A 57,671-nucleotide genomic window follows, 5' to 3' on the forward strand; every position below is an offset into this window, starting at 1 on the left:
TTACCATCGGCGGCAATACCACCCCGGTGGGTCATGCAAGTGAGGGATTCAATGGCCGTCTGCACTAACTTGTGACTTGCCACACCGTGCAAATGAGCGATCAGACCAAAACCGCAGTTGTCCTTAAACTCATCCAACTGATACAGACTGCTACCCATAGAATTCCTCGTCGCTATCGATTGGGGGACCACTGGCGCTTAAAAAAAAGAAGTGCCTGTTATGGGCGAATGTCACTTTAAGCTTCGCGCTACGCTCTCCTGCGGTCCCTTGGAAAAAGATCCCGAGATAAAAAAAGCCCTCTGCTGGGGCTTTTTTTGTTGTTATTGGCGGTTTTTTGCCCCGCCTTTCCTTTCGGGGGGGCGCAATATTACTTGTCCAACACTACATTTTCAACTTTTAACAGTGTATTAGTCTGTCAAATCAAACAAAACCAAACTTATCTTCTAGCAGCTAACCTTTCTGGTACTCAGTCCTATTATTTAGACAATAAGAGCAGGGTTATCACTCGGCACCACAGTTTTTCAGTGCATTTATAATCATTTTTCTGGGGGTATCATCGACAATAATTGCTTCTCCCAGTGCCTTTAGCAGCACCAAACGCAATTTTCCGTCTAGCACCTTCTTATCCACCTGCATTACTTGGAGGAATTCATCGGTTGTCATGCCCTGCGGTGCCTGCTGCGGCAAATCAGCCGCCTCTAGCATCGCTCGCAACCGTTCCACCAGCTCTGCATCCATATCTCCGCGCAACCTGGATAACTCCAGCGCCATAACCATGCCGGCGGCAACGGCCTCACCATGTAACCAACTGCCATACCCCTGCACTGCCTCAATAGCGTGGCCGAAGGTATGGCCAAGATTCAGTATCGCCCTACGACCACTCTCGCGCTCATCACTGGCAACAACATTCGCCTTGTCGGCGCAGCAGCGCTCAATAGCATAAGCCAGTGCATCGGGCTCCCGAGTTAATAACTTTTGTAAATTCTCTTCGATCCAATCGAAGAATGGGCTGTCACAGATCAATCCGTATTTAATGACCTCGGCGAGGCCTGCGGAAAATTCACGTGCAGGCAATGTGGCAAGGGTATCGGTATCCGCAAGGACAAGACGGGGCTGGTGGAAGGCGCCAATCATATTTTTACCAAGGGGATGGTTAACGCCGGTCTTTCCCCCAACAGAGGAGTCAACCAAAGACAGCAGGGTAGTCGGTACCTGAATAAAGTTAACCCCGCGCTGATAACAGGCTGCAGCAAAACCGCACATATCTCCAACGACACCACCGCCCAACGCGATTAGTGTCGTAGTGCGGTTGTGACGCTTTTCCAGCAGCACATCAAAAATTCGATTCACTGTGTCGAGTGATTTAAAAGCTTCACCATCGGGAAGCTCGACAACATCCACTTTATCAAGCCCTTTTAGCCCTTCCAATAATGTCGCCAAATAAAGAGGAGCAATAGTTTCATTGGTAACAATGCAAACTTGCCGGCCTTTAATGTAAGGGAGGATATATTGCGCGTCACCGAGCAAACCTGAACCAATAATTATCGGATAACTACGCTCGCCGAGTTCTACGTTAAGGCTTTGCATACTGCTCTCAATCCCCTAGTGCTTATCTCAACAGAAGTGAGACGCACTTTAGCACAGACGCTTGGGACTAATCGGACAGCAGACTGCCTAAGTGTTCTGCGACCAGGAGGGATGCTTGTTTGGGGGAGAGGTCATTGGTGTCGCAAATAATATCTGCAACCTCACGATACAGAGGCTCACGTTCCTGCAAAATTTCCGCAATACGCTGACGGGGGTTGGGTACACGAAGCAACGGGCGATTGGTATTCTTCGAAGTGCGCTCCAGAAGCTGATCGATATTGGCCTGCAAATAAACTACATGGCCATATTTTTGTAGCTGGCGTCGATTCTCCTCGAGCAAAACTATTCCGCCACCGGTACCAATAACCTGGCACTCACCCTGGCAGAGTTCTTCCAATATTTCACTTTCACGACGGCGAAATCCCGCTTCGCCTTCCACATCAAAAATCCAGGGAATATCCGCACCAGTGCGCTCTTCCAGCACTTTGTCGGTATCGGCAAAAGGCAGCTGCAATTGAGCTGCCAGTAATCTGCCGATAGTAGACTTGCCGGCCCCCATGGGGCCGACCAGGAAAATAGAGCGGGTGATCACTTAGAGTAGAAAGCCTCATCTTCAAGAATACGCGGTGTGATAAACATCAGGATCTCACGTTTATCGTCTGTGCGTATAGTCTTTTTGAACAAGTTGCCTAGATAGGGGATATCGCCCAACAACGGAACTTTAGATACTCCCTCAACAACATTACTTTCAAATACCCCCCCCAGGACGATAGTCTCACCGTTTTGAACCAACACCTTGGTTGCCAGAGTATTTACATTGATCGAAGGTACTTGCCCACCGCCTACAGTGACATACTCCCCCACACTATTTTGTTCAAGGTTTAGGTTCATAATAATATTGTTATCTGGAGTAATCTGCGGAGTCACATTGAGCTCCAGTACAGCTTCGCGGAACGTAATAGAAGCAGCGCCTGAAGAGGTCGCCTCCAAATAAGGGATTTCAATACCCGATTGAATAACAGCTTCCTGTTTATCGCCCGTAACAACTTTTGGTTGTGAAACAACTTCAGCTACACCGATGTCTTCAAGCGCAGACAGTTCCAAGCTCAAATAAAAATCATTTTTTAGAATGGCGTAAGCAATACTCCCCGCTGGGTTACTCACTCCAAGATCCACCAAGAGTGGGTCAAACTCACCGGTTAAGCTACCAAGCGCAGTGCCATCATCTAAAGCTAGGCTACCAGAGCCAACGCCAGTGGCATCATCAGAAAGCTCAGCGCTACCTACATAATCCCATTGAACTCCCAATTCTTTTTGAAAGTCGCTGTTGGCGGTAACAATCCGAGCCTCGATCATCACCTGACGGATGGGAATATCGATAACCTCTATTAGCTCACGGAATTGGGCAATCTTGTCCTCTGTATCAGTTAAGATAATTGTATTGGTTCGCTCATCAACAATGGCGCTACCACGAGGAGAAAGGATACTTATCTGCTGATTGGTGCTACCTCCACTACCTCCAGCAACACCTTCCGCTCCACCCTGCCCCGAGAACAGATTAAAGATTTCGCCAGCATCAGCGTAACGCACGCTAATAAACTCTGTAAGTAAAGGGGCTAACTCCTGCAACTGTTTACGCGTCTCAAGCTCTTGGCGCTCCCTCTCAGCTATTTCTGCCGCCGGTGCCACCATGATAACGCTGCCTTCCTGACGTTTATCTAGCCCCTTCGCTTTAAGGATTAGAGCCAACGCCTGATCCCATGGGACACCGTCAAGGCGCAGAGTTATTCTGCCCTGCACTGTATCACTAGCAACCAAATTAAGATCGGTAAAATCGGCAATAACCTGCAGGACGGAACGGACCTCAATATCTTGGAAGTTGAGGGACAGCTTCTTCCCATTGAACTGAAACTCCTTCTCCTTCTCACGAATTTCTTGTGCAGATAAAGGCTTAATACTCAATACATACTCTGTATCAGCTTGGTAGGCCAAGTAATCATATTCAGTATCATTGGGATCAACTGCAATTACCGTGTTGCGCCCATCATAGTCCACAGTAATATTATTTACTGGGGTGGCGAAATCAGTAACATCTAGTCGCTGACGCAATGACTCAGGTAAGTTCGCACCTAAAAATGTTAGATAAATTTTACCGTTAGTCCGTTCAACATCGATATTAACTGCAGGGTCATTAAGGCTAACAATAACCTTGCCTTCTCCTTCCTCCCCTCGACGAAAATCCACATTATTTACTGCGATGCTTTCCGAGCGCTGAAACTGCTTTTCACCGCCGAGGTTCAAGCCACTATCGTGTTCGACTGTATTCTGCACTGGACGATCACGCTCAGAAGACTCTGCACCAATTACTACAACCAACTGGTTACCTTGTCGCTCACTCGAATAAGCGGGAAGCTGATCAAGGTTTACTATGAGGCGGGTACGATCTTCACCGGAAACAATAACCGCACTTCTAGCTGTGCCGATACCTAAAGAATACTTCTTCTGCGGGAGAGCGCTTTCTACCCCGGCAAAGTCTAAAACAATTCGAGCTGGTTGCTCTATCGTGTAGCCGGTGGGTTCTGGAGGCACATCATTAAAAGTTAAGCGCAGCTGAACTCGGCTGCCCGGCAATTCTGCAAACTGTATGTCATTAAGCTTGTTTACCTGGGCACTAGAAGCTATTGGAAACAGCAATAAACCAAGTAGCAGTAACTGAACCCGAGCCATTAAATAGGCAAACCGTTTTCCGTTCATTATCCGTTGTCCCTCTCTTCCAACGCCAGAGCCCGCGGCCGCTCAATCCAGCCGCCGGCACCATCAGGTATAATTTCAAGAATATCTAACTGGGTACTTGTTGCATTCACGACACGGCCATGATTTTTCCCCAGGTAATTGCCCACAGTAATCCGGTGAATTCCACCAGAACCATCATTAATTAGGGCCCAGAGTTGCCCTTCCCGGGCTAAACTGCCAACCATCGATAGGAGGTCAATGTTGATCCCTTCCAGTAGCTCTCTCTGCCGAGTCAAGTCTGGCGCAACATCTAATTTGCGACCCACTATTCGTTGTTCAGACTCCAATACTGGGCGAGTAAAGGGGCTACGCCTAGCTGCAGCGGTGTAGACATAGGGGCTGTATGGTGTAAAAGTTGGGATAGGCTCTATCTGCCCTTTAGGCTTGCGTTCAATTGCGGCCATCCTCTCGCGCAACTCACTATGATCGGTATTTAGGCTACAACCAGAAACCAGCGATAGGGCTATCAGTATAGGTAGGTATTTTATCATCCCTCTTCACCCTGATCCTTGTATCGGTAGGTTTTTGCATTAATGGTCATATTGAGAAGCCCTCCATCGCCACGTTCAGTGGAGATTTCAAAGTCATGAAGGGTAACAATTCTGGGCATCCCAGCTATACCACTAATGAAAGCTCCAAACTCGTGATAACTTCCTTGGACTTCTATCCTAATAGGTAACTCTACGTAAAATTCGCCTACCCGCTCTTGCTCAAGCTCAACTTTGCTAATTGTAAGGCCACTACCAATACCATACTCGTCAATATCTTCGAGTAAGCCTGGTACCTCTGTATCTTTTGGCAGTTGTTTTAGTAAAGCACCAAAGGTTTCTTCCATCTCAAACAGTTGGGCCCTATAAGCCTCAAGATTTGCAGCCTCAAATTGCTTTTTTTCAAACTGAATAAAGAGGTCTGACTCTTTATTTACGGAGAATTCAAGCTTGCTATAAATATCATTAATCAGAAAATAATAACCAGCACCGATTACCAGTACCGCACTAAGTACCAGAACAGCAATTCGCCCAGATAGAGGCCAAACACCTATCCGAGTAAGGTCAATATCATTGAAGTCAATTTCATTAAGCTGTCTTACAGTATCTGCCAGTGCCATTACTGAAGTCCTTTACTATTTTGCGCTATCTTGTTCATCTTCTTTCTTGCGCCCACTGACCTTCACCGTTAGCTGGAACTCACTCGCCTGATCGCCGTATTGCGGAGTTGCGGTTACACCTGTTAATTGGGGGGCCTCATACCAATCCGACTGGTCTAAATTTCGCATAAAAGAAGAAACGCGATTATTGGATTCAGCCACACCAAGTAAGTCCAATCGATCACCTTCTCTCTTGAGCTCATTAAGCCATAGCCCCTCGGGGGTTGCTCGCACTATCTCATCAAAATAACGCACTGCGAGAGGTCGGTTACCTTGCAACTCCTGAATTACCCGCATTCGATCAATCAGCTCCTGGCGGCGCGTCTTCAGGTCCTTTATTTCTCTTACCTGAATATTAAGAGCGTTAATACGGGTTTGTAGGATCTGATTCCTTTCGTTTTGCCGAACAACTTGCTGATCAACCGCTTTCATCCACAGAAATACCGCCATTGCAGCCGCGATAAAAACCACCAACGCCAATTGCTGGAATTCTTTTTGCTTCTGAGCACGGTACTCCTGACGCCAGGGAAGAAGGTTAATTTTTGCCATGTCAGTAGTCCTTCTCCCTCATAGCCAAACCTGTGGCAATCATCAGGGATGGAGCTTCACTCGCCAAAGCTTGCTGGTTGACTCTTGACGAAACACTCATCCGCAAAAATGGATTAGCGATTAAAGTTGGCCTACCCAACTTTTCGCTAATCAAATCACCAACCCCCTCCATGGCGGCAACACCGCCACCGAGCAGGATAAAATCTACATCGCTATAGGATGTGGAAGAGTAAAAGAATTGCAGTGAGCGGGTTACCTGTTGCACGACTGCATCACGGAAGGGCTCCAACACTTCAGCAAAATAATCATCCGGCAGACCACTCCCTCCCTGACGCTTCGCTAAAGTAGCCTCCTCCGCGGATAGACCGTAGCGACGCTGGATCTCATCGGTGAGCTGCCGCCCACCAAAAAGCTGCTCTCGGGTATACACGGTCTTACCGTCCACAAGGACAGATAAAGCACTCATTGTCGCCCCAACATCAATAACGGCTACAACTAGCTGCTCCTGCGGAGGAAGTTGGTCTTCCAGTAGAGAGTAAGTTCTCTCTATTGCGTACGCTTCAACATCAACAACACCGGGCTCAAGGTCCGCCTCTCCCAAGGCGGAGATTCGCTGTTCAATGTTCTCTGTACGACAGGCGGCAAGTAGAACCTCCACTTGCCCCTCCCCCTTCTCAGAAGGCCCCTGTACTTCAAAGTCCAGGCTAACTTCCTCTAGCGGATACGGAATATATTGGCCAGCCTCAAATGCAATTTGAGCCTCAAGAGCTTCATCATTGAGATCTGCCGGCATTTCAAGGGTCTTGGTGATCACCGCCGACCCAGACACAGCCACAGCCGCTTGGCGCAGGCGAGTTTTAGAACGTCGTACAACTTTGCGGATAGCCTCAGCCGTCGCCCCCACATCGTTGATATTCTTATCAACTACGGCATTGGGTGGGAGAGGTTCCACGGCATAACTTTCGACACGATATTTGTCGCCGTTGCGACTTAGCTCCAGCAACTTGACTGCAGTAGAGCTAATATCGAGTCCCAACATGGCCTTGGGGCCTTTGCTCAGAAAAGGGAAAATTCCCATTTTTTCTTATCTTTTCCGTGGGTTATGAGGGTTTGATGTTATAGCACTTTAAATTAACGCTTCAACCTGCATTTGCATAGGTAATAGCGCACAATATTCGTATAATTATTCACCTAATCACTTTGATGAAGTACACAGAAGCAGTTTCATGACCGTAAAAGCCCGCAATCGTCTGCTCGCACTGCTTTGGCTCGGCCTTGCCGGTGTGGCCGCTACAGCAATGGCCCTAGCCAGTATCTACCTCTACCTCAAACCGGGGTTGCCCTCAGTGGAGAGCCTCCGCGATATCCGCTTACAGACCCCTCTGAGGGTCTACTCACGGGATATGAAACTGATCGGTGAGTTCGGTGAAAAGCGGCGCAACCCTATCACGATCGAGCAAACGCCAGAACCCTTTATCAAAGCGATCCTCGCCGCTGAGGATGCAAGCTTTTACTCCCACAATGGTGTTTCCATCAAAGGTTTGATGCGGGCCGCCTCGCAGCTGATTAAGACCGGTTCTATCCAGTCTGGTGGTAGTACACTGACAATGCAGGTGGCGCGCAACTTCTTTCTCAGCCGAGAACAGCGTTTTGTGCGCAAGTTCAATGAAATTTTGCTATCACTGCAAATTGAGCAAGAGCTGACCAAGGACGAGATCCTCGCCCTATACATCAATAAGATCTTCCTCGGAAACCGCGCCTACGGTTTCCAGGCTGCAGCTCAGGTATATTACGGCAAAGATATCAAGGATCTGAATCTGGCCCAGTGGGCTATGATGGCGGGACTCCCCAAAGCGCCATCAACCTTCAACCCTCTCGCGAACCCCTCCCGAGCCCTGGTACGCCGCAACTGGATCCTGATGCGGATGCTCGACCTTGGCTATATCAACCAGGATCAATATAACCAGTCTATTACTGCGCCGGTAACAGCCAGCTATCACAGCCGCGATCTCGACCTGGATGCACCCTATATCGCCGAGATGGCACGGAAGGAGGCAGTAGACCTCTTTGGCGACAACGCTTATACCGACGGCTATCAGGTCATAACAACGGTAGACAGTCGCCTGCAGGAGTCGGCTCGCAATGCGCTTCAGCACGGTCTGGAAACCTATGATGCACGCCACGGCTATCGCGGCCCAGAACAGCGTCTTGCACCGGAATTGCTGCAAGATAGCGACCAACTTATCGATTTACTCAACGAGATTCCGATTCTCGGCGGTCTGGAACCCGGCGTTGTCACTGCGGTAGAACCCAAGAAACTTCAGGTTCAACTGAGAGATCGGCGCGTAATTGAATTGCCTTGGAGCAATGGACTCAGTTCTATCAGGCCCTATATTTCTGAGAGCGCCCGGGGCGCACGCCTTCAGTCCGCTGAAAAAATGTTTGCTCCCGGAGATGTCATTCGATTACGCAAGGTCGTTAAGGAAAAGAAAGAGAGCAACTCCAGTAGCGAGATGATCGCCACCGCTGTAGATGAGCCCCTTCAGGCCGATCCGTTTGCGGATCCCGAGAGCGGTGATACCAAGCCTGCTGAACCCCAGGTGACTGAAGAGTGGGTTCTAGCCCAGGTCCCGGAAGCACAGGGCGCCCTGGTATCTATTGAGCCCGAAGATGGGGCTATCCGCGCCCTTGTCGGTGGTTACGACTTCCGCCAGAGCCACTTCAATCGGGCCACTCAGGCTGCCCGGCAACCCGGCTCCAGTTTCAAGCCCTTTATTTACGCCTCGGCGATCGAGCGCGGATATACAGCGGCCAGCATTATCAATGATGCCCCGATTATCTTTGAGGAAACCAACCTGCAAGATGTATGGCGGCCTGAAAATGACGGGGGGACCTTCCTCGGCCCAACCCGCCTGCGTATGGCTTTGTACAAGTCCCGCAATATGGTCTCAATCCGGTTGCTGCAATCCCTAGGACTGGACTACGCCCTAGGCTTTGTCGAGGGCTTTGGGTTTGAGCGCAGCAAGCTTGCCCGCAACCTAACCATTGCTCTGGGTAGCTCCGCTCTCACGCCCCTGGAGATGGTGCGAGGCTATGCCGCCTTCGCCAATGGTGGCTACCGAGTGGAGCCCTACCTGGTTGACCGGGTATTGGATGTTAATGGCGAAGTCCTGTATCAGGCACTGCCTCTCACTGTGTGCAATAACTGTCCCGAGCCGGGCACAGGCTCTGAAACCCTGTCCGCTGAACCCGTCGATCTCGCGGAATTACAACTGGAAGGACAAGGGGTCGATCAAGGTGAAGAGCCAGCGGAACTACACGTACTGCCCGTTGGCCCCCTCGACCCGAGCAAGAGCCAAGCGCGTCCTCGCGCTCCGCGAGCCATGTCCGCAGAGACGGCATACATAATGGATTCGATGCTTAAAGATGTTATCAAAAAGGGCACCGGGCGCCGCGCTCTGGCGATGAAGCGCGGTGATATTGCCGGAAAGACCGGTACCACCAATGGTCCACGGGATGCGTGGTTCTCGGGTTATAGCCCCTACCTGGCAACCAGTGCCTGGGTTGGCTTCGATTCCTATGGCGAACTGGGTAAAAATGAATACGGTGGCTCAGCCGCCCTGCCTATCTGGATCGATTTTATGAGCAGTGCCCTCGAAGGTCTTCCCGAGCGCCACCTGGCTCAACCAGATGGCATAGTTACGGTACGCATCAACCCTCAAAATGGCTTGCGCACCTCTTACGGCGGCATGTTTGAGATATTCAGGACCAACCGGGTGCCCGGCCGCGAGGTATATAACCCATATCGCAATCGCTACACCGATGAAGATATGGATATGCCCAGCCAGGATGGCCGGGAGGATTCTTTACCGGAAGAGCTGTTCTAAGCGAACAGCTCAATCAAAAAAGGGGCCTCTGGCCCCTTTTTTGATAATACATTGCAAAACAAGTCAGTCACTGCGATAGCGCAGGCAGGCCCGCTCTAATCCCTGCAGGTCGGGAATAACCGCCTCCTCACCAGAAAGCGCCACATGCATTAACTCTCCAGGGTTTAGTGGCTGCTCTCGCAGCGCCAACTCCTCAGGGGTAACCCGCACCAGGCGCGGAGTGCCGCGCAAGAGCAATGCAAAATACGGCAGCTCACCATCAGGATTTCCCGTACTCAGCACCGCAATACGCCCCTCTTCTGCAGCTGCTCCCAAGGCACCACCACGCATCACTTCAAAAGATACCACCGGCAGGCGCTGTTCCCGCCAGATCAGATCTCCCAAATACCACTCGGGCACGTCTTGAACTGCCATCGGCGTTTGCATTGCAACAACCTCTGAGAGGCTGTCCACCGGCACCAGCAGTTGCCCCTGCTCAAGGGGCAATAACAGGCTGCTCACTTCCTGGGGGACATCTACCGGCAGCGCTTCAACTTCACTCATTGCCTATCTCTATATTATTCCTGATATTTGCCGTCTCAGCTTCCGACAGCTTCGGCATCCGCATACTCACGAATAGCCGCCAACAGTACATCTTCCTGGTAAGGCTTACCCAGGTAGTGGTTAACTCCCAGGGACATAGCGTGATCGCGGTGCTTATTACCGGTACGCGAGGTGATCATTACGATAGGAATATCGCGCAGGCGGCTGCTGGAGCGAATATGGCGGGCAACCTCGAAGCCATCCATACGCGGCATCTCAATATCCAGCAGGATCAGATCCGGGATCTTATCCTGCAGCTGGATAACCGCATCCTGACCATCCTTTGCAGTGCTAACCAGATAACCCTCTCGCTCCAGGAAGCGTGTCGTTACCTTGCGCACTGTAACCGAGTCGTCCACAACCATAACGGTCTGCTGGCGCGCCTCCTGCTCGGACTGCACTTCAGGCTCTTCCTGAATTTGAAGCTGCGGCACTTCCGGCCTTGCCAACTGAGTGGCCTGGCGACGCAGCAGGGCGTGTGCGTCGAGAATCACCACGACGCTACCATCACCAGTTACTGTTGCACCTGATACCCCTTGAACCCCGGAGAACTGCGGGCCGAGGCTTTTCACTACAATCTCGCGACTACCCTTAATGGCATCCACCTGTAACGCCATAGCGTGCCCTTCAGAGCGCACCAGCAGCACGGGCAGTTGCATATCATCGACACTGAGTTTGGGTTGAGCACCAGACTTCAGCAGAGTACCGAAATAGCTAACCTGATAGAGTTCTCCGGCGTATTCGAAGCGCGCCTCATCCGAGCGATAGTAGTGCTCAAGCTCAAATGGGCTGAGGCGTACAATACCTTCGATGGTATTCAGCGGCAGTGCAAACAGGTCATCGCCAATTCGCACCATCAAAGCGCGGTTAACCGAAACTGTGAACGGCAGACGAACGACAAATTCTGTTCCTGCGCCTGCCTCTGAGTTGATATGGACGCTGCCACCGATCAGCTTAAGCTCGGCGGATACAACGTCCATGCCCACACCCCGGCCAGAGATCTGGGTAACTTTTTCTGCAGTGGTAAAACCGGCCTGCAGAATGAACTGAAGAATCTCATTATTCGAGAGCTCAGCATCCGGCCTCATCAGGCCATTTTCCACCGCCTTTTCACGCACCCGGATCAAATTGACACCGGCACCATCATCGCGGATGGTGAGGACAACTTCACTGCCCTCCCTTTTCAGCGCCACATCGATACGCCCACGCTCAGACTTGCCGGCAGCCAAACGCTCCTCTGGCATTTCAATGCCGTGGTCCACAGCGTTGCGCAGCATATGCTCCAGTGGCGCAACCATACGCTCCAACATGGACCGGTCCAGCTCGCCTTCAACGTTGGAGAATCCCAACTCGACCTGCTTGCCCAGCTCAGCACTTACTTGGCGCACGATGCGACGCAGGCGCGGTACCAGACGGGAGAAAGGTACCATGCGGCTGCGCATCAGACCTTCCTGCAATTCGGTATTTACTCGGGACTGCTGGAGCAACAGGGTCTCTGTATCCCGCGCCTTGTTATTCAGAGTGGAGCGCAGCTCCATCAAGTCAGATGTGGACTCCAGCAGGGAACGGGATAATTGCTGAATAGACGAGTAACGGTCCATTTCCAGCGGATCGAAGTCGCCGTCCTGTTCTGCCAACTGCTCCTGGCGGAACAGGATCTGAGCCTCGGTCTCGCGGTCCAGGCGGCGCAGCTGTTCGTTGAGACGCACCAGCGTCACATCCATCTCGTCCAGGGCGAGACCGAACTCACTCATCTGCTCTTCAAGACGACCACGGGAAATTGCAGTCTCACCGGCGAGGTTTACCAACTCCTCCAGAAGTTCAGCAGCTACACGCACCATCTCCTGGGGCTGGTTCCGGGTCGGTGCCGCTACCTCCTGCTCTGCATTACCGGCCTTGCGGATAAACGGCAAAACGTTATCGCTTTCCTGACCTACAGCGATCTCGGGCAGCTGCGTAGCAACTACATCAGCATCCGACTGAGTACTCTCGGCCGCAATGACTTCATCACCTTGTTCCGCATCCGCTACGAGAACAGTTTCTTGAGGTTGTTCGTCTGAAACTTCAGATTCAATCACTGCTTCTGCAGCTGCCGAGTTAGCCGGCTTCTGATCCGCCCAATCGGTGCTGACCAGCTGTACAAAAGCATCAAGCTGTTCACCAGCCATCCAGGCGCGAACTGTCTCTACTCCATCGGCGAGACGATCGTGGATACCATGGGCATTGGCGAAGAAATCTGCGGAGGGCCGATCGTTGTCGCGCATGCCTTCGATCACCGTTTCAAAACGGTGAGCTACTTCACCCAACCCCATTAGGCCAGCCATACGTGCACCACCTTTAAAGGTGTGCAATACACGCTTCAGGGCCTCACCTTGCTCGCGGCCTTCCGGCTCCTCTTCCCAACTCTGGATCAGTTCCTCCAGCTCATCGGTAAGATCTCCCGCCTCCTCCATAAAGACATCGACAACATCCGGGTCAATGTCTGCCAACAACTTCTGTAAATCGACTGATTGAGCGGAATCCTGTGATGACACCTCGCTACCCGGTTGCTCGATAGCCAGGTCGCCAGCAGGTTCAACTTCAGGTGCAGAGAAGGGTTCTTCAAATTGAAAAACATCCTCAACGGCGGCCTCAACTTCTATGGCCTGCAATTGAGGAGTTTCCGAATCCTCAGCCTCGCCATCGAGAGATTCCCCGTCGTGCGACTGTAATACAGGTGGCTCAATCCACTCATCAGGGGATGCTTCTGAAACCAGAAGCTCGGTTACTTCCGTGGGCTCCGGCGCCTGCTCTTCAGGCTCGGCAATAGCCAGTGCTTCGCTATCGATTCCCAGTTCATCGAGGTCGTAGTCATCTTCTGCTGATGAACTGGTTTCCTCACCCTGAGCCAGGTAGCGAAGCGCCTCTTCCACAGCTTCGCTGACTTCAGGGAGGTCTTGTGCTGCTGCTACTGCATCGATTAAATCGAGCAACTCATTGTGTCCCTGCTCAAGAGAGGCCCATAGCGCGGGCTCCTGCTCAAGGTCACCAGCAAGGACTTTGCGATAAACATTCAGCAACAGCTCAGCGAGCTCAGCCAGGATCGGCAACTGCGCTCGGCTGGCCGCCTCCTGCAGAACATTGAGCTCATCAGCGACCAATACAACACGACTTTTATCTGCCGGGTCGGCGCGCCACTCAGTCAGCATTTGGTCTGCATCAAGTAGCACCCGCATGCCATCAGCCATCAAGACTTCGAGAAGCTGGGGATCGACCGCGCGAGGTTCATTCGCCTCGCGCTCGCGAATCAAGTGGCCTACAGAGCGCTCCTGCAATTCAGCAACGCGAGCAAGGAACTGTTCCGATTTCTCTATTGCGAGAGGCTCTGAAGAGCGAATCTGTTCCAGCACTTCACGCACATAGGTGGCGCTATCATTGATCAGATCAAAAATATCTGCATCGATAGGCACCTGATAAATACGCAGCTCTTTAGCGAAGCGCTCCAGTGGCGCCATAATTTCGGCAACCACTTTGACTTCCGCCATATGTGCGGAGCCTTTTAGTGTGTGGAGTGCCCGGTGCATTGGGTCGCTCGGAACACCATACAAAGGCGCGGCAGCCTGCATATCCAGCAGATACTCATCTACGACATTGAGGTGCGTCTCTGCCTCCTGGGCAAAAATTTCCCAGAGTTGAGCCAGGTCTTCTCCGGTGTCCTCAACAACGTCAACTGCCGCGACACCGCCTGCACTTTGGGCTTCCAGATCAGCGGGCATCTCTCCCGCACTTAGCTGCTCAGCCCAAGCTTGTAACTGCAGGGTAAGCTGCTGATCGGGGTCGCTCTGTCCGTGTTTAAACGCCTCAATCATTGAGGGGAACTTCTGATACACCTGCTCAATCAGGTATACATGGGCAGGCCCGGGTTTCACACTGCCATCGATAACCCGGTTGAGCATATTCTCCACAGACCAGGCCAGTTCACCAATATCCAGGGCCTCGACCATACGGCCCGACCCCTTCAGGGTATGGAAGCCCCGACGAAACTCTACCAGGGCATCCTGATTGGCAAAATTGGCAGCCCACTCCGGGAAGTAACAACTGATATGCGCAAGAACTTCCCCGGCTTCTTCCAGGAAGATCTCGATAATTTCATCGTCAATCAAGCTCTCAGTGTCATCACCGAGTTCCTCCGTCGTATCCGCGACCTCTGCAACTGCAGCAACCGGCTCAACCTCAGCAGACTCTACCATCGGTGCAACTTCAATGAAGTCAGCAATCTCAGCAGGCGCTTCCTCAGCTTCAGGAGCCTCTATCCCAGTTTCAACTTCAAGTACCGGAGCAGCTTCAACCTGAGGAGCCCCATCAGAGAACCAAGACTCCTCCGGAACAGACTCTCCATCGATTTCCAGCTCGGACTCCACAACAGAATCTGCTTCATCGACAGGCAGCTGCAAAATTATGGCAGATGACTCTTCCGCATTTATTTCAGCTTGAGAGTCCAGAGATTCGTCAGAAACCGCAGTGGCTTCGTCATCGGGGATTAAATCGTAATCAATAAGATCTGGCAGTTCGGGTTCTGATATCGGGGACGCTTCCAGACTGGCGTCGGCCTCACTCTCGTCGACGATCTTCAGCGAAACGCCCAAAGCCTCTACGCTATCTTCAGCCAGTGCCAAAAGCATTTCTGCATCAGCCAGACCTTCCGCACGACGCTCCAGGTAGTATTCAACACTGGTAATGGCATCTGCCAGAGTATCCAGCATTGTCCATTCGGGCTGTTCTCCAGCCTCAATCAGGGAGCTGCCAATATAGCGGTTGCAAGCGGAGATGATTTCACCCGCTCGCTGGTAACCCACCATTTCGAGACCACCACAGACTTCCTGTAAGCGCTGTGGCACACGACTCAGGTAACTGATATCCCAGTGGCTGGCCACATACTCCATGACCGCTTCTTTTACCGCTTCCAGACCGAGTCTGGCCTCGCGTAATACAGAGTCAGTGGCGTCGCCCATAATGGGCTGCTCATCGTCGACTTTTTTATTGCGATCGACGGTGGCGGCAAGCGCTGAATCAAGCTGAACCAATTCCCCGGCGGCACGCATCAGGTACTCTTCAACGTCAGTGCCACGGGAGGCGTCGCGAAGGTCTTCGTAGACACTGCGAGCGCGAACCCGCTGCGCTTCCAATCCCAAAATACCGAGTGTATCCGCGAGGCGCTTGGCCACAGCGGCCGTATCTGACAGCGAGGGTTGTTCTGTATCGGTTGTACTGGGCTCCAGTGCTTCACGCACCAATTGCAGTTCATCGCGCAATGCAGCAATTGCACTGCCCAGGGCTTCTGGCCCCATCGCCAATACATCTTCAGTATCCGGGCGAGGCGTACCGGGAACCGCCTTATCTAGTGCGAAGCGCTGGTAGAGTTTCTCGCAGTGCGGCCCATTCGGACCGGCGAGGTAGACATAAAAAAGTAGGTTGCGCAGAAAGTCCTGGTCCAGGCGCGCGTCCAATACCTTTGCGCCACGCCCCTGCAACAACCTGAATTCAATATCCACCTTGCGCAGTAAATGGCGCAGTGCGGGCTGCACATTAATACGGTGTTCGCCGAGCGCCTCCAAAATACCGAACAGTACTTCCCACAGGGATTGGCGGCAGCTGCCACTGTAAAGCAGCTGCATTTTTTCAATAATCTTGGTGAGGTAAGCCAGGCTTTCGCCGCTGTTTACATCCCGGATCAGACCCGCAGCCGCTACGTGATACATCTTGCGCAACTTGGTGACCAGGTCATTTAAGCGGGCGCTATCGGCGACGAGGGGCTGGCGCTTTCCAATCACCGTTGCCAATGAAGACAATTCTGGCGAGAAAAGTGCTCCTTCACTGATCAATCGCTCGCGGCGCACAGCGCGCAAGTCATTCATCAGGGGAAGTAAGAGAACGGCATTGTCACGACGCTGAAAAGAAACCTTTTCGAGGTAAAGGGGCAACTCCAGCAATGCGCGCATCAAAAATTCGCGCGTCTCGTCGGTATTTTCAACCGCACCAGTGGCCAGGGCCTGGATAAGTTGCTCCATCTCTTCTGCTAACATCGCGGCACCACTGAGCTGTGCCATATGCAAGCTACCGTGCACCTGGTGCACCAGCGACAAGCTGTTTTGCAGAAGAGAGGCACCCGCATCGGGTTCTACAGCGAACGTCTCAAGAAATTGGCGCGCTTGCGCCAAAGTCTCGTTAATTTCACCGATCAGCCAATCCAAGGCCATAAAGTTCGGGTTGTCGTGACTCACGCCAAGTCCCCAATAATTTATTCAGTACTCAAGCGCTACAGTTTTCAGCGAGAAAAACCCGCGGATTTATCGGAAGCAATTCCGTGCGCCCCTTTTGCACCCGGCCAACTTTCATAATGGCCGGGTATTATTGTGTGGGTTAGGCCAGGGCCCTGTCTTCGCGGGACTCCAATGAATGAGTATCTTCACCTTCAATAGCGAAAGTATCTGTATCCATTTCCGGCAACTCCACGTCATACAGCTCGCTGTTGCTTTCAACACTTTCCTCTTGCGGAAGTTTGAAGCCGGCAACGGATTCGCGCAGTGCACTCGCGGTCTGCGCCAGGTTACCAATGGACTGGGCGGTAGCCTGGGTACCCGCAGAGGTCTGCGAGGTAATTTCCTGAATCACGTTCATCGTGTTGGAAATGTGGCCTGCAGACGAAGCCTGCTGACGTGCAGCGTTAGAAATGTTCTGAATCAACGATGCCAGGTTGTTGGATACATTCTCAATTTCTTCCAGTGCAACACCCGCATCCTGGGCCAGACGAGCTCCACGTACCACCTCACTGGTGGTTTGTTCCATGGAGATTACCGCCTCGTTGGTATCGGACTGAATCGCTTTTACCAGACCTTCGATCTGCTTGGTTGCAGCTGCGGAGCGCTCCGCAAGTCGCTGTACCTCATCCGCAACCACCGCGAAGCCTCGACCGGCATCACCGGCCATGCTCGCCTGGATCGCGGCATTCAATGCAAGAATGTTGGTCTGGTCGGCAATGTCGTTAATCAAACTTACGATATCGCCAATTTCCTGGGAGGATTCACCCAGGCGCTTAATTCGCTTGGAGGTATCCTGAATCTGCTCGCGGATGTTATCCATGCCTTTAATGGTGTTCTGTACCACCTTGGCGCCATTACTTGCGATATGTACCGAGCGCTCGGCTACCTGGGCAGATTCGGAGGCGTTGGCAGATACCTGGTCAATGGTGACCGCCATTTCGTTAACCGCGGCGGAAGCTCCGGCAATTTCCTGTGCCTGGTGCTCAGAGGCCTCGGCCAAGTGCAGTGCAGTCTGCTGGGTTTCCTGGGACAAGCCAGATACTTCCTGTGCAGCACCATTAATCCGCGATACCAGCACACGCAGCTGGTCAATAGTAAAGTTAATGGAGTCGGCAATCGCACCAGTAAAGGCTTCGGTTACCGTTGCAGAGGTGGTCAAGTCACCGTCGGCGAGGTCGGCCAGCTCGTCCAGCAACTGCATAATCGCGTGCTGGTTACGCTCGTTGGTATCTTCCTCTTTTTTCAGGTTTCGGCGGGTACCGGAGAATGCCATCGCCATCATACCGAAGATCAACAAAACGAAGACCAAAGCCAGTGCAGCAATGGTCAAGTTGTTGGGCTGGCGATCATCTGAAAGGTTTACGATTCGGTCATTCAGCGTACTCAATGCTTCGATCAGCTGGGGAGATGACGCGATAATGCCGTCAGAGGCCTGGCGGGTAGCAAACAGGGCTGGAGTTGCTTCGAAGATATCCCGTACGGAGGTGCTTACGAAGCCGAACAGCTCAGTAATTTCATCCAATGAGTGGCGAGCCTCTTCATCGGTAATACGGGAAATCCCCATCACCACATCGCCGCTCTTCATACCGTCAACCACCTTACCGAAAAGACTGGCGTCGGTATTAAACTGGTCAGCGGCGGCTTCGGCATCATCGCCACCTTGGAGCATTTTATCGATATTTCGACCAATACGCTCCGCACGCCATACCTGCAACTGGGCCTGCTCCACCTGATTTGCCGGGGCGTTGTTAGCCAGCAGAATTTCTACAATATTGTTGTGCTCAGCCTGTAATTCCGGAAGCGAGTCACTCAACGTTGAAGCGATATCGTTAAGAAACACGATGGTTTCCTGGTTGCCGATGATCGTGTCGACCTGCTCGCGCAAGCTGCGCCAAACCTGATCGTAAGCAGACAATTGAGCACCCAGGGCGCGGCGACTATTGTCATCCATTCGCTGGAGCTGGTTCCAGGCATTAGCCATTTCTTCGGTAACATTTTCCAGCTCGGTAAAGGCCTCACTATCGCCTGCGGTTGCCGCCGGCGCATAGGAAACTACCTGATAGGAAAGGGCCCGCAACTCGGCGACTTGCTGCAGGTACTCTTTATCCTGCTCGTCTCGAGTCTGTACCAAATAAATACTGACAATAAGCCCCGCCAGCGTGGCGAGTACCAGTAGACCTAATACCAGCGCGGCAGGGTTACTGCGCAGCGCGGAAAAGGAACTCTGGGAGCCTGGTTTCATAATTTACTCCTAGCGGGCCATTGCATTAGGCCGGTTTAATACCACTTTAGTTTTAACGCTTTAATGACAAGACCCCTCAGTCAGTGCTGTACATCCCTGCACTAATTGCGGGCCATCCGGTCGACCACCCTCGGTTACCGGAAAGAAAGAACTGGATTAGTCAGCGTAAAGCTGCATCCATAAAACGCGCATCCTTGATCAGTGCCCGCATATCGAGAACGAGCCAACGATGCTGCTGTAAAACAAACTGGCCGTGCACCATTGGCGCAAATGGTTCACTCAAATCTGTCGGTGCCTCACGGGCATACTCGAACGCCAAGTGCTGCATCCCAAACAATTTATCCACGATAAGCCCCACGTAGGTCTTATCCCTCTCGAGCACCAAAACACGACGTTGCTGGCGCGGACCTGAGAGATAGCCGCCATAAAAAGCTGCGAGATCAATAAGGGGAAGCAGGCGACCACGAACATTAGAGACGCCTTTTACCCAAGGCTGAGCGCCCGGAATAAAGGTGTGCTGTGGCACTTCGAGCAATTCCACAACGTCATCCATGGAGGCGACAAAGTGGTTATCCAGAAGAGAGAAACCGATACCGGTCCAGTAGGGTTTGATTTCCCGGCGGCCAGGCAGGCCAGTGGCCTGCGCTTTGGCGCGCCGTGCAATATCAACCAGAGCTAAATAAGGTGTTTGTGACTGCACTTTTCGCAGCTGGCTATTAGGCCAACACCTCCCCGATCGCATCCAGCAATTTGCTCTCATCGACAGGTTTGGTCAGGTAAGCCCTGGCTCCCTGGCGCATACCCCAGACACGGTCTGTATCCTGATCTTTGGTAGTTACCATAATGATCGGGATTTCACCGGTATTGCTGTCTTTGCTCAATTGGCGGGTGGCCTGGAAACCGTTGAGACCCGGCATCACAATATCCATCAGGATCAGATCGGGGCGCTCGGCGCGGGCTACTTCAACTCCGCTTTCACCGTTGGGAGCGGTGATTACTGCGTGGCCATTTTTTTCAAGAATGGTTGTCAGCTTATGTGTTTCTGTAGGAGAGTCATCAACTATTAGTACTCTTGCCATCATTTCCCCCATGACATCTTTTCGGCAACAACTACTGCGCTCGGCGGTTTTTGTTGTGATTATCCTCGCTAGCATGTGCCGAGATGCACTATGACTACCGATAGTGTGGGTACAAAAATCAACCGGTCTGTAACAACCGGAAAATCTGTACTCTAATTAAATTTTGGTACCGAGCTTGTGGGCACAATGCCCACAATGGAGTCCGTTATCTATATTTTCTTTTTTGTAGGCCACTTATGCGGCATGGTGCGGCTTGGCATGAGCGGAAATAGCACCCAGCAGCTCGCTCTTACTAAAAGGTTTGGTCAGATATTGATCGCAACCAACAACACGCCCTTTTGCCTTATCGAACAAACCGTCCTTACTCGACAACATTACAACAGGGGTGGAGCGGAATTCGCTGTTATTTTTTATTAACGCACATGTTTGATAGCCATCCAGGCGCGGCATCATAATATCGACAAAAATGACATCCGGACGGGAGTCCGCGATTTTTGCTAACGCATCAAAACCGTCTGTCGCGGTGACCACGGTACAGCCCGCCTTTTGCAGCAACGTCTCCGCAGTGCGGCGAATTGTCTTACTGTCGTCGATCACCATGACAGTCAGACTTTCCCAGTTAAGCTCCATAGTCTTTTTTGAATCCCCTGTTTACTTATTTTCGGGCACGCGAAAACTTTAGTTGCGCCCTTTTTTCAAACCGCTTGCGGGGTCCGGGCGCCTAGCCTGGCGAAGGTCGCACGCTGAGACGAACTTTTATCACAGAACCCCAGGCGAATCTAGCTGAGTCGACACACTGCAGGCGACGCAGTTCAAATTATCACCACTTATACATTCATTGAAGGTATTGCGTTAAGAAGGTTGCACCTTCGCAAAGCTGCTCTTACCTTATCTATCCAACAACGCTGGTAGCGGCCACAAAATTGGGAGCAGAACCAGTGATAACTGGGATAGAAATACCCAACGATTTGGAAACCCGTATGAATTATTCCCTCGGTGTGGTGATGGACCCCATCGCCCAGATCAATTTTAAAAAAGATACGACGCTTGCACTGTTACAAGCCGCACAAGATTGTGGTTTCCAGCTATTTTATTTCGAGCAGAGCCATCTTTACCTGGAGAATGGACGCGCAACTGGGCGCGGCTGCCCTATGCAGGTTTTTGACGATGCAAATCGTTGGTTTTCTCTGGAAGAATCCAGAGAAATGCCACTCGGCGAGCTGGATGTAATCCTGATGCGCGTCGATCCCCCCTTTGATAATGAATATATTTATTCCACTTATATTCTCGAAGCGGCAGAGCGCGAAGGTGCGACGGTAGTCAATAAGCCCCAGGCTCTACGCGACTGCAATGAGAAAATTTTTGCAACAAGTTTCCCCCAGTGTTGCCCACCAGTTCTAGTTAGTCGCGACATGGCCAAGCTGCGGGAATTTCACCGAACTCACCAAGATGTCATTTATAAACCTCTGGATGGCATGGGTGGCGCAGGAATCTTCCACTGCAAACCAGATGGCGCCAACCTTGGAGCAATTCTGGAAATGCTTACCGAGCACGGCCGCCAGCAGATTATGGCGCAGCGTTACATCCCAGAAATCAAAGATGGTGACAAGCGTATCCTGGTCGTTAACGGTGAACCGATTCCCTATTGCTTGGCGCGAATTCCCGTAGCGGGTGAGACTCGCGGCAATCTTGCAGCCGGCGGGCGCGGCGAAGCACGCCCCCTGACCGATAGAGATCGCTGGATCGTTGAGCAAGTCGCTCCCACTTTGAAGGAAAAAGGTCTGTTATTTGTCGGGCTGGACGTTATTGGTGACTACCTAACAGAAATTAACGTTACCAGTCCCACTTGTGTACGGGAAATTGATGCCGCTTACAATACGGACATAGGCGCGCGACTAATGAGCGGCATCACACACCTGCTGGCACAAAAAAGGTAAACTGGGCGTTTGATAACTCTCAGGGCGGTTTACCACTGAGAACAAGGCTGTGTAAAACGCACGTCCGAATAAGTAGTAGTTGATAATAGATAATGAATTCCTCTGCCAACGCGACACAGTTTCATGCAATGCAGCGTGAACGCTTTGTGTTCTCATTATTTCTAGCCGCCGCGTTACATGCGCTAATTGTTTTCGGAGTAGCTTTTGCTGCTCCGAAAGGTGCACAGGCGCCACCGACACTTGAAGTCACACTTTCTTTGCAAAATTCCGCTCAGGCCCCAGAGGATGCTGACTACTTGGCACAGCACAACCAATTAGCCAGTGGTACCGCAGACTCTCGGAAAGAGTTATCCACTAAGCGCCGCGCCGAGTTTGCCGATACGCAAATTCATCGCGTGACGCCTTTGCCACAACAACAATCTGCGCGGCCAGCAGAACAACGCCGCCTGTTAATTACCACAGTTGGTGATAGCCCGATTCAGGCTCCTGAACTTTCGGCAGAAGATAAGTTATCCAAGGAAAAGCGCGGCGACGCACCCAATGACCTGCCATTGAGCAATCCTAAAATAGCTAGCCTAGAGGCGCGTCTCGATAAAATTCGCCAAACTATTGCCGAGCGCCCCCGAGTACGCAGATTGACATCTGTAGCTACCAGAGCCTCAGCCGATGCCGCTTATTTACATGAATGGCGCCAGAAAATAGAAGCTGTTGGCAGTGATAACTTTCCCGAAGAGGCCTTGGAAAAACAAATTAGTGGCGAGTTACGCATGATGGTGCGGTTGCTTCCCACCGGAGCCGTCGAGAAGGTTGTTATTCTTCAATCCTCCGGGGAGCGCATTCTCGATGATGCGGCCCAACAAATTGTGCGTCTGGCAGCTCCCTTCGCTCCCTTCCCATTAGAGATCAAGAACGAAGTTGATCGACTGGAAATTATCCGTACCTGGCAATTCGAAAGAACCGGGGGACTTACTACTTCTGCGGGGGATCTCCCCAGCCGAGGCTAAAATGGGCTTTCAACTGGCGGTTTATTACTGATCTATGCCTAATTCGAATATCGATAGCGACCTGACTCACGGAAACCTGCGCGGCCAGTTCCTTCTGGCCATGCCCGGTATGGAGGACCCGCGCTTCAAACACGCTATCGCACTGATTGTTGAGCACAATAGCGACGGTGCCATGGGCATAGTGATCAATATGCCCAGTAAGGTACACTGGCACGAGGTATTCGAGCAGCTGTCTTTGGAGGATCTCAGCTTGCGCGGTGACGAACCAGTTCTACTGGGCGGCCCCATGTCACCAGAGCAGGGATTTGTACTGCACGGCACCGGCATGCACTTCGACTCTACAACCGAAATCAATTCAGATATCAGCCTGACCGCTTCCAAGGACATCCTCGAATCCCTCGCCGCAGGGCGCGGCCCTGACGATGTACTACTCGCCCTCGGCTACGCAGGCTGGGGGCCCGGTCAGTTGGAGCAAGAGCTGACAGAAAACGCCTGGCTGACACTGCCGGCAGAGCCCGAAACCCTATTCGCCACACCGGTCGAAAAACGCTGGCAAAGCGCCGCCGCCCGCCACGGCATCGATCTTTCCGGCCTCGGCTCCCAAGCTGGCCACGCCTAACAGAAAAATTACTGACCCCTATGAATAAACCCGTCACAGCGCTAGCTTTTGACTTTGGAACCCGCTCTATTGGCGTAGCTTACGGCCAGAGCCTTACCGGTGGAGCACGGGAACTGGCCCCACTACCCGCCAAAGATGGCAAGCCCAATTGGGACTCCGTAGAAGGCCTGATCAAAGAGTGGCAGCCCCACCTTTTACTGGTTGGCCTCCCCCTCAATATGGATGGCAGCGAAAGTGAATTTGGCGTGCGTGCGCGAAAATTCAGCCAGCGCCTGCACGGTCGCTATGGGCTACCGGTAGAGCTGATCGACGAGCGTTTAAGCACTCGAGCCGCCAAGGAAGAGGCCAACGAACGCGGACATCGTGGCAACTACGCACAAGACCCAGTGGACTCAATAGCCGCACGGATAATTCTCGAAGACTGGCTGCGCACCAGGGGCTAGCCCCTCAGCTACAGAGAGCCTCACTGCATTGCGACTCTGTTAGAATGGCCGCTTCAACCAATAAGTGATTGAGCCGCATGTCTATAGATCGTATTCGCATTGCCACCCGACAGAGTGCTTTGGCCCTGTGGCAGGCCAACTATGTCAAAGACCGCCTGCAACAGGCGCACCCGAAACTTCTTATCGAGTTACTGCCCCTCACCAGCCGGGGTGACCAGGTTTTGGACATCCCATTAACCAAAGTGGGCGGCAAAGGCCTGTTCGTTAAAGAACTGGAAGTGGCGATGCTCGAAGGCCGTGCGGACATCGCAGTTCACTCGATGAAAGATGTCCCCATGGAATTCCCCGAAGGACTTCACCTGCCGATTATTTGCGAGCGTGAAGACCCCCGCGATGCCTTTGTCAGTAATATTTATGACAGCCTTGATGACCTGCCCGAGGGAGCAGTAGTCGGCACTTCCAGCCTGCGCCGACAATGCCAATTACTTGCCCGTCGCCCGGACCTAAAAGTCACCTTTTTACGGGGCAATGTGAATACTCGACTGGCCAAACTGGATGCCGGCGATTACGACGCTATCATCCTCGCTGCGGCCGGACTGCTGCGACTTGAAATGCCGGAACGTATCCGCAGCTTCCTGGCAACAGACATCCTGCTCCCCGCTGGTGGACAGGGCGCAGTGGGTATCGAGTCGCGCCGCGATAGCGAACTGGAAGCCTTGATCCAACCGCTTCACTGTCCGGAAACCGCAGCCCGACTCAGTGCGGAGCGCGCCCTGGTTAAGCGCCTCAACGGCGGCTGCCAAGTGCCTATCGGCTGCTACGCCGAGCTGGATGGTGACACCCTGTGGTTGCGCGGACTCGTTGGCAGTCCCGATGGCAAAACCATGATACATGCCGATAATCGTGGCCCTGCCGCTGAGGGAGAGCGACTGGGTACTGAACTCGCGGAACAGTTACTGGCCGATGGTGCCGATAAAATCCTCGCCGCTATCTGATATGGGCAATCTCACCCACGACCTGCTGCAGGGCAAACGTATTCTCAGTACACGGCCAACGCAGCAGGCTGATAACTGGTGTGCGCTACTGCGCGGCCTGGGGGCCCAGGTAGATAACATCCCCATGCTCGGCATAGAGCCAATTGAGGATCAAGCTGCCATACAGGCCATAAAAAACTCAATCCTCGATTTTGATCAAACGGATGTCGCAATCTTTGTTTCCCAGAACGCCGTGCGCTACGGCGTAGACTGGCTTGAAGACTACTGGCCACAACTACCCAAAGGACCTCGCTTTTTGGCGATCGGCGCGGCAACCGCTAGCGCCCTGGAAAAGCGCGGTATACCCTGCGAGCAAAGCGGCAATACGATGAACTCCGAGGAGTTGCTGCGCCTACCCTGGTTACAGCAGTTGGACGGGAAAAGAGTTCTTATTTTTCGCGGCTCCGGTGGCCGCCCTCTTATCGGCGACACCTTGAGTGATAGGGGTGCGCGAGTAACTTATTGCGAACTCTATCGGAGAGTGCTGCCACCGGAGGCTGCAACCTCCTTGGCTGAGTATAAATTCCAACCCGATATTATCAGTGTGCACAGCGGTGAAACACTCGATAACCTGGTTACCTGTATCCGCCAGATAAACCGCAATACACTCTTTGAAACCGCTCTTATCTGCCCGAGTATACGAGTTGCCACTCGGGCAAATGAGCTTGGTTTTGCCCATTGCTATAGCGCGCTAAATGCCGGCGATAACGCTATGCTGGAAACACTGCGTAAAGCCCTCGGCTGATTTGCTATCGAATTCTCGACCGCTTTGCGCTAAAAATCTTAAAACGGCGTTTAGCCCGCTATTAAGGCTCGCGCCACTCGTTATAATCTGACGACATTTTCCACCTGCGCCGCCATACCCATGACCGATAAAAAAGATCAAAATATAGCCGCGACCAATGAGCCCCCGGAAAACACAAAGCCTGTAAAAGGCAAAAGTAATTTCGCCAAAGCCTCAGAGGAAAAAGCCTCTACGAGCAAAGCCAGCGGCGGTGCTGCGGCCGGTAGATCCAATGGGCTGTGGTGGTGGCTACTGTTCATCCTCATTTTGATTGCTGTGGCCTCACTGGCCTGGTTTAACTCTCCTCAGCTGCGCGAACACCTTGGCGCTTACCTCAACTATCTACCCGGAAAAACGGCAGCCCCGGAGAGCACCACCACTATTACCCCTGCAACGGAAGTGCCGGTTGCCGCTGAAAACACCACCCAAGCGCCGACCTCCAATATCACTTCGGAAACCCCAGCTGCTACCCCTGCCCCAACTGAACCCCAAACCCCCGATTATTCCGGGGAGTTCAATCAGCTGGAGCAGGCCGATGCCAATTTACGCAATCAACTGGAGCGACAAAATCGCACTATCGCCCAACTGCAGCAGCAACTGGCTTCCATGCAGCGCAGTGTCACCGCACAGGGAAACCGCTTGGGTCAGCTGGGAAATGTAAGCCGCGACGATTGGCAATTGGCTGAGGCAGATTATCTGTTGCGTCTAGCCAATCAGCGCCTGCTTCTCGAAGACGATAGTCGCGCTGCGCTGGGGCTGGTCGAGCGCGTGGACGAGATATTGCGCGATGTGGACTTACCGGATCTGTACGGGGTACGCCAACAGCTTGCCCGTGATATCACCTCACTGAAGCTGGTCCAAAACATCGATCGCCAGGGTTTATACCTCCGTCTCAGCGCCTTGGAAGAACAGCTAATCCGCACAAATATCCAACCACAATTCGATATGGCTTCGGCAGAACAACCCAGTGAAGAGCAGCCCAGCATTGAGGAGAATGCCCCCCTGTGGAAGCGGGAGTGGCACAACTTCACCCGCTTCATGCGCGAATCGGTGCGCCCCATTGATGGAGACATCAACCCGGTAATGCTATCCCCACAGAGTGAAGCTCGCTTTCGCCAGACTCTGCGCCTTTATATGGAGCAGGCCCAACTGGCATTGCTTCGCGGCGATACCACGGTTTACAGGGACGCTCTGGATAGTGCGCGGTCGCTACTACTCAGTTATGGCACTGCCAGTCCGCAGCGCGATGCGCTGGCCCAACAACTAACGGAACTTAGCAAACAACGTATCCAGGTCGAAATGCCTGACCTCAGCGCCTCCCAGCTTGCCCTGCGCAATTATATTGAGCGTTTACACAAAACATCCGGCACCACCACACCAACTGCCTCGCAACAGGAGGAGAACCAGTGAAAAAACTGTTCTTCACCGCTCTGGTACTACTGCTGCTCGGCGCTTTTCTACCGGAGGCTATTAACAATTATCCCGGCTACCTGGTAATCGGTATTGGCGGTGAGCTGAATAAAGGCTACGAGATGAACCTCTGGTTCGCAATTTTCTCGCTGGCAGCAGCTCTAATTATCCTCTTCTTTGCCATTTGGCTGGCTCGCAGTATCTTTCGCGGATTCCGAGGTAGTGTCGACCGGCTGAGATTTGGTCGCCAGCGTGTAGCGCGCCGACGCCTGACCAGCGGCTTGGTGGAATTTATGGAGGGCAACTGGTCCCGGGCGCGTCGTCAGCTGCTGAAGAGCGCCCCTCGATCTGAAGCCCCGCTGATCAATTATTTGGCGGCAGCGCGCAGCGCCTTTGAGCTGGGCTTTCGTGAGGAGGCCAATGAATTACTCGCCAAAGCGGAGGCCTGTGGTGAAGATACCCGCCTGGCTGTAGCCCTAAGCCAAGCTCGTATGCAGCTCCTCGATAAACATTACGAGCAGTGTATTGCCAGCCTAGAGCGCGCCAAGCAGCTCGAGCCGAAACATCCTGCCCTGTTACAACTTCTCAAGCAGGCTTATTACCTTCTGGGTGACTGGAGCCGTCTTCGCGCATTACTGCCCGAATTGGAGAAACATGCGAACATGCCCGAAGCTGAGCTGCACCAGCTTGAACTCGAGGTGTATCAACATCAGCTGACCGAAGCAGCTAATCGCAAAGATATCGATAAATTACACGATACCTGGCAAAGCCTGAGTGGCCGCTGGCAACGCAACGAAGCCCTGCGCAGCCTCTACGCACAGCAACTGCATCGGATTGGTGAAGACACAGAGGCAGAGAAGCATTTGCGCTGGCTACTCAATCGAGCTTGGGACCCCAAGCTTGCCGAACTCTACGGCTGCCTGGTGGGCGCCGACCCTGCGGCACAAATATCTGCAGCTGAAGGCTGGCTGAAAGAGTATGGGGAAAGTGCTGCATTGCTAACCTGTCTCGGGCGCCTCTCAATGCGCAATGAACTTTGGGGCAAAGCTCAGCAATATTTTGAGAAAAGCCTATTGTTGCGCCAAGATCCCGCTACCTCCGCTGAACTGGCTCGCCTATTTCAATCCCTTGGGGAAAAAGATAAAGCAGCAAAACTCTATGAGGAAGGCTTGCTACAAGCAGTCAAGGACTTGCCCCAGTTGCCTATGCCCAGTCAAGGCACTCCCCTACTAGGCGCTCACGCCTGAGTCATCTCCCCTGAAAGGCCGACGGGCCTTTCAGCCACTCCCCAATTGCGCCTATAGTGAACTCCCGTTTACCAATAAGGACACGGCTGTGACCCTCTTTGTGCGTTATATAGTTGCCTTACTTTTGACCGCCAGTGTGTTTTTTACTGGCCATGCATCCGCTGAATATTCAGTAACGCCTCAAGATAAAGCCTTAACTGATTACGAATATCCCTACCCAGTTCATCACTTTCATTTCGAACAACAGGGGCAACCACTAGCAATGGCCTTTATGGATGTACCGCCTGCAGAGGGTAGAGATGCAAGAGGAACGGTACTCCTGTTGCACGGTAAGAATTTTTCGGCTGCCTATTGGAAGGAGACTATCTCCCAACTCAGTCAGCTAGGGTACCGGGTTATAGCACCGGACCAGATCGGTTTCGGAAAATCCAGTAAACCGCTAACCCAATATACCTTTCAGGGGCTTAGCAACAATACCAAGGTTTTATTGGATAAATTGAAAATAAGAGAGGTTATGGTAGTTGGGCACTCTATGGGAGGTATGCTGGCTATCCGGTTTACCCTGATGTACCCGGAGCGAGTCAAAAAGTTAGCACTTGTAAACCCTATAGGCCTTGAAGACTGGAAGCGATGGGTTCCTTATGAACCTTTGAACCAAGCCATTGCTCGCGAGAAAAAACAAACTCCAGAATCTATCAAACGCTACATGAGTAAAGCCTACTTTTCTGAGCAGTGGCGCGAAGAATATAACCCGCTACTGGATATTCAAGCTGGCTGGACCCTGGGACCCGATGCAGCTCATATGGCAACCGTGGATGCCCTAACCTCCGAAATGGTATTCACTCAACCGGTACTTTATGAGTTTGCCAATATCAAGGTGCCCACCCTACTGATTATAGGTACCCGAGATCGAACAGCTATTGGCCGCGCCCGCGCGCCTAAAGCTGTACAAGAAAAATTAGGCCGGTACGATCAATTAGGAAAGCGTACAGCAGCAGAAATCCCCAAAGCCGAATTAGTTGAGATGGAGGGGGTTGGACATTTACCCCAGTTCGAAGCCTTTCCAACTTATATTGATGTTTTAAGTAAATTCCTTGCGGCTCCTATTGGAAAGTAGGACCTACAGCCTGCCCAATAGAAACCCAATCCAGGAAACATATCATTGGCACGGAGACTGATGTGTAGAGCATCCATTTTTCAGAAAGTTATAGCTTGTACGCTAGGAAACTATTAGTAATCAATGATAGTGCAAATGGCGATTTAGCATTCAATAAGTCGCCGCTTGCTGACTTTCTACGAGAATTTATTTCGTTTTTAAACAGCCCAGGGCAAACCCACAAAAATTAGCATGGCAAAATAAGTAATTACCCCTTGTAAAAGTGCAATTAGAATAGCCTTTAAAAAACCCGTACCAAGTACCAGCATATAGGCAATAGCAGCCAGGGGAATTGTCATTAAAATTCCAGCGCTATCCGTAACACCCGGCAACATGCCGCCAACAATTCTTTGAATAATTAGGGCCAATAGCAAAGCGAAAAGACAATAAAATACACCCGTATTTTTCGCCCCCAACATGGCAGCTGCCAACTTCAGAGGCAGAACAAGAACTGCCGCCATAATAATTACAAAAATAATTAATTCCATTTGTTACCTCTCCATTTAATTTTAGTTATTTACTCACTTCCAACTTCTACCGTTTCCCAACCCCAGGAATTAGATATCCACTTGTTTTCAATGCAGCATGTCGTCATACGCAAAAACACAACCCGGCATAGCGCGCACTGTCACCCCATGCCAATAAGCTGGCAACAGCATGCAAATTCAGTCGCGAATCATACTTATATAAACCAAAACCACAATAAAGTTCACAAATAAAAAAGCTGGCGCGAATTTCGCTCCAGCTTTGAGAAATAATACATCTAAACTATCAGTTAATAACGATTTGGCAGCTTATTTACGTACCAGGGTCAGGGATGAGGGTAACTGCTCCCCGTTCTTCAAGTAAGTCTCTTCCCGCTGTAACTTGCCGTTACCTAACCAGGTAAAAGTGAGGCTATCCAGACGACTCTTACTGTCCAAAGTAAAATTAGTTACATCCTTGAAAGAGAATGCCAAAGTATCTTCAGCACTATTTTTTTGCCAGCTTAACCTGGGCTGATTACCCTGGGGGCAATAGTGCGTCACTATTAAATTATCGTTATCCAAGTGGTAGGCCGTCAGGGAGTGTTGGCGCCCGTTATAGAGCCAACTTTCCAGTACTACGCTTCCCCCAGCTGTATCGGCAAAACTAATAACAAAATCGTCATTTTTTGCCCATTCCTCTCTCCACTCTCCAGCTAGCCCTTTGATCTTCTCAAAAATTGCCTCTGCACCATTACCCTGGCTGGCAATCACAGGCTGAAATATTGCTATCCCAAAAAATAGAATTATTAGTTTTGACAAATTCCCTATCATATTCCCATCCAACCTTAGAAAAATACACAAATAGAAAGACCCTCCTTAATATAAAAATTTCGGGAGTGGTCATCCTACAGTTGTTTTTATATTTTCATGAGGCGAATAGCAATACGCTTCATCGCATTGGCCGATTTAATATCCATGTCTCTGTTCATCAAGATAATAAAGCCATCCTTACTTTCTGGCTCAAAATACATAGCTACAAATACGCCCAGATCAGTTCCCATGTGCCCAGTAAGGCCATTGCGATCGCGCCAAAAGAAGCGCTGCGAATCTGATACAGACAACGGTAATTGCAGACGAAACATTTCCTGATACATAACATCTGATAAGATCTGAGCTCCAGATTTATCCCGATTATTAAGCAGCGCTAGCAAGAAATTGCTGAGGTCAGCAATGCTTACACGAACACCACCGTCAGGATACTGCGGATTACCACTGTGTGCATACGGGTGAAATTGCTTGTACTCAAAAGGAGGATCAATAAATCGACCAATTAAATAGTTCATCTTCTCCGCTTCACTATCTACACACAGACCGATATATGGTACACATTGCTCTACTTTGTAGGGAACTGCGATAGAGCTCAGATCTACTCCATTGAGTCTCCAATTGGCAGTCTCCATATCCAGGCTGTGAAATAAAGTATCCCGGCTATAATTGGCGAGAGACTGGCCGGTTACTGACTCAACCAATAACCCAGCTAAGCCGGCAGAAAGATTACTGTATTGTCTGTGCTCCCCGGGGTTATTTGTCAGATAATAATCCCCACTACCGTACAGGCTTTCCCCTTTAACCAGCAGGGAACGTAGATGTTGCTCCAAACTGATAGAGGGATCACGATTTTCAGTGTAAGTGGTGTAGTCAAAATAATCTTTAATTGCTGCAGAGTGACTCGCCAGATGTCTCAGTGTAATTTTTTCCCCTTCTATATGTGGATTGTCGACCTTAAATGGTAAATAGCTATTAATGTCCTCATCCAACGCCAATTTACCATCGTCGACCAATTGCAACAGTGTTACGCCCATAATCGGCTTACTTATCGAGGCAATATTAAATAACGTATCCTGAGTAACTGGTTTGCCGGCCTCAATATCGGCCATCCCGTACACTTGTTGAAGCGCAAGTTCACCTTCTTTTATTCTGGCAACGGCTATTCCGGGTATAGCTGCCTCATGCATAACTGCAGGAATAAAATCTTCGATATTATCAATTCCGGCACTTTGCTTCTGCTCACTTGGTACGACTAGCAAGAATATGAAAATACCTATCGATATCAGGCCCACTAAATAAATTTTCCTCATTAAAGCAATCCTTACAGTTAATTCAGGGCCACGGTCGAGCCCGTACCTAACTGCGACGCCAGCAGTAAAAGCTATAGATGCAAAGAAGGAAAAAAAATAAAGAGTGACCGCTAAGCGGTCACTCTACTGAGCGCCGCCAGAGGCGCTTATTCGGACGGGAGTACTGGGAATATGTCGCCGTGCTTATTCGAGGCCCAATTTAGACCAAATTTCATCAACCTTTTTAACCACATTCGAGTCGCGCTCAATGGGTACACCCCACTCACGACTAGTTTCACCTTCCCATTTATTAGTCGCATCAAAGCCTATTTTTGAGCCTAAACCAGAGACCGGTGAAGCAAAATCCAAATAATCAATCGGAGTATTTTCTACCATCACCGTATCCCGCGCAGGATCCATACGTGTGGTCATCGCCCAGATTACATCTTTCCAATCCCTGGCATTGACGTCTTCATCAGCGACAATAACAAATTTGGTGTACATAAATTGACGCAGGAAAGACCAGACCCCCATCATTACCCGCTTGGCGTGGCCCGCATACTGCTTCTTCATGGTGACCACGGCGAGACGGTAAGAGCATCCCTCCGGCGGTAAATAAAAATCGACAATTTCGGGAAATTGCTTTTGCAGGATTGGCACAAAAACCTCGTTTAAAGCCTCTCCTAAAATCGCAGGTTCGTCCGGTGGGCGCCCGGTATAGGTGCTGTGGTAAATGGGATTTTTACGGTGCGTAATCTTCTCTACCGTAAATACAGGGAAGCTGTCCACTTCGTTGTAGTAACCGGTGTGGTCCCCATAGGGCCCCTCATCAGCCATATCATCGGGATAGATAAAGCCTTCCAGAACATATTCGGCACTGGCAGGCACCTGAAGATCACTGAGTAAGGCATCGGTCACTTCTGTCTTATCCCCCCGCAGCAGGCCGGCAAAGGCATACTCAGACAAAGTATCCGGCACTGGGGTAACGGCCCCCAGAATTGTGGCGGGATCGGCGCCCAGGGCAACAGCTACCGGATAGGGTTCACCCGGATGCTTCTTGCACCAGTCCCGATAATCCAGAGCCCCCCCGCGATGACTGAGCCAGCGCATAATCAGGCGGTTCTTTCCGATTAATTGCATCCGGTATATGCCCAGGTTTTGCCGTTTCTTCTCAGGCCCTCGGGTAATTACCAAGGGCCAAGTGACCAGCGGAGCGGCATCTCCCGGCCAGCAGGTTTGGATTGGCAGCTGATGCAGATCAACCTGATCCTTCTCAAGGACTACCTGTTGACAAGCGGCACCCTTTACGACTTTTGGCCCCATATTCAGGACCTGCTTAAAGACCGGCAACTTCTCCCAGGCATCGCGGAGATTTTCCGGTGGCTGCGGCTCCTTGAGAAAAGCCAGCAGTTCTCCCACTTCACGCAGTTCGGCAACACTCTCTCTTCCCATCCCCAGGGCGACTCGCTCTGGTGTTCCGAAAAGATTGGCAAGAACTGGGGTCTCAAAGCCTACCGGGTTCTCAAACAACAATGCAGGCCCCTCAGCTCGCAATACGCGATCGGAAATTTCTGTCATTTCCAAAATGGGGTCAACAGGGTGCTTGATTCGTTTTAGTAGGCCGCGCTTTTCCAGCAACTTAATAAAGTCGCGTAGATCTTTATATTTCATGGGCTAACAAGGCGTGACTATAAACCAGAGCGCAGTGTAAAACAGAAGGCGCAGGATGGGTAACAACACACCAATTGGAATGAAGAGAGAGGCGGGAGGGAGTCGCGGCTCGCAAGCCTAGGCTGCGAGCCGCGGAAATAATAAGCTTTTTACAGCTTAGAAGCGGGGGCGACGCGGACGATCTTCGCGAGGCTTAGCTTCGTTAACGCGGATGTTACGGCCAGACAGCGGTTGGTCGTTCATCTCTTCGATAGCTTTGCGCGCTTCATCGTCGTTAGGCATTTCTACGAAACCGAAGCCTTTAGAGCGGCCAGTCTCACGGTCGGTGATAACAGTAGCCCGAGAGATCTCTCCGAATGCACCAAAAGCTTCGTGCAGGTCGTCAGAGGTTACCGCGTAGGCCAGATTTCCAATATAGATATTCACAAAAGGTTCTCACTAGGTGTGTGGGCTGTCGTGCAGTCACAAATGGATAACCAGCTCCACCAGATTAACCATTTGAGATTGGCCCTTTGCGGAGAAATAAACCCCTGGGCCAATTCAGTAAGGCGCGTTGCCTAAAATCCATATCAAGCGCCACAATGTGGAACTTTATATGCCTAATGGCTCGCCTTTTCAACAGTAATAGACGCAATTAATCGTCTTATTCTGCTCCTAATAAATAAAGAGCGCCTTTTTAGGCGCTACTTTATATACAAAAATTATTTCCGTTTCATGGATAGGAAGAATTCGTCATTTGTCTTGAAATCTTTCAATTTATCCACTAGGAATTCAGTCGATGCAACATCTTCCATATCGTGTAACAGCTTACGCAAAATCCACACTCGCTGCAGCTCGCCCTCAGGCATTAACAGCTCTTCCCGGCGAGTGCCGGATCTGCGCACATTAATGGCCGGATATACGCGTTTTTCAGCAATTTTGCGATCCAGCTGCAATTCCATATTACCGGTACCTTTAAATTCCTCGAAAATCACTTCGTCCATTTTCGAGCCGGTATCGATAAGTGCAGTAGCAATAATAGACAGACTTCCGCCTTCTTCAATATTTCGCGCTGCCCCAAAGAAGCGCTTCGGGCGCTCTAAGGCGTGAGCATCAACACCACCGGTTAATACTTTACCGGAGCTAGGAACTGTTGTGTTGTAAGCGCGAGCCAGGCGGGTGATAGAGTCGAGCAAGATAACCACATCTTTCTTGTGCTCAACCAGGCGCTTGGCTTTTTCAATTACCATTTCCGCAACTTGTACGTGACGTGCCGGCGGCTCATCAAAAGTAGAGGCAACAACTTCACCGCGCACGGAGCGCTGCATTTCTGTCACTTCCTCAGGACGCTCGTCAATCAGCAGTACGATCAAATGGCACTCTGGATTATTGCGCGTAATGGCCTGTGCCATATTTTGCAGCATAATCGTTTTACCGGCCTTCGGCGGCGCAACAATCAAGCCGCGCTGGCCTTTCCCGATTGGAGCTACAAGATCAATAATACGACCAATCAGGTCTTCGGAGGAGCCGTTTCCGCACTCGAGGGTGAGGCGATCGTTGGGGAATAGAGGAGTGAGGTTTTCGAAAAGAATTTTGTTACGTGCGTTTTCTGGTTTGTCAAAATTAATTTCGTTAACTTTTAATAAGGCAAAATATCTTTCACCTTCTTTCGGTGGGCGAATCTTTCCGGAAATTGAGTCACCCGTACGTAAATTAAATCGGCGAATCTGACTTGGAGATACATATATATCATCCGGTCCCGCAAGATAAGAGGAGTCAGCAGAACGCAAAAATCCAAAACCATCTTGAAGGATTTCTAATACGCCGTCGCCATAAATATCTTCACCGCTTTTGGCGTGGCGCTTGAGGATATTGAAAATAATATCCTGCTTGCGCGAACGGGCCAGGTTTTCAAGGCCCATGCCTTTGGCTATTTCAATCAACTCTTCAATGGGTTTGGTTTTTAATTCGGAGAGATTCATACCAATTGCTTATTAATGTTTCTGTTGTCATATGGCGCGGACACGCCTGAAATTTTGAGGAGGGGTTTGATATTAGAGATTAGCTCGTTTATTTACCCGATACACTTAGGTACCTTTTCCTACCAAGACCACAGTACTCAGTAAACTTTTGCTCTCCATAATCAATTTATGGAGCATTATCAGAACAAGTTCAACTCGAGGAGTATACGCGCCGGGGATGGTCAGGGACCCTGTGGAGGGGCGTTTTGTCAGCTCGTCTCATTTAATTCAAGACCGCTGAACTATTTCAGAATTACAGCCAGTATAACGGGTGTTTCCAATCCTGCAAAGAAATTTACCCCCTTTGCAGGATGGAAACGACAGTCTTACAGCTGACCGTCGATAAACTCGGTCAGCTGTGCGCGGGACAGTGCTCCGACTTTAGTACCTTCGACATTGCCGCCTTTGAACAGCAGCAGCGTGGGGATACCACGGACATTGTATTTGGCCGGGCTCTCTTTATTCGCATCAACGTCTACTTTTACGATCTTCAACTTATCGCCGTAGTGGCCTGCCAGGTCTTCCAGCACTGGAGCGATCATCTTGCACGGACCGCACCACTGTGCCCAAAAATCTACCAACACCGGGCCTTCAGCTTTGAGAACTTCTGCTTCGAATTCAGCGTCAGATACGTTGACGATTGAGTGCTCGCTCATATTGCATTCCTGTTCTTTAGTTACTCGATGCGTGGGCACCGCCAACGCATCTTCTCACGGTCACAGCGGTGGTTATACAGCTGCGATGCACCATTGCCCTCAAAATTGGGGCGCAAAATGGGATTTCAAGTCTTTCCTGCCACAGACTTACGCCTGCTCCAGGAAGCGCTGCAAAATCTCATCGATATAGTCAAAGCCAAAAGCCGTGGCAGCAATCCGCTTATCCAGACGCTCTACAAGCTCCATTGCCATCAGGGTAGGCCATTGTTTTTGCAGCTCGGACATCGGCAATCCGGTGTAGCGGGTGAAAGTATCACTGGGAACACCATCCGCCAGGCGAAGGGCATTCATAAGAAACTCCAGTGGCAAATCCTCATTCTCAACCCTGTCAGTATGGGGTTCAGACAAGGCACTATGCAGCAGCTCGGGATGTTGCCTGGCGATAGACAAGTAGTCCCTCGGAGTGCGTGTGCGACGACTGCGCAGAATTTGCCCAGTTTCAGCTAGGGTTACCTTGCCATGAGCACCGGCACCAATCCCCAGATAATCTCCGAATGACCAATAATTAATATTATGGCGGGATTCAAGCTCGGGTTTGCTATAAGCCGACACCTCGTAACGACGATAGCCCTCGGACGCCAGTAGTTCGCGTCCGCTGCCCTGCATACTGGCGATCAGCTGGGAGCCGGGGGTGGCTGGTGGCGCACTGTAGAATGCAGTATTTGGCTCAATCGTTAATTGGTACCAGGAAATATGCTCTGGAGCCAAGGAAATTGCTCGGCGCAAATCGCCAAGGGCTTCCACCTCGGTCTGATTGGGCAATCCGTGCATCAGATCGAGGTTAATATTGTCAAAGCCCGCACGACGCGCCATTGCCAGGGCACCTTCGGCCTCTTCTCCGCTGTGAATACGTCCCAACAGTTGTAGCTGATTAGAATCAAAGCTTTGCACTCCAATAGAAAGGCGATTAACTCCGGCAGATCGATAGCCAGTGAACTTGGCTTGTTCAAAAGTTCCGGGGTTGGCCTCCAGGGTTATCTCGATCCCCTTCGCAAAACCCACTACCTGCTCAGCAGCCTCCAGGATCTGCCCTATTGCTTGGGGAGAGAACAGGCTCGGCGTACCACCACCAAAAAAGATGGACTGCAATTTTCGCCCCTGCACCCAAGGCAACTGGCTGATCAGGTCCTGGCGCAACTGCGCCACATACTCGGATTCCGGTAGGGCGTAGTCCGAATTAGCCCGGTCTCTATCAGCCTGGTGGGAGTTGAAATCACAGTAGGGACATTTGCGCACACACCAGGGGATATGGATATACAGGCTTAGTGGTGGCAGCTGTAATTCAGCAATCTGATCAGGCAAGGTCGGCACCCTGCATATTTTGCTGCCATAAAAGCTCAAATTGAGACATAGCCTGGGCCCTGTGGCTCAGTCGATTCTTCAAGTCTCTCGGCAGTTCAGCGGAGGTCATTCCCTCAGATTCAACAAAGAACAGCGGGTCATAACCAAAACCCTGCTCTCCCGCCGGCTCCCGCAAAATTGTCCCGCTCCACTTTGCACTAGATACCAAAGGCACCGGGTCATCCCATTGCCGCACAAAAGCCAGCGCGCAGTGGAAACTGGCAGTGCGATGCTTAGATTCAACATCAACCATGGCCTCCAATAACTTCGCATTGTTTTTTTCATCAGTCGCCCCGGCACCTGAGTAGCGTGCAGAGTAAATTCCCGGCGCACCACTCAATGCATCTACCGACAGTCCGGAGTCATCGGCTAATGCCGGCAGGCCACTGATACGGCTGGCGTGGCGGGCCTTAATCAAAGCATTCTCAATAAAGCTCAATCCGCTCTCATCAGCGTCACTTACCCCAAAGTCAGATTGAGGAAGAACCTGTATATCCCATGAGGCGAACAGCTGTGAAAACTCGCGAAGTTTGCCGGCATTACCGCTGGCAAGAACAATTTTATTTACCATATTGCTTCAAACAAAAAGCGGGCCTCGGCCCGCGGTGAATCTTAAAGAAGGGGTTTCGACCAGCTCTCAGCCAGCGGAATCTTGGCAGATGTCTATCGGTTCAATCTGCGACGGAAAGTGATCGTCTCACTTTTACCATTGGGCAGCTTGATATCTACGTTAAAGGTAAGGGTCTCCTCATCCTCAAAGCGCAGGGGTGCGAGATAGTAAACAGCATCCCCTTCCCGAATTTCTTTGAACTTAAGTGGTCTTGACTGCTGGATCAGGTTGGTAGCTGTGCCAGACATCTCAGCGCTGAGGCCATGAGTTCCGCCCTCTTTCTTGACGACAGAGACATTTACATAGGCCCGATCTTTTGCTCGAGCCAACTGGTACTGACGGGCGATATCCGGCTGGATAAAATCGCTATTGAACACTGAATAGACTACTCGATAGTCGCCAAAATCAGCGTAGTTCTTAATCGTACGCGCTTCTTGCGCGGCAGCGCCGACAGATAAAAATAGCAAGGCCACAGAAGCAGCCAGGGTAAGGATGCGTTTCACGCTCCACCTCCAGTTGTTATAGGCGCCACCTCTCCCGGCAGGTTTGGTGGTCAATTCCAGTCAGGCCCCCTCAGGAGAGCCTTTCTCGATCTATTTATCGCGCCAAAGTCCTCCACAAAAGAGCTGGCGCAAATCTTAGTTTAGCGAGTTAGGTGATAGATGGCTGTCTCACCAAACAAATTTGGTAAAAAGTCTTTGAATGCCCGCCCAACCATGGACTCAGAAACCACTTGCCGATGCAGAATCGCCCAGCCATTTTCTCGGCATAACACCTCAAAGTCTGTAAAAGTACAAAAGTGAATATTGGGAGTGTCATACCATTCGTATGGCAATAAGTCGGATACTGGCATGCGCCCGGAGAATGCGAGGTGCCAGCGGGCCTTCCACTGCCCAAAATTGGGAAACGTAATAATGCAATCCCGCCCAACCCGGAGCATTTCCTCTACCACTAAATGAGGCTGACTCAAGGTTTGCAATGCCTGGGTCATCACCACAGCATCAAAGCTACCATCAGCAAAATTTCCCAGCCCTGTATTCAGATTTTGCTCGACAACATTGACCCCACGGGCCACACACCGCTCTATTTGCTCGGGATCAATCTCCAGGCCATAGCCTTTCACATTTTTATTTCTCCCCAGCTGATCGAGCAGTGCACCATCGCCACAGCCGAGGTCGAGAACCCGGCTGTTGGGAGCGATCCATTCCTGGATCACATCCAAATCTATCCGCATCAGTACACCTCCTCAGCAATTTCTACCGCAACTCTCTGCATATAGGCACGAAATACACCTTCATAACGACCATTGGGCAGCAGGAAGGCATCGTGTCCCATTGCTGACTCTACTTCGGCATAGCTGACTGGAATATCCGCGTGCATCAGGGCATCGGCGATTTCCCTCGAGCGCTCCGGCGCAAAGCGCCAATCAGAAGTAAATGACACCAATAAAAACCGGCACTTGGCATGGGAGAAGGCCTCTACCGGGTCATCCCCGTATTCCCGAGCTAAGTCGAAGAAATCCAGCGCTCGAGTCATCAGAATGTAAGTATTGGGATCGAAGGTGGTGGAAAAACTGGCTCCCTGGTAGCGCAGATAACTTTGTATCTGAAACTCCACCTCTTCATCCGACCCCTGCTGAAAGCTGCCACTGCGCAATTCTCGACCAAATTTGCGCCCCAACCCATCGTCAGACAGATAAGTGATATGCCCGATCATACGCGCAACGGCCAGGCCTCTACGGGGTAACTTATCCTGCTGGAGGTAGTGCCCATCACAAAAGTCTGGATCGGATGTTATCGCTTGGCGTGCGGTCTCATTAAACGCGATATTCTGTGCAGATAACTTCATGGCAGAGGCAATCACCACACAATTACGCAGGCGCTCAGGGTATTCCAGTGACCAGCGCATCGCCTGCATCCCACCGAGACTACCGCCAACAACCGCCGCCCATTGTCGAATACCTAGCATATCCGCCAGACGCGCTTGGCTGTGGACCCAGTCGCGGACACGCAGTGATGGAAAATCCGGCCCCCAGGTAGTGCCGGTATCCGGGTTGATGGATACGGGGCCGGTAGATCCGTGGCAACCGCCGAGATTATTAACGGACACCACAAAGAAATGATTAGTATCTATCGGCTTACCCGGTCCGATATAGTGGTCCCACCACCCCGGACGCTTATCATCGATACTGTGTCGCCCCGCAGCGTGATGATGCCCAGACAGAGCATGACAGATCAGAACTGCGTTAGTCTTTTCCCTATTGAGTTCACCGTAAGTCTCATAAACCAGAGTGTAATTTTTCAGTACTCGGCCACAGGCCAGTTCCAGCGGTTCACTAAAGTGATGGCTTTTAGGCTCAACAAGGCCCACGGAGCCTGGGTCACCGGTAGTTGCGGTTTGGGCTTCCGCAGAAGCGATAGGATTTTCCGTTGACAAGGCACTGTATCTGTCAGGTTGATAGGTGCTGCCTGGCAAATTGCCGAAGCAGTCAGTGAATAAGATCACTGCAACTTATAACAAATGCCAGTCAGAACCAATATCAATTAGCACCCAATTCAGGTGGTATGGGAGGCCTTCAAGGGGGTTACATTGCGCGCGCGCGGCGCCGGCGCAACCGGCTGTGGTGCAGAGCTGTTGTGCCGCAGTAAATCCTCTAACGCCACCAGCGCCTTATCATTGCGCTGAACCTCATCCTCGAGAGTTCGAAGATCCGTGCGGCGGCTGCGAGTTTTCTGTTTCAACTCGGTGAGCTTAATCAAATGGCGATTGAGTAATTGTTTCTGATACTGCGCATGCTGTTTAAGAGGCTCAAGAGCCTGCTCTAACCAATTTTCCGCTTTGTTACCCATATCGTCGTAAAGCCGACCCACTTCACTGGCAAGCGTGGTAATAAAGCGCTCGCTGAGACGGCTGCGGCGCGCCAATAACAGCTGCGGGGATCGCCTCAGCTGAGCGGCCTGGCGATGCAGTCCACGCAATGCGAAGCGAAATTTGCGGATAGTAAAATACTGCTCGGCATCATCCACTTTCTTTAAGCTGGAGCGCTCAAATACAGCGTCGAGCAAGCGATTGGCCTGATCCACTTCCCGCTCGAGGTTAGACATCTGATGGTCTACCCCTTCCATAAAAGTATCGATAGCCCTGGCCATGCCCATGGGCGTCCAACGGCGATTGAGAGTAGCCAGGGTATCGTCAATCAGCGCCTGCAACTGCTGTCTGGATATCGGCGCCAACAAAGAAGTGCTCTGTCGTGTAAGCATTCTCTGGCTGGATTTGAGCGTCAGCAATTCCTGATGACAAATCTTATGCTGCTCGCGCACGGTCGTCTGCAACTGTTCCAACTCTGCCAATTGCTCTGAGGTGTTGCCACTATTGCGCTGCAGGTGAGCCAGCGCTGCCCGGCCACTATTCAAACGACGCTTGAGCAGATCGCGGGTATCAGCCATCAGGGTGAGAGCTTGATGCAGTGAGCGGTGCTCGGCCATTTTATGCCGGTGCTCCAACAGGCGCTGAACCAGCATCCTTTCAAACTCACCGAAGCGGCTGCTTCTCACCAAATCCGCATCCCGCTGCTGGCGCCCCAACAGAGCCATTTTTGCAGAGACTCCGGCAACACTTTCCTGAGGCAGAGACAAGAGGCCGGCCACTTCGCTGCGCATGCGTCGCAACAGCAACTCAGCATCCTCCTCCGGATCATCCCAAAGTACATCCATCTTGTTGAGCAGGGCCATCACGGATGTTCCGCGATGCTCTTGCAATGGCGCCAGGTGAGTCTCCCACATACTCATATCGGTGCCACTTACGCCCGCATCGGCAGCCAGCAGAAAGGCAACCGCCTGGGCCCCGGGCAGCGTACTCAATGTGAGCTCCGGCTCATTGCCGAGGGCGTTCAATCCCGGGGTATCAATAATACGCAACCCTTGATCCAGCAATGGGTGCGGCAGACAAATCAAAGCAAAACGCCAGGCGGGGATCTCAACTAGATTCCCTTTGCCATCCAAGTGGCGCCGATCGAAACCATAGCGAGCGGCCTCTTCCGGCATTACTGACTTGGTCGAGGCAACCTTCAATAAAGTCTCTCGGGTCGCCTCGGGATCATTGGCATCAAACTCGTGAGTTACCCACTTTTGCGGGATTCGACGGAAGCTCTCCAGGCTGGTATTCGTCGCCAGGGTCTCAATCGGAAGCAACCGCAGACTGGCGCGCTCGCCACCATCACTGAAAATTTCCGTGGGACACATAGTTGTGCGCCCCGGTCTTGAGGGCAGTAGACGCTGGCCGTAAGTTTGCGACAACAGGGCATTGAGCAGTTCAGTTTTTCCCCGTGAAAACTCCCCAACTAAAACCAGGGTGAACTGATCATCTGCAAGTAGGGCGCGGGCCTGCTGTACAACCTGGCAGGCACCAGCAGAATTAGAGAAGTGCTGTTCAAGCCATTGGCTGAAGTGGGCAAACTGGCGATCGAGATTCTTTTTCCAACGGTCGTAGTCAGAAATATGCTGGCGTAAAAGTGCGTCTTCCATTTCACGGTGTTCTTGTTATTGAGACCCGGAACTACCGGCCCCTACTAAGACAAGAGAAAGAGCCGTCAGTCGATAGTATAAGAGTCTAACACCGCGCCAAATACGATCTAGTGCGCACAGGTGAAGAAATGTTCAGCCGGTCACAATTTAAGAAACCTTCGAACAACTGCGCAAGCCCCAGAGGGCGGGGCTTGAAAGGTGCAGGGGATATTTTGGGGTGATCAGAGTCCGGTTAAAAGCCGGGGATATGCCAAAACAGGCTGTACACGAAAGCCGGCATGTTGGCCATTTGGGCAAAACCAATAAGCAGCCTGTTAATCACAGTGAGCAGGATAAAGACAAATATCGGGCTGATATCAATCACCCCCAACGGCGGGATCAAGCGTCGCACAGGTCCGCAAAATGGCTCCAGGAGTTGGTGCAGTAAAATTAGAATTGGATGGCCGCTATTCGGCGCAATCCAACTGGCAACGATGGAGACCAATAAGCCGACAAACACCATCGCTATCACAGTGGAGACACAGCCGATCAACGACCACAGCAGGGCACTGAGGGGGTTAACCAGGCCGTAACCTGCAATCATGGCGCAAGCCATAATCATCGCCCAACCGACTATCAACGCCAGTACTACTGAGGCCATATCGACGCCAAAAAGTCCTGGCACCACTTTGCGCAACGGCAGCAGCAAAGGGTTGGTAACCTTCACAACTCCCTGAGATATGGGGTTGTAAAAATCCGCACGGCCCAACTGCAATAGGAAACGCAATAACACGGCGAAAAGGAACAAAATGCCCAGTATGCCCACGACATAAACGCCGATATCGCTGAAGGTATTGACCATGGATAAACCCTAAACAAAAAGATTTTCAGCAGCCACTGCTGCACCTACCCAATTGGACCGGAACCTGTTACCGATCCAATTCCTTTGCCATTTCTGTCGCCCGCTCCTCGCAATCGCGCATGGCATCGGCCACTAACTGCGGCAACCCACCCTGCTCGAACCGTTGAACAGCTCGCTCAGTGGTTCCACCTGGTGACATCACATTGCGCTTCAACTGGGCGACGTCAACATCGCTGGCGACCGCCAGTTTGGCGGCGCCCAGGGCAGTTTGCAACACAAGGCGCTCCGCATCCGCACGGGCAAGGCCACCGGCGGAAGCCGCATCAATCATGGCCTCCATAAACTGGAAAAAGTAAGCCGGTGCCGATCCCGCTACCGCAATCACTTGATCAATGCCGCGCTCTTCCTCAACCCAGTAGGAGATACCTACTGCATCGACGATGCGCTCGGCGAGCTCCTTCTGTTCACCCGTTACCTTGCTATCGGCAAAGAGACCGGTGACCCCGGTTTGCACCAGAGCCGGGGTGTTAGGCATAGCCCTGACAATAGGGAGGTGCACTCCCATCCAACGATGGTAAGCCGCAAGCGGAATTCCCGCAGCAAAAGTGATAATCAAGGGCGAGCGATCCACCAAATGGGGTTTCAGTCCCTCACAAAGTTCTCGCATAACTTGCGGTTTCACCGACAGTACAATTACATCGGCATCAACAATAGCGGCAACATTATCGTCACTAATAGCTACCCCATGGCTCTCGGCAAAAGCATTGAGTTTGTCCCGATCACGACCTGTAGCAGTGATCCGGTCCGCCGGATAACCGGAGGCCACCAAACCACCGATCACTGCCCCCGCCATATTGCCGGCGCCACCAATAAAAACCATCTTAGGGTTCGCTGTACTCACTCATATCACCTTGGGCAGTTGCAAAATTTGGTCGCATTTTCCTCCAGGGAGGATTTTTTTAATATGTGGTCGTCCAAGCCCAATAACAAGAGACACAAGGCGATAGTCTTATTTAGAGGGAGGGCTATTCAATTAGCTTCATTTGGCCAGGTAGCGCTATCAGAATAAAGAAGCAATCATCAACGAAATAGAAAAGGAAATGTTTCCACAATCGCAATCAAGTTCAGAACAATCGCCAGTATCCAAAGCCAATAGCGGCTCTTATCTCCGAATATCCCGGTAACAGCCGAATTCAAAAAGCCGGTAACCAATGAGATTTTGGGAGATATAAATGCAAGTAGGCAGATAAAAGCCAACCACTCAAGCGCCACCCAGGTCACCAGCACACTATTCGTTACAGACAAAGATAGAACTGCGCTTACTGATAAAAGCAGCAGCAATACATCTACAGTCCCAGATTTTGTCATCCCATATCCCAAGAAAGTCTACTTGCGTACTAATTCTGTCATGCAGAATAGTTTCGTGCCCCAAAAATATCTGTGCCAATACGCACAATAGTGGCACCGCAGGCAATAGCAGCCTCCATATCTTTAGACATCCCCATGGATAGAGTATCCAGGGCCTGCTCGGGAAATGCTTCGCGAAGGCTTTGCAGCAACCCTGCCAACTGGATAAATGGTTTTTCCTGCTCAAATACATTGTCACGAGCAGCGGGAATCGCCATCAAACCGCGCAGGCATAGTCCCGGCAATGTCATCACTTCACGCGCCAGAGCCACCAAATCCCGTGGAGCTATGCCAGACTTGCTCTGCTCGCCATCGATATTCACCTGCAAGCAGATATTGAGTGGTGCCATATTACTGGGACGCTGTGCCGACAGGCGCTGGGCAATTTTTAAGCGATCCACCGTGTGCATCCATTGGAATCGCTCTGCCACAGCGCGGCTTTTATTCGATTGAAGCGGCCCAATAAAATGCCAGTGAATATCCAGGTCGGACAGGGCATCCTGTTTTTGCAGGGCTTCCTGTAAATAATTTTCGCCAAAGTGATGCTGGCCAGCTGCAAAAGCAATCCGCAGGTCTTCCGCCGGTCGTGTTTTGGAAACCGCCAACAGGGTAATTTCTGCAGGGTTGCGATCGCAGTTGTTGCAGCATGTCACAATCCGCTCACCTACTGCATTCAGGTTTTCGACGATTGTCTCTTTGCGCATATACTGATGCCCTTACCGATTTGAGCGGCGATTTTACCTGAGCCCAAACAAGAACCATAAGGTAGCAGTATGGATATCACTGAACTCCTCGCCTTTAGCGCCAAGCAAAACGCCTCGGACTTACACCTCTCGGCGGGCCTGCCGCCGATGATCCGTGTCGACGGCGACGTGCGCCGTATCAACCTGCCCTCAATGGAGCACAAGCAGGTACATGGCCTGATCTACGAGATCATGAACGATAAGCAGCGCAAGGATTACGAAGAACTACTGGAAACAGACTTCTCTTTTGAAGTCCCCGGTGTCGCCCGCTTTCGTGTAAACGCCTTTAACCACAACCGGGGTGCCGGCGCCGTATTCCGAACTATTCCCTCCAAAGTTCTCACTATGGAAGACCTGGGAATGGGGCAGGTGTTCAAGCAGATTTCGGATACTCCCCGTGGCTTGGTGCTGGTAACCGGGCCCACGGGTTCCGGTAAGTCCACCACCCTGGCGGCGATGATGGACTACATCAACGACAACAAGTACGAGCATATCCTTACCATCGAGGACCCGATCGAATTTGTGCACGAATCCAAGAAGTGCCTGGTGAACCAGCGTGAGGTGCACCGGGATACCCACGGCTTTGCCGAGGCACTGCGCTCCGCACTGCGTGAAGACCCGGATATCATTCTCGTGGGTGAGATGCGGGACCTGGAAACCATTCGCCTGGCGCTGACTGCGGCAGAGACCGGTCACTTGGTATTCGGCACCCTGCACACCACTTCCGCCGCCAAAACCATTGACCGTGTGGTGGATGTATTCCCGGCGCAGGAGAAAGCCATGGTGCGTTCAATGCTATCGGAATCCCTACAGGCCGTTATCTCCCAGACGCTAATGAAGAAAAACGGCGGTGGCCGGGTTGCTGCCCACGAAATTATGCGTGGTACCCCAGCCATCCGTAACCTGATCCGCGAAGACAAAATCGCGCAGATGTACTCGGCCATCCAGACCGGAGCCAGCGTCGGCATGCAGACCATGGACCAATGTCTGGAAGACCTGGTGGCACGCCGCATCATCAGTCGCGAAGTGGCTCGCGAGAAAGCCAAGATGCCGGAGAACTTCTAAACGGCCAAAACCCGCCCCCAATCTGGGGAAGAAAAGTCGAGATAAAACGCGGTAAACACCATGGATATTGAAAGACTTCTACAACTGGTTGTAGAGAAGGGCGCTTCGGATTTATTTATCACGGCGGGCGTCCCGCCCTCCATCAAACTGCACGGCCGAGTGGTGCCCTGCAGCAGCACCGCGCTCACGCCAGAGAAAGCGCGCGAGCTGGTGGTGGGAACCATGAACGAGAAACAGCGGCGCGAGTTTGCCGAGCAAAAGGAATTGAACTTCGCGATTGCAGTGCGCAACGTGGGGCGTTTCCGGGTATCGGCCTTCTTTCAGCGCAATCTGGTAGGTATGGTGCTGCGTCGCATCGAAACCAAAATCCCCACTATCGATGGACTCGGACTACCCGACGTACTCAAAGACTTGGCCATGACCAAACGCGGGCTGATTATTTTTGTGGGCGCCACCGGTACCGGTAAGTCCACATCCCTCGCCTCCATGATCGGCCACCGCAATGAGAACACCAAGGGTCATATCATCACCATTGAGGACCCGATCGAATTTATCCACCAGCATCGCGGCTGTATTGTGACCCAGCGCGAAGTGGGCCTGGATACCGAGTCTTTCGATGTAGCCCTGAAAAACACTCTGCGTCAGGCACCAGATGTTATTCTGATCGGTGAGGTGCGCTCCCGCGAAACCATGGACCACGCCATCGCTTTCGCCGAGACCGGCCATTTGTGTCTGTGCACCCTCCACGCCAACAACGCTAACCAGGCCCTAGATCGGATCATTCATTTCTTCCCGGCAGACCGCCACAAACAGTTGTTTATGGACCTGTCCCTCAACCTGAAGGCGATGGTGGCCCAGCAGCTGGTACCGACCCCCGATGGCGATGGCCGCCGTGCCTGCCTTGAGATCATGATCAATACCCCGCTGATGTCGGACCTGATCCGCAAAGGCGAAGTGGATAAGATCAAGGAGTTGATGAAGCGCTCTGGTGAGCAGGGAATGCAGACCTTCGACCAGGCACTCTACGAGCTCTACGATGGGGGAGAAATTACCTATGAGGATGCCCTCTCCCACGCCGACTCCGCCAATGATTTGCGCCTGATGATTAAGCTCAAATCCGAATCCGATGCCGAGTACTTAAATAGTGCCGCTGGCGAGTTGAGTCTACAAAATGATTCAGAGTACGGAGACGGTGGTCCTCAGCTCTACTAGCCCCCGATCCAGCCAGATCAAAACCGTTTACAGACATATCAAAGGTCCTCAGCCTGTAAACGGTTTTCACCCGGTATAATCCGCTGCGGATATTTCCGCGATGCAAAAGCTGATCCCGCCCAATGATTGAATGATCTCGCAGGCTCTTTTCTGCAGCATTTTTATTGGAAGAAAATAGCCTTTCAAGAAGGCTCTATTTTCCTGCGCAATATCCCGTTAAAAGAGTGACCAATCAATATGAATAAAAAAGTCGCCTTGATCACTGGTGGCAACCGGGGCATTGGTGCCGCGACAGCCAAATTACTTGCCCACAGGGGGTACCAGATTGCCATTAGCTACCGGCAGCGCAAGCAGCAAGCGGAAGAACTGATCGCCGAGCTTCGGTCTTTTGGTGTTTTAGCAATAGCCGTTCGCGCCGATATCTCCTCGGAGAAAGATATAGTTCAGCTATTCAATGCGATCGACGAGCAACTAGGCCCAATTAGCTGCCTGGTTAACAATGCGGCAATCATTAAACCGCAAGTGCGCGTCGAAACGATGGACGCTGAGCGCATCAATGAAATCCTGCGTACCAACATCACCGGCACCCTGTTCTGCTGCCGGGAAACAATCAAAAGAATGTCTATCAAAAATGGGGGCACTGGAGGAACCATCGTGAATATTTCCTCTGCTGCCAGCCGTTCGGGATCACCTAACGAGTACATCGACTATGCAGCGAGTAAGGGCGCTGTCGATACGCTGACCATCGGACTCAGCCAGGAAGTTGCCGATGAAGGGATTCGCGTAAATGGTGTTAGGCCTGGCTTTATTTATACAGAAATGCACGCTGATGGTGGCGAAGCAGACAGAATTGAGCGAGTAAAGTCTGCGATTCCACTCAAGCGTGGGGGGCGAGCAGAGGAAGTGGCTAAAGCTGTGGCTTGGCTACTCGGTGATGAATCCACCTTTACTACCGGTTCATTTATTGACGTTGCAGGCGGGAAGTAGGACCAAAAAATATGTTAGAAGCACTCTTTTCACTAATTGCAGCAACCGCTCTATTGCTCGGCTCCCCTGGCCCAGCACCACTTGCCCTGGCCGCATCGGGAGCGACATTTGGAGTGAGAAAAAGCGGCGGTTTCCTTATCGGCATCCTGCTTGGCCTGAGTGTCGCCATTGTCGGGGCAACCGCCGGCATCGCCGCACTGCTGGCAGCCTGGCCAGAAGCGCGCTTAGCGGTTCAGCTTTGCGGTGCCTTATATATTGGCTATATCGCGATCAAAATTGCCACGGCCCCGGTACTGGAGCAGGGCGAATCGGCGACGGCTCAGCCTCCATCGCTGCTGGATGGGTTTATTTTTAACTTATTGAACCCCAAGGCCTATGCCGCCTTCCTTGCCATATTCTCCCAATTCTTACTACCGATTGAAGAGAGTGGCCTGAGCTATTTAGCCACAGGCTTGGTCTGTTTACTGGTAGCCGCTGCGGTGGATTTTATCTGGTTGTGCTTAGGAGGAAGCCTGAGGCCGGTTTTTCATAAACCCAGGCAGGCGCGAATAATCAGGGTATGTTTTGCGGTATTAATGGTGGCAGCCGTACTCGCTGTTTTTATCCGCGGAAGCATTTAAGCTCTAACACATCTCTGCGATCAATCCTTTTACCGAAGGCAGCATGCGCCGGCTCACCAGCGGCGCTGCTGTTACGCCATCCAGCTCTACCCGGTAATTTGTACCGTCCCTGCGCAACCCAACAATATATTGCACAGCCACCAGTGCGCTGCGGTGAATACGCACGAAACGCTGTCCAAACTCACTCTCAAGCTCTTTTAGAGACTCATCCAGTATGGTCTCTCCAGCGGAGTGATGGGCTACAACATACTTGCTGTCCGCAACCAAACAGCGGATAGAATCTACATCCAGCAACTCCACCCCCAGACGACTTATCGCCTTAATGCGGCTGCGGCCACTGGGCTCCTCCAGATCCTGCTTGGTTAACAACTGCTGCTGCGGCTTACTCAGACGCTGCGCTTTGGAAACCGCCTTCCGCAGCTGTTCGACATTCACAGGTTTTAATAAATACCCCACCGCTGAGGTGGCAAAAGCGGGCAAAGCAAACTCATCGTGAGCAGTGCAGAATATTATTGCCGGCGGACACACAAAGCTGGATAACTGCTGAGCCAATTCCAGGCCGCTACCACCGGGCATTTCAATATCCAGTAGCACAAGGTCTGGGTCGAGTTCGCGGATCTGTGATAGTCCGGCTTCAATATCTGCCGCTTCTCCCACAGCAATACAATGATCGATCCTCTCCAACTGCCGGTGCAGACGGGCACGAGCCAAAGGCTCGTCATCAACAATCAGTACGCGCAATTGGGTCACTCCATCACCTCGATAGCCTTCTTGGAATTTGTGCTGGACTCTATTTCCCGCCGGTCCACTTCCCGGGGAGATAAGGGTAGCTGTAGTATGACCCGGTACCGGCCCCCCTCCCGACGGGCGGTAAATTTGAAGCGATCGCCGTAGTAGGCGGTGAGACGCTGGCGAATATTCTCTGTCGCCATGCCATTACCAGTCTTCGCAGGAACTGCACTGTCCTGTGGCAATGGGTTTTCAATAACGACCTTAAACATGCCCTCCTCTTGCGAGAGTTGCACGCTGATCTCTCCGCCTTCCCGCAATCTTGCCACACCGTGCAACACCGCATTCTCCAATAGGGGTTGAAGCAACATACTGGGCAGCTGAACCTTATCCAGGCCCGAGTCTAGCCGCCAACTCTGGCGCAAACGCTGCCCCAGACGCAGGGCTTCAATCTCCAAATAGCGTTGGGCTAGAGTAATCTCTTGCGCTAAAGGCACCAGCTTTGGATCGGCGAGGCTTGCACGAAATAATGCACATAAATCCTCTACCAACCGCTCCGCGCGATCAGGATCAACAGCGATCAAACTAGCCAGGCTGTTCATACTGTTAAAGAGGAAATGGGGGCGAATCCGCGATTGAAGTGCCTCAATTCGGGCACCGAGCTCCGCCTGCTGCTGGTTGTAGAGTTGCTGCTGAAGATAGGCGTAGCGCAATACCACCCCCGCACAAATAGCCCCAAGCAGGCAATCGCCCGCAAACCCCCAACTGTCAAAGCTGGTCTGTAACAGCACCGCGCGCAGGGAGCGCTGCACTGCCATCACCAATATGAGCACCGACAGCACTGCAATAAAACTCAAGCCGCCAGCGAGTTTGTGGGGCATTTTCGCCAGGCTCGGCCGAAGCCGGCAAAGTAGCGCGGCCGAGGGCAATATCACCCATTGGATCACCAGAGAGATCAGTCCCAGGCGCTGCCAACTGAATTCCGGTAAACCATCCAGGGCCAGGACCAGCACCAATGCCAGCAATTCCCCCATCAACACCAGTACCGCCAGAGAGGTGACACTGCAGAGGTCTGGCAGAAACGGAAGCTGCCCAGATAGCGCAGAATCCTTATTTCCTGTGCGATATTTTCGAATTTTCTGCGTTATAATGCCCGACGGCCAGGGGAATGACATGCAGTTGTTATTCTTGATTGTCCCAAAGTTCCAAGCGCAAGATATCACCAAGCCCCCCAGCCTTTCATCTCACTGCAGCCAGGAAAACCATGAGTAACGAAAAATCCCCCTCCGAGTCCGCCAACAATCCTGCCGCCAAACTCTGGGGCGGCCGCTTTAGTGAAGCCACCGATGCCTTTGTCGAGCGATTTACCGCCTCGGTGACTTTTGACCAGCGCATGGCCATGGAAGACACCCAAGGATCACTTGCCCACGCGCAGATGTTGTCAGAAGTGGGGGTATTAAGTGCTGATGAATATCACAAGATAGCCGACGGCCTGAAGGGCATCGCCGAAGAGATAAAAGCGGGAGAATTTCCCTGGTCTGTGCAGCTCGAAGATGTCCATATGAATATCGAAGCGCGCCTGACCCAACGCATTGGTGCCACTGGCAAGAAACTGCATACCGGCCGCTCGCGCAACGATCAGGTGGCAACCGACATCCGCCTGTGGCTGCGTGGGCGCATCGATCTGATTGCTGCCGAACTGACCCGCCTGCAAAATGGCTTGGTCGATTTGGCGGAGCGCGAAGCCGATACCATTATGCCCGGCTTTACTCACTTACAGAGCGCTCAACCGGTGACCTTTGGCCACCACTTACTGGCCTGGAATGCCATGCTGAGCCGGGATTTCGAGCGCCTGATGGATTGCCGCAAACGGGTTAACCGCTCACCGTTAGGGGCCGCAGCACTGGCCGGCACCAGCTATCCGATCAATCGCGCACGCACGGCGGAGCTGCTGGGCTTCGATGCCCCCACAGAAAACTCCCTCGACTCAGTCAGCGACCGGGACTTCGCTATCGAGTTCTGTGCTTTCGCCGCGCTGCTGCTCACCCATCTGTCCCGGGCCAGTGAAGAGCTGGTGCTGTGGACTTCCAGCCAGTTCGACTTTATTGACCTGCCCGATCGCTTCTGCACCGGCTCCTCGATTATGCCGCAGAAAAAAAACCCCGATGTTCCGGAGCTGGTACGCGGTAAAACCGGCCGGGTTAACGGCCACCTGATTGCGCTGCTCACACTGATGAAGAGCCAGCCGCTGGCCTACAACAAGGACAACCAGGAAGATAAAGAGCCGCTATTCGATGCCGCCGATACCGCACTGGATTGCCTGCGCGCGTTTGCCGATATGGCACCGGCACTGAAGGCAAAAAAAGAAAATATGCTGGAAGCTGCGGCCAAGGGCTTCTCCACCGCGACGGATCTGGCCGATTACCTGGTACGCAAAGGGGTGGCCTTCCGCGATGCTCATGAAATTGTCGGGCAGTCCGTATCCTTTGCTATTGAACAGGATAAAGACTTATCCGAACTCAGCCTGGCCCAGCTACAACAATTCTCAACAGAAATTGGCGAAGATGTATTTGAGGTGCTGACTTTAGAAGGCTCGGTTGCGGCTCGCGATCATATTGGCGGTACCGCACCGAACCAAGTGCGCGCGGCCTGTAAGCGCGCACGGGAAGAGATTTCGCAGCGCGCTTAAGCGCTGTTTAAGCGGATAATTCGAGGGAAACCTGTTCGCCTTGCTGCTCGCTCAATACGCGGTCGAGCAAAGTCGGCAGGTCCTCGCCGGTCGTGGTGCACTTCCAGCCGGGATTTTCAAAAGATAGATGGTAGCCACCGGATTTAGCGGCGACCCACAACTCCCGGTTGGCGGACTGGCGCGAGAGAATTACCTGGCTGCCATTGTCTTCCAGGGTCAGGGTCAGCACCGCATCACTGCGTTCGTAGTCGATATCCCAATCGCAGTGATCGAGTGCATCCTCAATACCGATTAGAGTCTGCTCCACAGCCGCATCATATTCCGCTTGGCTCATCTTTGGTTACTTCTGTTACCGTGTAATGTGTTGAATCAGGTGGGCCGCTATACTATCAGGCTTTTGCCGGTTGCCGCTGCGAATCTCCGACTCTCAGGATGTTATCGATGCTCAAAAAACGACTCTCTCTATTAACCATCACCATCGGTGCCACCGCACTGTTACTGGGCTGTGGCCAAAAAGGTCCTCTCTATCTTCCACAGGACCCCGCCATGCCCGCCTCCAATATTCCAGGTGGCCCGCCGGAGACAGTACCCACCAGCGGTGCGGCACAACCCGGCGAGCCCGGCTCCGCAGCAGAGCAAGCGGTGGAAACCGTTGATGAAATTGAATCTGAAGACGGCTATGGGCCCGACTTTGATATCGATGACACCATTGAGACCGGCCCGACTATCGAAGTCGACGACGAATCGGGCACAGCGGATGACTCCAATGTCGAGGAAGATTTAGAAGAGTAAGAACCGGTCATATGAGAGAGTTTAGTTATCGCGACGGTAGCCTGTGGGCTGAGCAGGTTTCACTGGAACAAATAGCTGAGAATTTCGGCACCCCCACTTATGTCTACAGCCGCGCACACTTTGAACGGCAATATCGGGATTACGCCAAGGCCCTCGACAATCGTCCCGGCCTAATCTGCTACGCAGTGAAAGCCAACAGTAACCTGGGCATTCTGTCACTGCTGGCACAGCTAGGGGCGGGCTTTGATATTGTTTCCGGCGGGGAACTTGAGCGAGTGCTGCTCGCCGGCGGCGACCCATCGCGAATCGTATTTTCCGGAGTGGGTAAAACCTCAGAGGAAATGCGGCGTGCTCTGGAGGTTGGAGTGCACTGCTTCAATATTGAATCAGAAGCGGAAATTGACCGCCTTGAGCGCGTGGCCGCAGAGTGTGGCAAGACCGCCCCAATTTCCATCAGGGTCAATCCCGATGTGGATGCACAAACCCACCCCTATATTTCTACTGGTCTCAAAGAAAATAAATTTGGCATCGCCATAGACAAGGCGATCGAGGTTTATCAGCACGCAGCGGATTCTGAGCATCTGAAAATTACCGGTGTGGATTGCCATATCGGTTCCCAGCTCACCGAAGTCGCCCCCTTCCTAGATGCACTCGATCGCCTGCTGGTCCTTATCGATCAGCTCGCCGAGCTGGGAATTACCCTGGAACACCTGGATCTGGGCGGAGGCCTCGGAGTGCGCTATCGGGGTGAGGAACCACCCCCTGTCGGGGATTACCTGGCGGAGGTCCACAAGCGTATCGGCGAACGCAATTTATCCCTGATTCTCGAACCCGGCCGCTCCATTGCCGCCAACGGCGGCGCCCTGCTGACCCGGGTCGAATACCTGAAGCGTACCGAAGAGCACAACTTCGCTATCGTCGATGCCGCCATGAATGACAACCTGCGTCCGGCCCTTTACCAGGCGTGGCAAGATATTGTGCCAGTGACACCGGACGAGAGTGAAAGTACCCTGTGGGATATTGTCGGTCCGGTATGCGAAACGGGCGACTTCCTGGGTAAAAACCGCTCCCAATCTCTGCGAGAGGGGCAACTGTTAGCCATGTTGTCGACCGGTGCTTACGGTTTCACCATGAGTTCCAATTACAACAGCCGCTGTCGCGCTGCTGAAGTACTTGTGGATGGCGACAAAACTTACCTGGTGCGTGAGCGGGAGACTTTTGCCGACTTGGTTCGCGGTGAGACCACTGTTCCCAAAAAAGCCTGATCAGCTACTTGCATCGCAGTGGGGTCCATTTTTCAGCCCGGGCCCCAAACCGCAGCTAACGCCGCGGAAAATCAGTACGAACAGAGAAATGGAATGCGCGTTAAATTCAGCAAGATGCATGGGCTCGGCAACGATTTCGTGATGCTCGACGGCGTCAGCCAAAAAATTAAACTGACCCCGGAAAAAACTCGTCGCCTGGCAGACCGCTGCCTCGGCGTGGGCTGCGACCAGGTACTGCTGGTGGAGCCGCCCCGAACACCCGAGGCGGATTTTCGCTATCGCATATTTAACGCCGATGGCAGCGAAGTGGAAAATTGCGGCAATGGCGCCCGCTGCTTTGCCCGCTTTGTACGTGAACGCCGCCTTACCGGTAAGAAAAATATCCAAGTAGAAACTGCCGCCGGTTTACTGCACCTTAGAGTGCTGGACGGGGATCAGGTTAGTGTCGATATGGGAGCACCAGTCCTTGAGCCCCAAAAAGTACCTTTTTCCGCCGATCGCCGTGCAGAGTCCTATCCCCTGGAAGTGGACGGGGAGACCTTCACCATTGGTGCTGTATCCATGGGAAACCCCCACGCGGTTCTTCTGGTGGAAGATATCGCTTCCGCACCGGTAGAAAGACTCGGGCCCCTAATTGAACGCCACCCGCGGTTCCCACAAAAGGTCAACGCTGGCTTTCTGCAAGTGGATACACGCACCGAAGCCCAGCTCAGGGTATTTGAGCGCGGCGTTGGCGAAACTCGTGCCTGTGGCACCGGCGCCTGTGCTGCCATGGTATACGCTCGCCTGCGAAACCTGGTGGATGACAAAGTCCAAATTCAGCTCCCCGGCGGCACACTGACAATTCACTGGAGCGGACCCGGCCAGCCAGTTACTATGACCGGGCCCGCAACCACGGTTTTTCACGGGCAGATTATTCTCTAAACAATTGTCCGGGTATTTGGCAGTAAACCCGCCACAAGCGGGTACGGGATAACTCAGAGAGCAGAACGCTTCGCCACATCAGTTGTCCGATGCCCCATCCCCGTGCCAGAAAAAGCAAACACAATGGAACACACAGACGCCAATCAGCCCCCCGAAGAGATTGCCGGCGACACTCACAAGGAAACCCAGCGTGACGATAAACTGCTGGCACGGCAGGTAGCCCGCTACCTGATTCAAAACCCGGAGTTCTTTGAAGAGCGCATGGAACTTCTGGAAACCATCAAGTTGCCGCGGGAAAATGGCAAGACCGTGTCGCTGATGACCCACCAAACGAATTTGCTGCGTGAGCGCAATATCGAAATGCGCCAGCGCCTCGACCAGCTCTTGCACAACGCACGGGACAACGACCAGTTATTCTTCAATAGCCGCCGACTTATCCTGGCACTGCTGGAAGCTGAAAATATCGGTGAAGTCACAGAAGCTCTCTATGCCAGTTTCGCCGCTGACTTCAATGTTGAGTTCACCAGCCTGACTCTGTTCGAGCCACTATCTGTTCCCCGCCAAAGCCTGGGACAAGTTCAGACCAGCACATTTTCCGATGCCGAGACGGCAATTGGCGGAATAATTCGTAACGGCCGCCCCATCTGTGGTGTTTTGCGCCAGCGGGAAAAAGAATTCCTATTTGCGGAAAAAGCGCAATATATCGCTTCAGCTGCCGTAGTTCCTTTGGGCAATCAACTTGGCACCCTAGCGGTAGGCTCTGCTGATCCCCAGTACTACCGGTCTAGCCTGGGTACTTTATTCCTATCCTATATCGGCGAAGTCCTGGAGCGCCTGCTACCGAAACTGCTCAATCGGTAAAAGCTCTGAGAGGGGTTTGGCCAACTGTCACTCCTCCTGCTGGAGGAGCAACAGCGACCAGAGAGATTAGATAGGGCGGCTGCCGTATTTTGGCTGCGGTTTGCGCGGGGGGTCGGCGGTAACTTCTGGATCAACTTCACTAATCGCGCCGCCACCGGCGAGAAACTCCTCTACATCGGAACTTAACTGGCTTCTGGCGCGCTGGCGAGAGGTGATACTGCGTTCTTCTGCAAATTCCTCGGAGTCCTTGCTGCGAGAGTTCTTACCCTGATCTTCATAACCATCTTTCATA

Annotated in this window: 54 protein-coding genes (1 of these 54 cut by a window edge); 19 read left to right on the top strand and 35 right to left on the bottom strand. The window is 52.1% G+C overall.

Features of this window, described 5'->3' with window-relative positions; all coding sequences use genetic code 11:
- The 8 genes from gltB to ACJJI6_RS15535 form a co-directional block, all read right to left on the bottom strand.
- Positions 1-158, bottom strand: the 5' portion of a protein-coding gene (gltB, locus tag ACJJI6_RS15500) for a glutamate synthase large subunit (protein WP_475711111.1). It extends 4,291 nt beyond the left edge of the window; only the first 158 of its 4,449 coding nucleotides appear in the window; it begins with the start codon at positions 156-158; the stop codon falls past the left edge of the window.
- Between the two features lie 343 nt (positions 159-501).
- The gene (gene aroB, locus ACJJI6_RS15505; RefSeq protein WP_475711112.1) at positions 502-1,587 is read right to left on the bottom strand and encodes a 3-dehydroquinate synthase; all 1,086 of its coding nucleotides are present in this window, start codon (positions 1,585-1,587) and stop codon (positions 502-504) included.
- 67 nt (positions 1,588-1,654) lie between these two features.
- Positions 1,655-2,176, bottom strand: a complete 522-nt coding sequence (gene aroK / locus ACJJI6_RS15510; RefSeq protein WP_282934602.1) for a shikimate kinase AroK — start codon at positions 2,174-2,176, stop codon at positions 1,655-1,657.
- Positions 2,176-4,341 (bottom strand): type IV pilus secretin PilQ, encoded by a 2,166-nt coding sequence (locus ACJJI6_RS15515; protein ID WP_475711114.1) that lies wholly within the window; start codon positions 4,339-4,341, stop codon positions 2,176-2,178. The genes aroK and ACJJI6_RS15515 overlap by 1 nt, the downstream gene beginning before the upstream one ends.
- Positions 4,341-4,871 (bottom strand): pilus assembly protein PilP, encoded by a 531-nt coding sequence (locus ACJJI6_RS15520; RefSeq protein ID WP_475711116.1) that lies wholly within the window; start codon positions 4,869-4,871, stop codon positions 4,341-4,343. The genes ACJJI6_RS15515 and ACJJI6_RS15520 overlap by 1 nt, the downstream gene beginning before the upstream one ends.
- Positions 4,868-5,488 (bottom strand): type IV pilus inner membrane component PilO, encoded by a 621-nt coding sequence (locus ACJJI6_RS15525; RefSeq protein WP_475711117.1) that lies wholly within the window; start codon positions 5,486-5,488, stop codon positions 4,868-4,870. The genes ACJJI6_RS15520 and ACJJI6_RS15525 overlap by 4 nt, the downstream gene beginning before the upstream one ends.
- A gap of 15 nt (positions 5,489-5,503) precedes the next feature.
- On the bottom strand, positions 5,504-6,076 hold the full coding sequence (locus tag ACJJI6_RS15530; protein ID WP_475711119.1) for a PilN domain-containing protein: 573 nt from the start codon (positions 6,074-6,076) through the stop codon (positions 5,504-5,506).
- Position 6,077: 1 nt separating this feature from the next.
- Complete coding sequence (locus ACJJI6_RS15535; protein ID WP_444895450.1) at positions 6,078-7,154, bottom strand: pilus assembly protein PilM; 1,077 nt, start codon at positions 7,152-7,154, stop codon at positions 6,078-6,080.
- 148 nt (positions 7,155-7,302) lie between these two features.
- On the opposite strand from ACJJI6_RS15535, the gene ACJJI6_RS15540 reads away from it, so the two are divergent.
- Positions 7,303-9,963, top strand: coding sequence for a penicillin-binding protein 1A (locus ACJJI6_RS15540; protein WP_475711122.1), 2,661 nt, complete (start codon positions 7,303-7,305; stop codon positions 9,961-9,963).
- A 63-nt stretch (positions 9,964-10,026) separates the two neighbouring features.
- Here the strand turns inward: ACJJI6_RS15540 and ACJJI6_RS15545 are convergent, their stop codons facing one another.
- The 6 genes from ACJJI6_RS15545 to pilG form a co-directional block, all read right to left on the bottom strand.
- Positions 10,027-10,506, bottom strand: a complete 480-nt coding sequence (locus ACJJI6_RS15545; RefSeq protein WP_475711123.1) for a chemotaxis protein CheW — start codon at positions 10,504-10,506, stop codon at positions 10,027-10,029.
- A 35-nt stretch (positions 10,507-10,541) separates the two neighbouring features.
- The gene (locus tag ACJJI6_RS15550) at positions 10,542-16,805 is read right to left on the bottom strand and encodes a hybrid sensor histidine kinase/response regulator (RefSeq protein ID WP_475711125.1); all 6,264 of its coding nucleotides are present in this window, start codon (positions 16,803-16,805) and stop codon (positions 10,542-10,544) included.
- 139 nt (positions 16,806-16,944) lie between these two features.
- Positions 16,945-19,086: a methyl-accepting chemotaxis protein gene (locus ACJJI6_RS15555; protein WP_444918797.1), complete on the bottom strand. Its 2,142-nt coding sequence runs from the start codon at positions 19,084-19,086 to the stop codon at positions 16,945-16,947.
- 160 nt (positions 19,087-19,246) lie between these two features.
- Positions 19,247-19,786, bottom strand: a complete 540-nt coding sequence (locus ACJJI6_RS15560; protein ID WP_444892581.1) for a chemotaxis protein CheW — start codon at positions 19,784-19,786, stop codon at positions 19,247-19,249.
- Positions 19,787-19,802: 16 nt separating this feature from the next.
- Complete coding sequence (pilH, locus tag ACJJI6_RS15565; RefSeq protein ID WP_108731421.1) at positions 19,803-20,165, bottom strand: twitching motility response regulator PilH; 363 nt, start codon at positions 20,163-20,165, stop codon at positions 19,803-19,805.
- Positions 20,166-20,399: 234 nt separating this feature from the next.
- A complete protein-coding gene (gene pilG / locus ACJJI6_RS15570) occupies positions 20,400-20,795 on the bottom strand; it encodes a twitching motility response regulator PilG (protein WP_020413651.1) in 396 nt (131 codons plus the stop codon).
- Between the two features lie 350 nt (positions 20,796-21,145).
- Here pilG and gshB point away from each other — a divergent pair, with 350 nt between their 5' ends.
- From gshB to ACJJI6_RS15615, 9 genes are all read left to right on the top strand, one after another.
- Positions 21,146-22,102 (top strand): glutathione synthase, encoded by a 957-nt coding sequence (gene gshB, locus ACJJI6_RS15575; protein WP_475713463.1) that lies wholly within the window; start codon positions 21,146-21,148, stop codon positions 22,100-22,102.
- 92 nt (positions 22,103-22,194) lie between these two features.
- A complete protein-coding gene (locus ACJJI6_RS15580) occupies positions 22,195-23,106 on the top strand; it encodes an energy transducer TonB (RefSeq protein ID WP_475711127.1) in 912 nt (303 codons plus the stop codon).
- A 34-nt stretch (positions 23,107-23,140) separates the two neighbouring features.
- Entirely contained in the window at positions 23,141-23,725 is a 585-nt protein-coding gene (locus tag ACJJI6_RS15585) for a YqgE/AlgH family protein (RefSeq protein WP_282930307.1), read from the top strand.
- Between the two features lie 20 nt (positions 23,726-23,745).
- Positions 23,746-24,168: a Holliday junction resolvase RuvX gene (gene ruvX, locus ACJJI6_RS15590; RefSeq protein ID WP_413664071.1), complete on the top strand. Its 423-nt coding sequence runs from the start codon at positions 23,746-23,748 to the stop codon at positions 24,166-24,168.
- A 77-nt stretch (positions 24,169-24,245) separates the two neighbouring features.
- Positions 24,246-25,163, top strand: a complete 918-nt coding sequence (gene hemC, locus ACJJI6_RS15595) for a hydroxymethylbilane synthase (protein ID WP_445355242.1) — start codon at positions 24,246-24,248, stop codon at positions 25,161-25,163.
- Positions 25,132-25,947, top strand: a complete 816-nt coding sequence (locus tag ACJJI6_RS15600; RefSeq protein WP_475711129.1) for a uroporphyrinogen-III synthase — start codon at positions 25,132-25,134, stop codon at positions 25,945-25,947. Before hemC ends, ACJJI6_RS15600 begins: the two co-directional genes overlap by 32 nt.
- Positions 25,948-26,067: 120 nt before the next feature.
- Complete coding sequence (locus ACJJI6_RS15605) at positions 26,068-27,396, top strand: uroporphyrinogen-III C-methyltransferase (protein ID WP_475711130.1); 1,329 nt, start codon at positions 26,068-26,070, stop codon at positions 27,394-27,396.
- Positions 27,393-28,643 (top strand): heme biosynthesis HemY N-terminal domain-containing protein, encoded by a 1,251-nt coding sequence (locus tag ACJJI6_RS15610; RefSeq protein WP_282930312.1) that lies wholly within the window; start codon positions 27,393-27,395, stop codon positions 28,641-28,643. The genes ACJJI6_RS15605 and ACJJI6_RS15610 overlap by 4 nt, the downstream gene beginning before the upstream one ends.
- An 88-nt stretch (positions 28,644-28,731) precedes the next feature.
- Entirely contained in the window at positions 28,732-29,760 is a 1,029-nt protein-coding gene (locus tag ACJJI6_RS15615) for an alpha/beta fold hydrolase (RefSeq protein ID WP_475711132.1), read from the top strand.
- A gap of 197 nt (positions 29,761-29,957) precedes the next feature.
- Here the strand turns inward: ACJJI6_RS15615 and ACJJI6_RS15620 are convergent, their stop codons facing one another.
- The 17 genes from ACJJI6_RS15620 to ACJJI6_RS15700 all read right to left on the bottom strand — a co-directional run bounded on the left by ACJJI6_RS15620 (position 29,958) and on the right by ACJJI6_RS15700 (position 46,196).
- A complete protein-coding gene (locus ACJJI6_RS15620) occupies positions 29,958-30,287 on the bottom strand; it encodes a hypothetical protein (RefSeq protein WP_475711134.1) in 330 nt (109 codons plus the stop codon).
- Between the two features lie 306 nt (positions 30,288-30,593).
- On the bottom strand, positions 30,594-31,085 hold the full coding sequence (locus tag ACJJI6_RS15625; protein WP_475711136.1) for a hypothetical protein: 492 nt from the start codon (positions 31,083-31,085) through the stop codon (positions 30,594-30,596).
- Between the two features lie 98 nt (positions 31,086-31,183).
- A complete protein-coding gene (locus tag ACJJI6_RS15630; protein ID WP_475711138.1) occupies positions 31,184-32,404 on the bottom strand; it encodes a serine hydrolase domain-containing protein in 1,221 nt (406 codons plus the stop codon).
- A 183-nt stretch (positions 32,405-32,587) separates the two neighbouring features.
- Positions 32,588-34,054, bottom strand: a complete 1,467-nt coding sequence (ubiD, locus tag ACJJI6_RS15635) for a 4-hydroxy-3-polyprenylbenzoate decarboxylase (RefSeq protein ID WP_445359302.1) — start codon at positions 34,052-34,054, stop codon at positions 32,588-32,590.
- A 156-nt stretch (positions 34,055-34,210) separates the two neighbouring features.
- On the bottom strand, positions 34,211-34,480 hold the full coding sequence (rbp, locus tag ACJJI6_RS15640) for an RNA-binding regulator (RefSeq protein ID WP_020413665.1): 270 nt from the start codon (positions 34,478-34,480) through the stop codon (positions 34,211-34,213).
- A gap of 275 nt (positions 34,481-34,755) precedes the next feature.
- The gene (gene rho, locus ACJJI6_RS15645) at positions 34,756-36,015 is read right to left on the bottom strand and encodes a transcription termination factor Rho (RefSeq protein WP_108731406.1); all 1,260 of its coding nucleotides are present in this window, start codon (positions 36,013-36,015) and stop codon (positions 34,756-34,758) included.
- Between the two features lie 365 nt (positions 36,016-36,380).
- On the bottom strand, positions 36,381-36,710 hold the full coding sequence (gene trxA, locus ACJJI6_RS15650; protein WP_282930316.1) for a thioredoxin TrxA: 330 nt from the start codon (positions 36,708-36,710) through the stop codon (positions 36,381-36,383).
- A gap of 147 nt (positions 36,711-36,857) precedes the next feature.
- Positions 36,858-38,072: a radical SAM family heme chaperone HemW gene (gene hemW / locus ACJJI6_RS15655; RefSeq protein ID WP_475711140.1), complete on the bottom strand. Its 1,215-nt coding sequence runs from the start codon at positions 38,070-38,072 to the stop codon at positions 36,858-36,860.
- Complete coding sequence (gene rdgB, locus ACJJI6_RS15660; RefSeq protein WP_475711142.1) at positions 38,065-38,682, bottom strand: RdgB/HAM1 family non-canonical purine NTP pyrophosphatase; 618 nt, start codon at positions 38,680-38,682, stop codon at positions 38,065-38,067. Before rdgB ends, hemW begins: the two co-directional genes overlap by 8 nt.
- A gap of 92 nt (positions 38,683-38,774) precedes the next feature.
- Positions 38,775-39,224 (bottom strand): DUF4426 domain-containing protein, encoded by a 450-nt coding sequence (locus ACJJI6_RS15665; protein ID WP_413664060.1) that lies wholly within the window; start codon positions 39,222-39,224, stop codon positions 38,775-38,777.
- A 140-nt stretch (positions 39,225-39,364) separates the two neighbouring features.
- On the bottom strand, positions 39,365-39,955 hold the full coding sequence (gene metW / locus ACJJI6_RS15670) for a methionine biosynthesis protein MetW (RefSeq protein ID WP_282930320.1): 591 nt from the start codon (positions 39,953-39,955) through the stop codon (positions 39,365-39,367).
- Entirely contained in the window at positions 39,955-41,139 is a 1,185-nt protein-coding gene (gene metX / locus ACJJI6_RS15675) for a homoserine O-succinyltransferase MetX (protein ID WP_475713464.1), read from the bottom strand. Before metX ends, metW begins: the two co-directional genes overlap by 1 nt.
- A 137-nt stretch (positions 41,140-41,276) precedes the next feature.
- Positions 41,277-43,244, bottom strand: a complete 1,968-nt coding sequence (locus ACJJI6_RS15680) for a dynamin family protein (protein ID WP_444918784.1) — start codon at positions 43,242-43,244, stop codon at positions 41,277-41,279.
- Positions 43,245-43,476: 232 nt separating this feature from the next.
- The gene (locus ACJJI6_RS15685) at positions 43,477-44,085 is read right to left on the bottom strand and encodes a YggT family protein (protein ID WP_413664057.1); all 609 of its coding nucleotides are present in this window, start codon (positions 44,083-44,085) and stop codon (positions 43,477-43,479) included.
- Positions 44,086-44,152: 67 nt separating this feature from the next.
- A complete protein-coding gene (gene proC / locus ACJJI6_RS15690; RefSeq protein WP_475711144.1) occupies positions 44,153-44,986 on the bottom strand; it encodes a pyrroline-5-carboxylate reductase in 834 nt (277 codons plus the stop codon).
- Positions 44,987-45,165: 179 nt separating this feature from the next.
- Positions 45,166-45,453: a hypothetical protein gene (locus ACJJI6_RS15695; RefSeq protein ID WP_475711146.1), complete on the bottom strand. Its 288-nt coding sequence runs from the start codon at positions 45,451-45,453 to the stop codon at positions 45,166-45,168.
- 38 nt (positions 45,454-45,491) lie between these two features.
- Positions 45,492-46,196, bottom strand: a complete 705-nt coding sequence (locus ACJJI6_RS15700) for a YggS family pyridoxal phosphate-dependent enzyme (protein WP_444926440.1) — start codon at positions 46,194-46,196, stop codon at positions 45,492-45,494.
- Positions 46,197-46,265: 69 nt separating this feature from the next.
- Between ACJJI6_RS15700 and ACJJI6_RS15705 the strand changes: the two genes are divergently transcribed.
- The 4 genes from ACJJI6_RS15705 (at position 46,266) to ACJJI6_RS15720 (ending at position 50,119) form a co-directional block, all read left to right on the top strand.
- The gene (locus ACJJI6_RS15705; RefSeq protein ID WP_108731395.1) at positions 46,266-47,300 is read left to right on the top strand and encodes a type IV pilus twitching motility protein PilT; all 1,035 of its coding nucleotides are present in this window, start codon (positions 46,266-46,268) and stop codon (positions 47,298-47,300) included.
- Positions 47,301-47,360: 60 nt separating this feature from the next.
- Complete coding sequence (locus tag ACJJI6_RS15710; protein ID WP_108731394.1) at positions 47,361-48,512, top strand: PilT/PilU family type 4a pilus ATPase; 1,152 nt, start codon at positions 47,361-47,363, stop codon at positions 48,510-48,512.
- 237 nt (positions 48,513-48,749) lie between these two features.
- A complete protein-coding gene (locus ACJJI6_RS15715) occupies positions 48,750-49,499 on the top strand; it encodes an SDR family oxidoreductase (protein WP_475711148.1) in 750 nt (249 codons plus the stop codon).
- A gap of 11 nt (positions 49,500-49,510) precedes the next feature.
- The gene (locus ACJJI6_RS15720; protein ID WP_444926438.1) at positions 49,511-50,119 is read left to right on the top strand and encodes a LysE family translocator; all 609 of its coding nucleotides are present in this window, start codon (positions 49,511-49,513) and stop codon (positions 50,117-50,119) included.
- 3 nt (positions 50,120-50,122) lie between these two features.
- Here the strand turns inward: ACJJI6_RS15720 and ACJJI6_RS15725 are convergent, their stop codons facing one another.
- Positions 50,123-50,869: a LytR/AlgR family response regulator transcription factor gene (locus ACJJI6_RS15725; RefSeq protein WP_475711149.1), complete on the bottom strand. Its 747-nt coding sequence runs from the start codon at positions 50,867-50,869 to the stop codon at positions 50,123-50,125.
- On the bottom strand, positions 50,866-52,023 hold the full coding sequence (locus ACJJI6_RS15730; protein ID WP_475711151.1) for a sensor histidine kinase: 1,158 nt from the start codon (positions 52,021-52,023) through the stop codon (positions 50,866-50,868). Before ACJJI6_RS15730 ends, ACJJI6_RS15725 begins: the two co-directional genes overlap by 4 nt.
- An 89-nt stretch (positions 52,024-52,112) precedes the next feature.
- Here ACJJI6_RS15730 and argH point away from each other — a divergent pair, with 89 nt between their 5' ends.
- Positions 52,113-53,537: an argininosuccinate lyase gene (argH, locus tag ACJJI6_RS15735; RefSeq protein WP_475711152.1), complete on the top strand. Its 1,425-nt coding sequence runs from the start codon at positions 52,113-52,115 to the stop codon at positions 53,535-53,537.
- A gap of 7 nt (positions 53,538-53,544) precedes the next feature.
- Here argH and cyaY read toward each other — a convergent pair whose 3' ends face one another.
- Positions 53,545-53,871: an iron donor protein CyaY gene (gene cyaY / locus ACJJI6_RS15740; RefSeq protein WP_444906653.1), complete on the bottom strand. Its 327-nt coding sequence runs from the start codon at positions 53,869-53,871 to the stop codon at positions 53,545-53,547.
- A 107-nt stretch (positions 53,872-53,978) separates the two neighbouring features.
- Between cyaY and lptM the strand changes: the two genes are divergently transcribed.
- From lptM to ACJJI6_RS15760, 4 genes are all read left to right on the top strand, one after another.
- A complete protein-coding gene (gene lptM / locus ACJJI6_RS15745) occupies positions 53,979-54,329 on the top strand; it encodes an LPS translocon maturation chaperone LptM (RefSeq protein ID WP_282930330.1) in 351 nt (116 codons plus the stop codon).
- Positions 54,330-54,340: 11 nt separating this feature from the next.
- Entirely contained in the window at positions 54,341-55,594 is a 1,254-nt protein-coding gene (gene lysA / locus ACJJI6_RS15750) for a diaminopimelate decarboxylase (protein WP_475711154.1), read from the top strand.
- A 93-nt stretch (positions 55,595-55,687) separates the two neighbouring features.
- Entirely contained in the window at positions 55,688-56,518 is an 831-nt protein-coding gene (dapF, locus tag ACJJI6_RS15755; RefSeq protein WP_475711155.1) for a diaminopimelate epimerase, read from the top strand.
- Positions 56,519-56,641: 123 nt separating this feature from the next.
- Positions 56,642-57,379, top strand: a complete 738-nt coding sequence (locus tag ACJJI6_RS15760) for a DUF484 family protein (protein WP_444926434.1) — start codon at positions 56,642-56,644, stop codon at positions 57,377-57,379.
- A 66-nt stretch (positions 57,380-57,445) separates the two neighbouring features.
- Here the strand turns inward: ACJJI6_RS15760 and ACJJI6_RS15765 are convergent, their stop codons facing one another.
- The gene (locus tag ACJJI6_RS15765) at positions 57,446-57,670 is read right to left on the bottom strand and encodes a hypothetical protein (RefSeq protein ID WP_108731384.1); all 225 of its coding nucleotides are present in this window, start codon (positions 57,668-57,670) and stop codon (positions 57,446-57,448) included.
- Between the last annotated feature and the right edge of the window lies 1 nt (position 57,671).

Source organism: Microbulbifer maximicatervae (SeqCode) (assembly GCF_056232625.1).

Coding starts and splice junctions, on each gene's coding strand:
- aroB (WP_475711112.1), bottom strand. CDS start 1,587: ATGCAAAGCCTTAACGTAGAACTCGGCGAGCGTAGTTATCCGATAATT.
- ACJJI6_RS15620 (WP_475711134.1), bottom strand. CDS start 30,287: ATGGAATTAATTATTTTTGTAATTATTATGGCGGCAGTTCTTGTTCTG.
- ACJJI6_RS15580 (WP_475711127.1), top strand. CDS start 22,195: ATGAATTCCTCTGCCAACGCGACACAGTTTCATGCAATGCAGCGTGAA.
- ACJJI6_RS15545 (WP_475711123.1), bottom strand. CDS start 10,506: ATGAGTGAAGTTGAAGCGCTGCCGGTAGATGTCCCCCAGGAAGTGAGC.
- lptM (WP_282930330.1), top strand. CDS start 53,979: ATGCTCAAAAAACGACTCTCTCTATTAACCATCACCATCGGTGCCACC.
- ACJJI6_RS15600 (WP_475711129.1), top strand. CDS start 25,132: ATGGTGCCGATAAAATCCTCGCCGCTATCTGATATGGGCAATCTCACC.
- ACJJI6_RS15585 (WP_282930307.1), top strand. CDS start 23,141: ATGCCTAATTCGAATATCGATAGCGACCTGACTCACGGAAACCTGCGC.
- ACJJI6_RS15730 (WP_475711151.1), bottom strand. CDS start 52,023: ATGTCATTCCCCTGGCCGTCGGGCATTATAACGCAGAAAATTCGAAAA.
- ACJJI6_RS15680 (WP_444918784.1), bottom strand. CDS start 43,244: ATGGAAGACGCACTTTTACGCCAGCATATTTCTGACTACGACCGTTGG.
- dapF (WP_475711155.1), top strand. CDS start 55,688: ATGCGCGTTAAATTCAGCAAGATGCATGGGCTCGGCAACGATTTCGTG.
- hemC (WP_445355242.1), top strand. CDS start 24,246: ATGTCTATAGATCGTATTCGCATTGCCACCCGACAGAGTGCTTTGGCC.
- rdgB (WP_475711142.1), bottom strand. CDS start 38,682: ATGGTAAATAAAATTGTTCTTGCCAGCGGTAATGCCGGCAAACTTCGC.
- ACJJI6_RS15715 (WP_475711148.1), top strand. CDS start 48,750: ATGAATAAAAAAGTCGCCTTGATCACTGGTGGCAACCGGGGCATTGGT.
- ACJJI6_RS15710 (WP_108731394.1), top strand. CDS start 47,361: ATGGATATTGAAAGACTTCTACAACTGGTTGTAGAGAAGGGCGCTTCG.
- rho (WP_108731406.1), bottom strand. CDS start 36,015: ATGAATCTCTCCGAATTAAAAACCAAACCCATTGAAGAGTTGATTGAA.
- ACJJI6_RS15515 (WP_475711114.1), bottom strand. CDS start 4,341: ATGAACGGAAAACGGTTTGCCTATTTAATGGCTCGGGTTCAGTTACTG.
- gshB (WP_475713463.1), top strand. CDS start 21,146: ATGAATTATTCCCTCGGTGTGGTGATGGACCCCATCGCCCAGATCAAT.
- argH (WP_475711152.1), top strand. CDS start 52,113: ATGAGTAACGAAAAATCCCCCTCCGAGTCCGCCAACAATCCTGCCGCC.
- pilG (WP_020413651.1), bottom strand. CDS start 20,795: ATGGAGCTTAACTGGGAAAGTCTGACTGTCATGGTGATCGACGACAGT.
- pilH (WP_108731421.1), bottom strand. CDS start 20,165: ATGGCAAGAGTACTAATAGTTGATGACTCTCCTACAGAAACACATAAG.
- ACJJI6_RS15555 (WP_444918797.1), bottom strand. CDS start 19,086: ATGAAACCAGGCTCCCAGAGTTCCTTTTCCGCGCTGCGCAGTAACCCT.
- ACJJI6_RS15520 (WP_475711116.1), bottom strand. CDS start 4,871: ATGATAAAATACCTACCTATACTGATAGCCCTATCGCTGGTTTCTGGT.
- ACJJI6_RS15765 (WP_108731384.1), bottom strand. CDS start 57,670: ATGAAAGATGGTTATGAAGATCAGGGTAAGAACTCTCGCAGCAAGGAC.
- ACJJI6_RS15700 (WP_444926440.1), bottom strand. CDS start 46,196: ATGCGCAAAGAGACAATCGTCGAAAACCTGAATGCAGTAGGTGAGCGG.
- ACJJI6_RS15530 (WP_475711119.1), bottom strand. CDS start 6,076: ATGGCAAAAATTAACCTTCTTCCCTGGCGTCAGGAGTACCGTGCTCAG.
- metW (WP_282930320.1), bottom strand. CDS start 39,955: ATGCGGATAGATTTGGATGTGATCCAGGAATGGATCGCTCCCAACAGC.
- ubiD (WP_445359302.1), bottom strand. CDS start 34,054: ATGAAATATAAAGATCTACGCGACTTTATTAAGTTGCTGGAAAAGCGC.
- ACJJI6_RS15760 (WP_444926434.1), top strand. CDS start 56,642: ATGGAACACACAGACGCCAATCAGCCCCCCGAAGAGATTGCCGGCGAC.
- cyaY (WP_444906653.1), bottom strand. CDS start 53,871: ATGAGCCAAGCGGAATATGATGCGGCTGTGGAGCAGACTCTAATCGGT.
- ACJJI6_RS15695 (WP_475711146.1), bottom strand. CDS start 45,453: ATGACAAAATCTGGGACTGTAGATGTATTGCTGCTGCTTTTATCAGTA.
- ACJJI6_RS15720 (WP_444926438.1), top strand. CDS start 49,511: ATGTTAGAAGCACTCTTTTCACTAATTGCAGCAACCGCTCTATTGCTC.
- ACJJI6_RS15525 (WP_475711117.1), bottom strand. CDS start 5,488: ATGGCACTGGCAGATACTGTAAGACAGCTTAATGAAATTGACTTCAAT.
- ACJJI6_RS15605 (WP_475711130.1), top strand. CDS start 26,068: ATGACCGATAAAAAAGATCAAAATATAGCCGCGACCAATGAGCCCCCG.
- ruvX (WP_413664071.1), top strand. CDS start 23,746: ATGAATAAACCCGTCACAGCGCTAGCTTTTGACTTTGGAACCCGCTCT.
- ACJJI6_RS15535 (WP_444895450.1), bottom strand. CDS start 7,154: ATGGGAATTTTCCCTTTTCTGAGCAAAGGCCCCAAGGCCATGTTGGGA.
- ACJJI6_RS15685 (WP_413664057.1), bottom strand. CDS start 44,085: ATGGTCAATACCTTCAGCGATATCGGCGTTTATGTCGTGGGCATACTG.
- lysA (WP_475711154.1), top strand. CDS start 54,341: ATGAGAGAGTTTAGTTATCGCGACGGTAGCCTGTGGGCTGAGCAGGTT.
- ACJJI6_RS15540 (WP_475711122.1), top strand. CDS start 7,303: ATGACCGTAAAAGCCCGCAATCGTCTGCTCGCACTGCTTTGGCTCGGC.
- ACJJI6_RS15705 (WP_108731395.1), top strand. CDS start 46,266: ATGGATATCACTGAACTCCTCGCCTTTAGCGCCAAGCAAAACGCCTCG.
- ACJJI6_RS15630 (WP_475711138.1), bottom strand. CDS start 32,404: ATGAGGAAAATTTATTTAGTGGGCCTGATATCGATAGGTATTTTCATA.
- trxA (WP_282930316.1), bottom strand. CDS start 36,710: ATGAGCGAGCACTCAATCGTCAACGTATCTGACGCTGAATTCGAAGCA.